At 61.2% G+C, this 54,865-nt stretch carries 52 protein-coding genes (1 of these 52 running past the window's edge); 14 read left to right on the plus strand and 38 right to left on the minus strand.

The genetic code is table 11. The features are described from left to right. Window positions 1–21, minus strand: the 5' portion of a protein-coding gene (locus tag EI969_RS04755) for a dihydrofolate reductase (RefSeq protein ID WP_085716344.1). Its footprint begins 492 nt before the window's first position; only the first 21 of its 513 coding nucleotides appear in the window; it begins with the start codon at window positions 19–21; its stop codon lies off the left edge, out of view. Between the two features lie 85 nt (window positions 22–106). Between EI969_RS04755 and EI969_RS04760 the strand changes: the two genes are divergently transcribed. After that, entirely contained in the window at window positions 107–1,477 is a 1,371-nt protein-coding gene (locus EI969_RS04760; RefSeq protein WP_160386152.1) for a DUF2868 domain-containing protein, read from the plus strand. Continuing rightward, window positions 1,470–2,846 carry a GTPase/DUF3482 domain-containing protein gene (locus tag EI969_RS04765; RefSeq protein WP_160386153.1) on the plus strand — a complete coding sequence of 459 codons (1,377 nt, stop codon included), beginning with the start codon at window positions 1,470–1,472 and terminating at the stop codon, window positions 2,844–2,846. The genes EI969_RS04760 and EI969_RS04765 overlap by 8 nt, the downstream gene beginning before the upstream one ends. A 127-nt stretch (window positions 2,847–2,973) precedes the next feature. On the opposite strand, the gene EI969_RS04770 is transcribed toward EI969_RS04765, so the two are convergent. The 7 genes from EI969_RS04770 to EI969_RS04800 form a co-directional block, all read right to left on the minus strand. After that, entirely contained in the window at window positions 2,974–3,531 is a 558-nt protein-coding gene (locus EI969_RS04770; protein WP_160386154.1) for a phosphonate degradation HD-domain oxygenase, read from the minus strand. After that, a complete protein-coding gene (locus tag EI969_RS04775; RefSeq protein ID WP_160386155.1) occupies window positions 3,531–4,664 on the minus strand; it encodes a TIGR03364 family FAD-dependent oxidoreductase in 1,134 nt (377 codons plus the stop codon). Before EI969_RS04775 ends, EI969_RS04770 begins: the two co-directional genes overlap by 1 nt. A 143-nt stretch (window positions 4,665–4,807) precedes the next feature. Next, window positions 4,808–5,833: a putative 2-aminoethylphosphonate ABC transporter substrate-binding protein gene (locus tag EI969_RS04780; protein ID WP_160386156.1), complete on the minus strand. Its 1,026-nt coding sequence runs from the start codon at window positions 5,831–5,833 to the stop codon at window positions 4,808–4,810. 39 nt (window positions 5,834–5,872) lie between these two features. After that, the gene (locus EI969_RS04785; protein ID WP_160386157.1) at window positions 5,873–7,597 is read right to left on the minus strand and encodes a putative 2-aminoethylphosphonate ABC transporter permease subunit; all 1,725 of its coding nucleotides are present in this window, start codon (window positions 7,595–7,597) and stop codon (window positions 5,873–5,875) included. After that, complete coding sequence (locus tag EI969_RS04790) at window positions 7,597–8,673, minus strand: putative 2-aminoethylphosphonate ABC transporter ATP-binding protein (protein WP_160386158.1); 1,077 nt, start codon at window positions 8,671–8,673, stop codon at window positions 7,597–7,599. The genes EI969_RS04785 and EI969_RS04790 overlap by 1 nt, the downstream gene beginning before the upstream one ends. Window positions 8,674–8,800: 127 nt before the next feature. Beyond that, window positions 8,801–9,664 (minus strand): LysR family transcriptional regulator, encoded by an 864-nt coding sequence (locus tag EI969_RS04795; RefSeq protein ID WP_160386159.1) that lies wholly within the window; start codon window positions 9,662–9,664, stop codon window positions 8,801–8,803. Window positions 9,665–9,680: 16 nt separating this feature from the next. Further along, window positions 9,681–11,942 (minus strand): heavy metal translocating P-type ATPase, encoded by a 2,262-nt coding sequence (locus EI969_RS04800; RefSeq protein ID WP_160386160.1) that lies wholly within the window; start codon window positions 11,940–11,942, stop codon window positions 9,681–9,683. A gap of 93 nt (window positions 11,943–12,035) precedes the next feature. On the opposite strand from EI969_RS04800, the gene cadR reads away from it, so the two are divergent. Beyond that, window positions 12,036–12,485, plus strand: a complete 450-nt coding sequence (gene cadR / locus EI969_RS04805; RefSeq protein WP_160386161.1) for a Cd(II)/Pb(II)-responsive transcriptional regulator — start codon at window positions 12,036–12,038, stop codon at window positions 12,483–12,485. Window positions 12,486–12,607: 122 nt separating this feature from the next. On the opposite strand, the gene EI969_RS04810 is transcribed toward cadR, so the two are convergent. From EI969_RS04810 to EI969_RS04820, 3 genes are all read right to left on the minus strand, one after another. After that, entirely contained in the window at window positions 12,608–13,579 is a 972-nt protein-coding gene (locus tag EI969_RS04810) for a thymidylate synthase (RefSeq protein WP_160386162.1), read from the minus strand. A gap of 49 nt (window positions 13,580–13,628) precedes the next feature. Next, window positions 13,629–14,441, minus strand: a complete 813-nt coding sequence (gene lgt / locus EI969_RS04815; protein ID WP_160386163.1) for a prolipoprotein diacylglyceryl transferase — start codon at window positions 14,439–14,441, stop codon at window positions 13,629–13,631. A 97-nt stretch (window positions 14,442–14,538) separates the two neighbouring features. Beyond that, entirely contained in the window at window positions 14,539–15,321 is a 783-nt protein-coding gene (locus EI969_RS04820) for a sulfite exporter TauE/SafE family protein (RefSeq protein ID WP_160386164.1), read from the minus strand. 134 nt (window positions 15,322–15,455) lie between these two features. On the opposite strand from EI969_RS04820, the gene EI969_RS04825 reads away from it, so the two are divergent. Beyond that, window positions 15,456–16,202, plus strand: a complete 747-nt coding sequence (locus EI969_RS04825) for an NRDE family protein (protein WP_160386165.1) — start codon at window positions 15,456–15,458, stop codon at window positions 16,200–16,202. Window positions 16,203–16,328: 126 nt separating this feature from the next. Here EI969_RS04825 and ptsP read toward each other — a convergent pair whose 3' ends face one another. Together ptsP and EI969_RS04835 are read right to left on the minus strand one after the other, a co-directional pair. Further along, window positions 16,329–18,608, minus strand: coding sequence for a phosphoenolpyruvate--protein phosphotransferase (gene ptsP, locus EI969_RS04830; RefSeq protein WP_160386166.1), 2,280 nt, complete (start codon window positions 18,606–18,608; stop codon window positions 16,329–16,331). 22 nt (window positions 18,609–18,630) lie between these two features. Next, window positions 18,631–19,110 carry an RNA pyrophosphohydrolase gene (locus EI969_RS04835; protein ID WP_003229203.1) on the minus strand — a complete coding sequence of 160 codons (480 nt, stop codon included), beginning with the start codon at window positions 19,108–19,110 and terminating at the stop codon, window positions 18,631–18,633. A gap of 143 nt (window positions 19,111–19,253) precedes the next feature. Between EI969_RS04835 and EI969_RS04840 the strand changes: the two genes are divergently transcribed. After that, window positions 19,254–19,910, plus strand: a complete 657-nt coding sequence (locus EI969_RS04840) for an HAD family phosphatase (RefSeq protein ID WP_160386167.1) — start codon at window positions 19,254–19,256, stop codon at window positions 19,908–19,910. A gap of 120 nt (window positions 19,911–20,030) precedes the next feature. Here the strand turns inward: EI969_RS04840 and EI969_RS04845 are convergent, their stop codons facing one another. Continuing rightward, window positions 20,031–20,456 carry a DUF2269 domain-containing protein gene (locus tag EI969_RS04845; RefSeq protein WP_160386168.1) on the minus strand — a complete coding sequence of 142 codons (426 nt, stop codon included), beginning with the start codon at window positions 20,454–20,456 and terminating at the stop codon, window positions 20,031–20,033. Window positions 20,457–20,495: 39 nt separating this feature from the next. Next, window positions 20,496–22,010, minus strand: coding sequence for a threonine ammonia-lyase, biosynthetic (gene ilvA / locus EI969_RS04850; RefSeq protein ID WP_057712867.1), 1,515 nt, complete (start codon window positions 22,008–22,010; stop codon window positions 20,496–20,498). A gap of 145 nt (window positions 22,011–22,155) precedes the next feature. Here ilvA and rpiA point away from each other — a divergent pair, with 145 nt between their 5' ends. Then, on the plus strand, window positions 22,156–22,830 hold the full coding sequence (gene rpiA, locus EI969_RS04855; RefSeq protein ID WP_160386169.1) for a ribose-5-phosphate isomerase RpiA: 675 nt from the start codon (window positions 22,156–22,158) through the stop codon (window positions 22,828–22,830). A 173-nt stretch (window positions 22,831–23,003) separates the two neighbouring features. Here rpiA and EI969_RS04860 read toward each other — a convergent pair whose 3' ends face one another. From EI969_RS04860 to EI969_RS04875, 4 genes are all read right to left on the minus strand, one after another. Next, window positions 23,004–23,921 (minus strand): SdiA-regulated domain-containing protein, encoded by a 918-nt coding sequence (locus EI969_RS04860; protein ID WP_160386170.1) that lies wholly within the window; start codon window positions 23,919–23,921, stop codon window positions 23,004–23,006. A 118-nt stretch (window positions 23,922–24,039) separates the two neighbouring features. Beyond that, on the minus strand, window positions 24,040–24,966 hold the full coding sequence (locus EI969_RS04865; protein ID WP_160386171.1) for an SdiA-regulated domain-containing protein: 927 nt from the start codon (window positions 24,964–24,966) through the stop codon (window positions 24,040–24,042). Between the two features lie 269 nt (window positions 24,967–25,235). Next, the gene (locus EI969_RS04870; protein ID WP_160386172.1) at window positions 25,236–25,901 is read right to left on the minus strand and encodes a fumarylacetoacetate hydrolase family protein; all 666 of its coding nucleotides are present in this window, start codon (window positions 25,899–25,901) and stop codon (window positions 25,236–25,238) included. 37 nt (window positions 25,902–25,938) lie between these two features. Then, the gene (locus EI969_RS04875; RefSeq protein WP_160386173.1) at window positions 25,939–27,333 is read right to left on the minus strand and encodes an FAD-binding oxidoreductase; all 1,395 of its coding nucleotides are present in this window, start codon (window positions 27,331–27,333) and stop codon (window positions 25,939–25,941) included. Between the two features lie 204 nt (window positions 27,334–27,537). On the opposite strand from EI969_RS04875, the gene serA reads away from it, so the two are divergent. Continuing rightward, window positions 27,538–28,767 (plus strand): phosphoglycerate dehydrogenase, encoded by a 1,230-nt coding sequence (gene serA, locus EI969_RS04880; RefSeq protein WP_110659339.1) that lies wholly within the window; start codon window positions 27,538–27,540, stop codon window positions 28,765–28,767. Between the two features lie 62 nt (window positions 28,768–28,829). Here the strand turns inward: serA and EI969_RS04885 are convergent, their stop codons facing one another. Continuing rightward, entirely contained in the window at window positions 28,830–29,255 is a 426-nt protein-coding gene (locus tag EI969_RS04885; protein WP_160386174.1) for a DUF4399 domain-containing protein, read from the minus strand. 135 nt (window positions 29,256–29,390) lie between these two features. On the opposite strand from EI969_RS04885, the gene EI969_RS04890 reads away from it, so the two are divergent. Then, on the plus strand, window positions 29,391–29,981 hold the full coding sequence (locus tag EI969_RS04890) for a transporter substrate-binding domain-containing protein (protein WP_160386175.1): 591 nt from the start codon (window positions 29,391–29,393) through the stop codon (window positions 29,979–29,981). A 122-nt stretch (window positions 29,982–30,103) separates the two neighbouring features. Here EI969_RS04890 and EI969_RS04895 read toward each other — a convergent pair whose 3' ends face one another. Together EI969_RS04895 and EI969_RS04900 are read right to left on the minus strand one after the other, a co-directional pair. After that, window positions 30,104–30,589 carry a DUF523 domain-containing protein gene (locus EI969_RS04895; protein ID WP_160386176.1) on the minus strand — a complete coding sequence of 162 codons (486 nt, stop codon included), beginning with the start codon at window positions 30,587–30,589 and terminating at the stop codon, window positions 30,104–30,106. Window positions 30,590–30,591: 2 nt separating this feature from the next. Then, complete coding sequence (locus tag EI969_RS04900) at window positions 30,592–31,224, minus strand: 2OG-Fe(II) oxygenase (RefSeq protein WP_150719382.1); 633 nt, start codon at window positions 31,222–31,224, stop codon at window positions 30,592–30,594. 108 nt (window positions 31,225–31,332) lie between these two features. Here EI969_RS04900 and EI969_RS04905 point away from each other — a divergent pair, with 108 nt between their 5' ends. Continuing rightward, window positions 31,333–32,085, plus strand: a complete 753-nt coding sequence (locus EI969_RS04905; RefSeq protein WP_160386177.1) for a DUF2059 domain-containing protein — start codon at window positions 31,333–31,335, stop codon at window positions 32,083–32,085. A 99-nt stretch (window positions 32,086–32,184) separates the two neighbouring features. On the opposite strand, the gene EI969_RS04910 is transcribed toward EI969_RS04905, so the two are convergent. Continuing rightward, the gene (locus tag EI969_RS04910; protein WP_160386178.1) at window positions 32,185–33,132 is read right to left on the minus strand and encodes an alpha/beta hydrolase; all 948 of its coding nucleotides are present in this window, start codon (window positions 33,130–33,132) and stop codon (window positions 32,185–32,187) included. Between the two features lie 96 nt (window positions 33,133–33,228). On the opposite strand from EI969_RS04910, the gene EI969_RS04915 reads away from it, so the two are divergent. Further along, on the plus strand, window positions 33,229–33,810 hold the full coding sequence (locus tag EI969_RS04915) for a DUF6436 domain-containing protein (RefSeq protein ID WP_160386179.1): 582 nt from the start codon (window positions 33,229–33,231) through the stop codon (window positions 33,808–33,810). A gap of 100 nt (window positions 33,811–33,910) precedes the next feature. Further along, a complete protein-coding gene (locus tag EI969_RS04920) occupies window positions 33,911–36,310 on the plus strand; it encodes a penicillin acylase family protein (protein ID WP_160386180.1) in 2,400 nt (799 codons plus the stop codon). A gap of 141 nt (window positions 36,311–36,451) precedes the next feature. Here EI969_RS04920 and EI969_RS04925 read toward each other — a convergent pair whose 3' ends face one another. Further along, a complete protein-coding gene (locus EI969_RS04925; RefSeq protein WP_160386181.1) occupies window positions 36,452–37,417 on the minus strand; it encodes a GlxA family transcriptional regulator in 966 nt (321 codons plus the stop codon). Between the two features lie 306 nt (window positions 37,418–37,723). On the opposite strand from EI969_RS04925, the gene EI969_RS04930 reads away from it, so the two are divergent. Then, window positions 37,724–38,365 carry an HD domain-containing protein gene (locus EI969_RS04930; RefSeq protein ID WP_160386182.1) on the plus strand — a complete coding sequence of 214 codons (642 nt, stop codon included), beginning with the start codon at window positions 37,724–37,726 and terminating at the stop codon, window positions 38,363–38,365. Window positions 38,366–38,441: 76 nt separating this feature from the next. Here EI969_RS04930 and EI969_RS04935 read toward each other — a convergent pair whose 3' ends face one another. From EI969_RS04935 to EI969_RS04965, 7 genes are all read right to left on the minus strand, one after another. Next, the gene (locus EI969_RS04935) at window positions 38,442–39,332 is read right to left on the minus strand and encodes an ABC transporter permease subunit (RefSeq protein WP_015097268.1); all 891 of its coding nucleotides are present in this window, start codon (window positions 39,330–39,332) and stop codon (window positions 38,442–38,444) included. Continuing rightward, entirely contained in the window at window positions 39,329–40,210 is an 882-nt protein-coding gene (locus EI969_RS04940; RefSeq protein WP_371925859.1) for an ABC transporter permease subunit, read from the minus strand. Before EI969_RS04940 ends, EI969_RS04935 begins: the two co-directional genes overlap by 4 nt. A gap of 35 nt (window positions 40,211–40,245) precedes the next feature. Beyond that, window positions 40,246–41,388, minus strand: coding sequence for an ABC transporter ATP-binding protein (locus tag EI969_RS04945; protein WP_160386184.1), 1,143 nt, complete (start codon window positions 41,386–41,388; stop codon window positions 40,246–40,248). Window positions 41,389–41,460: 72 nt separating this feature from the next. After that, window positions 41,461–42,558 carry a polyamine ABC transporter substrate-binding protein gene (locus EI969_RS04950; RefSeq protein ID WP_160386185.1) on the minus strand — a complete coding sequence of 366 codons (1,098 nt, stop codon included), beginning with the start codon at window positions 42,556–42,558 and terminating at the stop codon, window positions 41,461–41,463. A gap of 188 nt (window positions 42,559–42,746) precedes the next feature. Beyond that, entirely contained in the window at window positions 42,747–43,859 is a 1,113-nt protein-coding gene (locus EI969_RS04955) for a polyamine ABC transporter substrate-binding protein (protein WP_103395837.1), read from the minus strand. Between the two features lie 187 nt (window positions 43,860–44,046). Further along, window positions 44,047–45,411 (minus strand): aspartate aminotransferase family protein, encoded by a 1,365-nt coding sequence (locus tag EI969_RS04960; RefSeq protein ID WP_160386186.1) that lies wholly within the window; start codon window positions 45,409–45,411, stop codon window positions 44,047–44,049. Window positions 45,412–45,470: 59 nt separating this feature from the next. Beyond that, complete coding sequence (locus EI969_RS04965) at window positions 45,471–46,829, minus strand: glutamine synthetase family protein (RefSeq protein WP_160386187.1); 1,359 nt, start codon at window positions 46,827–46,829, stop codon at window positions 45,471–45,473. Between the two features lie 655 nt (window positions 46,830–47,484). Between EI969_RS04965 and EI969_RS04970 the strand changes: the two genes are divergently transcribed. Both EI969_RS04970 and EI969_RS04975 read left to right on the plus strand, forming a co-directional pair. After that, entirely contained in the window at window positions 47,485–48,861 is a 1,377-nt protein-coding gene (locus EI969_RS04970; RefSeq protein ID WP_160386188.1) for a glutamine synthetase family protein, read from the plus strand. Between the two features lie 243 nt (window positions 48,862–49,104). Beyond that, the gene (locus EI969_RS04975) at window positions 49,105–49,737 is read left to right on the plus strand and encodes a TetR/AcrR family transcriptional regulator (protein WP_160386189.1); all 633 of its coding nucleotides are present in this window, start codon (window positions 49,105–49,107) and stop codon (window positions 49,735–49,737) included. Window positions 49,738–49,929: 192 nt separating this feature from the next. Here the strand turns inward: EI969_RS04975 and EI969_RS04980 are convergent, their stop codons facing one another. The 7 genes from EI969_RS04980 to EI969_RS30345 all read right to left on the minus strand — a co-directional run. Next, window positions 49,930–50,145: a molybdopterin-binding protein gene (locus EI969_RS04980; protein WP_007967989.1), complete on the minus strand. Its 216-nt coding sequence runs from the start codon at window positions 50,143–50,145 to the stop codon at window positions 49,930–49,932. Between the two features lie 33 nt (window positions 50,146–50,178). Next, on the minus strand, window positions 50,179–50,985 hold the full coding sequence (ssuB, locus tag EI969_RS04985) for an aliphatic sulfonates ABC transporter ATP-binding protein (protein WP_160386190.1): 807 nt from the start codon (window positions 50,983–50,985) through the stop codon (window positions 50,179–50,181). Then, the gene (ssuC, locus tag EI969_RS04990; protein WP_160386191.1) at window positions 50,982–51,764 is read right to left on the minus strand and encodes an aliphatic sulfonate ABC transporter permease SsuC; all 783 of its coding nucleotides are present in this window, start codon (window positions 51,762–51,764) and stop codon (window positions 50,982–50,984) included. The genes ssuB and ssuC overlap by 4 nt, the downstream gene beginning before the upstream one ends. Before the next feature lie 9 nt (window positions 51,765–51,773). After that, complete coding sequence (gene ssuD / locus EI969_RS04995; RefSeq protein ID WP_160386192.1) at window positions 51,774–52,922, minus strand: FMNH2-dependent alkanesulfonate monooxygenase; 1,149 nt, start codon at window positions 52,920–52,922, stop codon at window positions 51,774–51,776. Window positions 52,923–52,947: 25 nt separating this feature from the next. Then, window positions 52,948–53,913 carry a sulfonate ABC transporter substrate-binding protein gene (locus EI969_RS05000; RefSeq protein WP_160386193.1) on the minus strand — a complete coding sequence of 322 codons (966 nt, stop codon included), beginning with the start codon at window positions 53,911–53,913 and terminating at the stop codon, window positions 52,948–52,950. Window positions 53,914–54,003: 90 nt separating this feature from the next. Further along, on the minus strand, window positions 54,004–54,597 hold the full coding sequence (ssuE, locus tag EI969_RS05005; RefSeq protein ID WP_160386194.1) for an NADPH-dependent FMN reductase: 594 nt from the start codon (window positions 54,595–54,597) through the stop codon (window positions 54,004–54,006). Further along, on the minus strand, window positions 54,598–54,865 hold a 268-nt coding region (locus tag EI969_RS30345; RefSeq protein WP_218575172.1), incomplete at its 5' end, for a hypothetical protein.

Raw genomic sequence — 54,865 nt, forward strand, 5'->3', positions numbered from 1 at the left:
GAGGGGGAGTGATTTAGTCATGCCGGCGAGGATACCAGAGCCGTGCTTTCGCCGATAAGCGCCACAGCGGTTATGCTCACAGCTCAATTAAGCGACGGGATGCCGCGTGACTGAACTCAATACCCTCTGGCTGACAGAATCCATCCGCCTGCGCGAAGAGCACGCAGGCCCTTTGGAAGACCTTGAAGCCAACCGACTGGCCCGCAGCGCCGGCGGCGATTTGCCGTCGCGCATTCAACGCCGGGCCCTGTGGCTGGCTGAACGCGATGGCCTGGCTACGGCCCTCAAGCACTGGCTGCAAGGCGCACGACTGGCGCTGATCGTCATGGCGCTGCTGGCGGTGATCAGCGGCGCCGGCCTGGCCTTTGCGGCAATGGGTGACGGCCTGCACCCGGTGAATGTGTTCTGGGCTTTGGGCAGCCTGCTCGGGCTGAATCTGATCCTGCTGCTGAGCTGGGCCCTGGGGCTGGTGTTTGCCGGCGAACACGGCGCCAGTCTCGGGCGCCTGTGGCTGTGGCTCAGCGAAAAACTCGCCCGGGATGCCAAAGCCGCGCAGCTGGCCCCGGCTCTGCTGCTGTTGCTGCAACGCCATAAACTCAATCGCTGGGCCATCGGTGTGCTGGTCAACAGCCTGTGGTTGCTGGCGATGCTCAGCGCGCTGGTGATCCTGCTGACGTTGATGGCGACCCGTCGCTACGGCTTCGTCTGGGAAACCACGATCCTCAGTGCCGACACCTTTATCGCCGTCACTCAAGCGCTGGGTGCGCTCCCGGCCCTGCTCGGTTTCGGCGTGCCGACCGAGGAAATGATCCGTGCCAGTGGCGATGCCGCACTGAACATCGAAAGCGCGCGTCAGGCCTGGGCCGCATGGCTGGTGGGGGTGCTGCTGGTCTACGGCGTATTGCCGCGCCTGCTGCTCGCGCTGTTTTGCCTGTGGCGCTGGAAGACCGGGCAAACAGCGCTGCGTCTGGATTTGAACCTGCCCGGCTACGCGCAACTGCGCGAACGCTTGATGCCCACCAGCGAGCGACTCGGTGTCAGCGATGAGGCACCGGCGCAACTGCATCGCGTGGAAAGCGGCGTGACTGAACAGCAAAGCGACGGCGCGCTGTTGGTCGCCATCGAACTGGACGAGCAGCGCCCGTGGCCACCGCCATTGCCGAAAAACGTCAGCGACGCCGGCATCCTCGACAGCCGCGAGTCGCGGCACAAACTCCTCGAACAGCTGAGCCGTTTTCCTCCGGCGCGCCTGGCCATCGCCTGCGATCCACGACGCTCGCCGGATCGCGGCAGCCTGGCCTTGATTGCCGAACTGGCCCGCAGCGCCAGCGCCACCCGCGTGTGGTTGTTGCAGGCACCCCCCGGTGAAGCGCTGGACGCCGAACGCCTGGGCGACTGGCACGTGGCGTTGCAACAGCTTGAGTTGCCGTTTGCCGATTGCGCGCCGCTGAACTGGCTGGAGACGGGTCATGACTGATACCCACAAGCAGCCCCTGAAACTCGCCGTCGTCGGCCACACCAACGTCGGCAAGACCTCGTTGCTGCGCACCCTGACCCGCGATGTCGGCTTCGGTGAAGTGTCCCATCGCCCCAGCACCACGCGGCATGTCGAGGGCGCTCGGTTGTCGGTGGACGGCGAGCCGCTACTAGAACTCTACGACACACCCGGCCTGGAAGACGCCATCGCCCTGCTCGATTACCTCGAACGCCTGGAACGCCCGGGCGAGCGCCTCGACGGCCCGGCCCGCCTGGCGCGCTTCCTCGATGGCAGCGAAGCCCGGCAACGCTTCGAACAGGAAGCCAAGGTGCTGCGCCAGTTGCTGGCGTCGGACGCCGGGCTCTATGTGATCGACGCCCGGGAGCCGGTGCTGGCCAAGTATCGCGACGAGCTGGAAGTGCTGGCCAGTTGCGGCAAACCCTTGCTGCCGGTACTGAACTTCGTCAGCAGCGCCAACCACCGCGAGCCGGCCTGGCGGGAAGCGCTGGCGCGGCTAGGCTTGCATGCCCTGGTGCGCTTCGACAGCGTCGCGCCGCCGGAGGATGGCGAGCGTCGACTCTACGAAAGCCTCGCCCTGCTGCTGGAGTCTGCCCGGCCGCAACTGGAACGCCTGATCGCCGATCAGCAAGCCCAGCGCCTGGCTCGCCAGCAAAGCGCAGCGCGATTGATTGCCGAGTTGCTGATCGATTGTGCGGCTTGTCGGCGCAGCGTGGTCAGTGAGGCCGAACGGGAACAACAGGCGATCAGCGAACTGCGCAAAGCCGTACGTCAGCGTGAGCAGCGTTGCGTCGAGTCCCTGCTCAAGCTCTACGCCTTCCGCCCACAGGATGCCGCGGCCAGTGATTTGCCGCTGCTCGACGGTCGTTGGGGCGACGACTTGTTCAATCCGGAAACCCTGAAGCAACTGGGTGTGCGGGTCGGTGGCGGAATCGCTGCCGGCGCGGCCGCCGGGGCCGGGGTCGATTTGCTGGTGGGTGGCATCACCTTGGGCGCAGCGGCATTGGCCGGAGCGATTGCCGGAGGCGCCCTGCAAACCGCACGCAGCTATGGCGGTCGCTTGCTGGGCAAGATCAAGGGCCAGCGCGAACTGACGGTGGATGACAACGTGTTGCGCCTGTTGGCGCTGCGCCAGCGCCAATTGCTGCAAGCGCTCAATGCCCGTGGGCACGCGGCGATGGACAGCATTCAGGTGGCAGCGCCCCAGGACAAGAGCTGGCGCGAAGGCAAATTGCCCGAGGCGCTGAACAAGGCGCGGGCGCATCCGCAGTGGTCGTCGCTCAATCCGCATCCGAAGTTGAATCAGGCGGAGCGGCAGGATCAGGTTGAGGCACTGGCAAGAGATTTATAGGGGCTGAGCCGGCGCCATCGCGGGCAAGCCCGCTCCCACAGGTTTTCTGGTGTACACAAGATCTGTGTCACCACTGATCCTTGTGGGAGCGGGCTTGCCCGCGATGGCCGCGCCTCGATTCAAAGGTTCACGCCGCCAACAGGCGCGACGCCTTGTCCTTCAACACCGCCAGATCAATCACCGGCACATGCATCTCTTTCGCCAGTTCATCCCACTGACGCATGCGCAAGCTCACGGCACACAGCGGGTCCTGCTCGAACGCCTCGGCCTCTGCAGCCGTCATCACCCCGCCCTGATATTCCAGGGTCCGGCGACTGGCTTCGCTCAGGCGATCATAGTATCCCGCCTCCTTGAGCGTCAGATAACGCTTGGCCTGCACGTGGTATTCGACCAGCCGCGCCATGCGCTCGCTGAATCCGGCGCGGCGTAAATAGTCAGCGCCGAGCCGCTCATGGCTGACTACGCCGTAGCCGCCCATGTTCTCGGCACTCTCGGCGCAGATGTGCCCGATGTCGTGAAAGAACGCTGCCAGCACCACTTCATCGTCGAAGCCTTCGGCCATGGCCAATTGCGCAGCCTGGGACATGTGCTCAATCTGCGACACCGGCTCGCCGATGTAGTCGCTGTCACCAAAGCGCTCGTACAGAGCGAACACTTCGGCGATCACTTGCTCTTTACGCTCCATCAGATTTCTCCCAATACCGTGGCAACGTTGCGTTCGGCCATGGCCGGCCCGACGCTCATACCGACACCGGAGTGCATCAACGCCACGCCCAGGCCTTTTTCCGGGCGCAGGAACGAGAAGGGTCCCGGCCCCCGTGAACCATAGACGCCCTGCCAGCGTTCGACCACCTGCACCTTGCAGCCCAGCGTCTGCTCGGCCAGTTCGATCATCCAGTCATCGACCTGTTCGGCATTGAAGGGCGAGGGATCGCTGCCGTAATGGTGCGAATCGCCGATGATCAACTCGCCATGGGGCGTCGGACTGATCAGCAGGTGAATGCCGTTTTCGTGCAGATGCGGCGCGTATTGCAGAATTTCCGCCTGCACCGCCGCAGCCTCCGGCAAATCGGCGAAGGCGCCGTAGTGCACGCAACTCAACCCGGTGAGCAACGCGTGTTGCAAGTTGAGGTTGATCTGCGGTCGGGCGCGGAGCATTTGCAGGCGGCAGATTTGCGGGTCGAGCTCGGCGATTTGCGCGGCCAGCAAGGTCTGATAATCGTGGCCGGAGCAGACGATGATCTGCTCGGCACTGAAGCTGCCGGCCGTGCTGTACAAGCGGCCCGGCTCGATATCACGCACCAGGGTGGAGAAGTGAAACTCGACGCCCAGGTCGCGGCGCAGGAAGTCGATCAACGCCGGAATCGCTTCGCGTGAGTACAGTTGTTGGTCGTCCATGCCGTGCAACGCTGCGCGGTGATGGCGGAACTGGCCGCCGTACAAATCGCGCAAGGCGGCACCGCGCAACAGGTCGACACGGTAACCGTGCTCCACCGCGCGGCCGTCGCAGAAGGCTTCCAGCAATTGCTCTTCGGCCTCGGTGCGGGCGAACAGGTACGAGCCATTGCGCTTGAGTTGCAGGCCTGCGAGCTGTGCCCAATCGCCCCAGATTGCGCGGCTGGCGCGGGCCAGTTCGAGCATCGGTCCCGGTGGTTGGCCGGTGACCAGTGCCTGGCCGAAGTTACGCACCGAAGCGCCGACAGGCGTTTCGCTGCGCTCGAATACCCTGACCTTCAGACCGCGTTTGGCGGCGGCATAGGCGTGGGACAAGCCCAGGATGCCGGCGCCGACGATCAGCATGTCGTTGTGTTGTGTCATCTAGAGGTGCTCTGAATGAGAGACCGCTATCGCGGGCAAGCCCGCTCCCACAGGTTTCGAGGTGTTCACAAAATCTGCATTCACCATAGATCCCTGTGGGAGCTGGCTTGCCAGCGATGAGGCCCTGTCAGCCGATGAAAATCTTACTTGGCCGCCACTTTCTCGGACTTGCCGTCATAGCGTTTGCGCCATTCGGTCAGGATCTCGTCGCGGTTCTTCGAAGCCCAGGCGAAGTCGTTCTTGATCAGGCGCTGTTCGTAGTCGGCCGGCAGTTCGGTCTGCGGCTTGGCGATGCCAGGCTGGGCGAGTACGGCGAAGTTTTCCTTGTAGAGATCCATCGCCTCAGGGCTGGCAGAGAAGTCAGCCAGTTTCTTTGCCGCTTCCTCGTGGGCAGTGCCCTTGATCACGGCAGTCGCTTCGATTTCCCAGCCCAGGCCTTCCTTCGGCAGGATGATGTCCAGTGGTGCGCCCTGGCGTTTCAGTTGAACCGCCGGGTACTCGAAGGAAATACCGATCGGGAATTCGCCAGCGGCGGCCAGTTTGCAAGGCTTGGAGCCGGAGTGAACGTACTGGCCGATGTTCTGGTGCAGGCCGTCCATGTAGGCCCAGCCCTGCTTCTCGCCGAAGGTTTGCAACCAGGCGCTGACGTCGAGGAAACCGGTGCCGGACGAGGCCGGGTTGGGCATGACGATCTTGCCTTTGTACTCAGGCTTGGTCAGGTCTTGCCAGCTCACGGGCTTGGTCAGGCCCTGCTTCTCGGCTTCGACGGTGTTGAAGCAGATGGTCGCGGCCCAGACGTCCATGCCGACCCAGGCTGGCGGATTGGCGGCGTCGCGGTAGTTCGCACCGATCTTGCTAAGATCCTTCGGTGCGTAGCTTTGCAGCATGCCTTGCTGATCGAGGATCGCCAGGCTGGAAGCCGCCAGCCCCCACACGGCGTCAGCCTGCGGACGGGCTTTTTCGGCGAGCAACTTGGCGGTGATGATGCCGGTGGAATCGCGCACCCACTTGATTTCGACGTCCGGGTTGGCCTTCTCGAAGGCCTCTTTGTAGGTCTTCAGCTGTTCGGCTTCGAGGGCGGTGTACACCGTCAACTCGGTTTTCGCCGCGAAGGCGTTCAGGCTGAAAGCGGTGAGGACAGCAGCGGCCAGGGCCAGGGGCTTGAACATGATCTTTTCCTGTTTTTTGAGTTGAGGGGTTGTGCAGATTCAATGACCGGGCGCGGTCTGCCGCCAGGCCTGGGAGCGGCGCAGCAAGCCGCGCGATGCCCAGGCCAGCAGCAGGGACACGCCCGCCGAGGTAATCAGGATCAGGGTCGACATCGCCGCCGCGCCGCCGACGTTGCCGGCGTCGTCCATGTTCAGCACCGCCACCGCCGCGAGGATGGTGTCGGGGCTGTAGAGGAAGATCGCCGCCGAGACGGTGGTCATGGCCGAGACGAACAGGTAGCGCACGATGTCCAGCAACGCCGGCAGGCAGATCGGCACGGTAACGCGCAGGTAGTGGCGGTACAGCGGCGCCTTGAGCGACAGCGCAGCGGCTTCGAACTCGGCGTCGAGCTGGCGCAGCGCGGTGGTGGCGGTCATTTGCGCGGTGGTCAAATAGTGCGCAATGGTGCAGACGACCAGCAGGGTCATGGTCCCGTAGAGCACATGGAGCGGGTTGCCGGTGAGGTTGAAGAAGAATACGTAACCCAAACCCAGCACCAGGCCCGGCACCGCCATCGGCACGAAGCTGAGCATGCGCAAGGTCAGGTTCAAGCCGCGCTGCCCTTTGGTTTTTTCCATCAGGTAAGCGCCTGTGAAGATCAGCATGGAGCCGATCAACGCGGTGCCCAGGGCCATCTTCAGGCTGTTGCCATAGGCCAGCCAGCCACCGCCGGCGGTTTCGTTGAACTGATAGTGGTTGAGCGACAGCGACAGGTTGTACGGCCAGAACTTCACCAGGGACGAAAACACCGCCATGCCGAACACCAACAGCAACGCGGCGCAGATCAGCAACACGATGGCCATGTAGCAGCTGTCGCGCAGCTTCGACGGCGCGGGTTTGAACACTTGGGCGCGGCCGCTCATGGAATCGCCGTGACGACGACGCAACCAGGCATCGACGCCGAAGCTGAACAGCGCCGGCAGCAACAACACCATGCCGATCAAGGCACCGCGCCCGAACTGCTGTTGGCCGACCACGGCTTTGTAGGCTTCCAGCGCCAGTACCTGATAATCGCCACCGACCACTACAGGCACGCCGAAATCAGTGATGGTCAGGGTGAACACCAGGCAGAACGCAGCGAACACGGCCTGGCGGGTCGCCGGCCAGGTGATGCTGCGGAAGGCTTTCGCGGGGCTGGCGCCCATGCTCGAGGCCGCGTCGAACAGCCGTGCATCCGCCAGGGACAGGGCCGACAGCAGAATCATCAAGGCATGCGGGAAGGTGTAGATCACCTCACCCAGAACGATGCCCCAGAAGCCGTAGATGTTGTCCGAGAGCAGGCCACGCAACATGCCCTGGTTGCCGAACAGATACACCAGCGCAATACCGGGCAGCATCGACGGCGCCATCAATGGCAGCAACGAGATACCGCGCCAGATGCCTTTGGCCGGAATCAAGGTGCGTTGCAGGGCGTAGGCAAACAGGTAGGCCAGCGGTACGACAATGGCCGCGACGCTGAGGGAAACTTTCAGGCTGTTGCCGAGCAACCAGTGGAAATTCTCGCTGGTCACCAGCTCTTTCGCGGCGACCCAGCCACCGCCCTGCCCGGCCTCTGCGCTGAAACCGCGCCAGAAGATCGCCAGCAACGGCATCAACACGGCAACGCCCAACAACATCAGCATGAGGACCTTGCCACCAACCACGAACAACCGGTCACCGAACTCGACGCGGGTGGACTGCCGAACCTGCCTTTGTGGCAGCGGCAGCGCGATGTTCGCGCTCATCAGGCGAACACCTGCAGGCTGCGCGGCGGCAAGGCGACCATGATCTGCTGCGCGCCAAGGCGCGGCATGGCTTCCGGCGCCAGTTCCGCCAACAGTGCGTGGCCCGGCAATTGATCGAGTTCAAAACTCATACGGCAGCGGTTGCCGAGGAAGGTGATTTCACGAACCTTGGCCGGGAACAGGTTTTCCTCGTGCACCAGCGGATTGACGTTGATCGCTTCCGGGCGGCAGAACAAACGGCCGGAAGCGGTCTTGGCGCCGCCATCGGCCAGACGCACGTTCATCCCGCCGACCTGGGCGTGACTGTCGCTACTGCGCTGGAACGGTAGCCAGTTACCCTGGCCGACGAACTCAGCCACGAATGGCGTGGCCGGGCGGTTGTAGATTTCCTGCGGGGTGGCGTATTGCTCGACCTTGCCGTTGTTCATCACGGCGATGCGGTCGGCCATCAACATGGCTTCATCCTGATTGTGGGTGACCATCAGGGTGGTGATGCCGAGGTTGCGTTGCAGCTGGCGCAGTTCGGTACACAGATGCTCGCGGACTCGCGCATCGAGAGCCGACATCGGCTCGTCCAGCAGCAACAGCGAAGGCGCCGGAGCCAGGGCGCGAGCCAGTGCGACCCGCTGCTGCTGGCCACCGGACAACTGGCCGGGGTACTTTTTCTCGCTGCCGCTCAGGCCGACCAGCTCGAGCATCTGACCGACACGCTGGCGAGTCTGGTCGCGACCATTGCCGGCGAGGCCGTAGGCAATGTTCGCTTCGACCGTGAGATTGGGGAACAAGGCGTAGGACTGGAACAGAATGCCGTAGTCCCGCGCCTGGGGTGCCAGGTGGGAAACATCACGGTCGCCCAGGTACAACTCGCCGCTGTCCTGCTTCTCGAGGCCGGCGATGCAGCGCAGCAAAGTGGTCTTGCCACAGCCCGACGGGCCCAGCAGGCACACCAGCTCACCGGCGGCCACGTCGAGGGACACGTTATCCAGCGCCGTGAAAGCACCGAAGCGTTTCTGTACCCCGCGCACCTTCATTGGCGCGCCGGGGTTGGTCAGGGCAGTTGCGATCGAGTTGTTCATGGACGGGCCTCATCTGGCAGATGGGGCCATCCTAGAGTTGTAATGAGTCCGTCATGTGGCAGTAAGGCAAAAACTGCCGATAGTGGTATTCGAGGATTTTGGTTCAAGTCTTGTGGCAAAGAAGATCTCAGGCCGGCGCCATTTCCTGTGCCAACCCCAGAAACGCCGCCGGCAGCCGCGCGTTTTTGCGCTCCTTGAGGCAGTACAGGTACTCGGGAATCTGCGGCGCATTCTCAATGGTCAGCACCCGCAGTTGCGGATCGTGGGGCACTTCCTGACGGGCAATGATGCTGATGCCGATGTTGCGCAGCACCGCCTCGCGGATCGATTCGCGGCTGCCGATCTCCAGCAGCGGGCCGAAACTCACGCCGGCACTGGCCAACAACTCTTCGGTCAGGCGGCGGGTGGTCGAGCCCGGTTCGCGCATCAGCAGGGTATGCCCGGCCAACGCGCTGAGCGGCACATGATCGTGAACCGCCAGCGGATGATTACGATGCACCGCCAGCACCAGCGGATCGCTGCCCAGCACCCGGCGAATCAACCGCGCATCATCGAGCAATTGCGAGGACGCCGCGACATCGACCCGGTAATCCTCCAGCGCTTCGAGCACCTGCTGGGAATTGCCGATTTCCACCGACACTTCGACCTGCGGCAGTCGCTCGCGGAAAGTCTTCACCAGGTCGAGGATGTAATACGGCGCCGTGGCGGCAATGCGCAACGTGCCCTGGACCTGGCCGCAGTTACGCAGGAAAAACTCGATGTCGGCTTCCTGCTGCATCAGTGCCTTGACCATCGGCAGCAGGCGCGCGCCCTCCTCGCTGACACTGAGGCGCCGACCGCCACGGTAGAACAGCTCGACCGCATACTGACTTTCGAGGTTACGTATCTGCGTCGTCACCGTCGGCTGGCTCAGGCCAAGCTTTTTGGCCGCCTGGGTAATGCTGCCCAGGCGGGCCACCATGTAAAACGCCTTCAGCTCGGCACTCAGCACAACCGCCCCTCATCCTTTACTTGCGCAACAGGCGCAAACCGTTGAACACCACCAGCAAACTCACGCCCATGTCGGCGAACACTGCCATCCACATGGTAGCGACCCCGGCGAAGGTTACCCCAAGAAAGATCGCCTTGATGACCAGAGCCAGGGCGATGTTCTGCTTGAGAATGATCGAAGTCTGCCGCGACAGTTGAATGAATGCGGGAATCTTGCGCAGATCGTCGTCCATCAGGGCGACATCGGCCGTTTCGATCGCGGTATCGGTACCTGCGGCAGCCATGGCGAAACCGATCTCGGAACGCGCCAGTGCCGGGGCATCGTTGATGCCGTCACCGACCATGCCGACACGGTGCCCTTGGGCGTAAAGCGCCTCGATAGCCTGCAACTTGTCACCCGGCAACAAATCACCCTTGGCATCGTCGATACCGACTTGCGCGGCAATGGCTTGCGCGGTGTGGACGTTATCGCCGGTGAGCATCAGCGTCTTGATGCCCAGGTCATGCAACTGCCGGATAGCCTCGCGGCTCGATTCCTTCACCGTGTCCGCCACGGCGAACAGCGCCAATGGGCCGGACGAATCAAGCAGCAGCACCACCGACTTGCCCTGTTTTTCCAGGGCAAACAGCTTTTCTTCCAGTGCGGGCGAACACAGGCCCAGATCCTCTACCAAACGATGGTTGCCCAGATGGTAGAGCTGGCCGTTGATCTCGCCGCGCACACCGCGCCCGCCCAGCGCTTCGAAGTTATCCACAATCAGTGGCGGGGTTTGTTTATCCACAGCGGCCTTGGCGATGGCCAGCGATACCGGGTGATCCGAGCGCCCGGCCAGGGCGGCGGCAATGGCAGGCGCCGACTCATCGGCGGTCGGGTCCAGCGACAGGAAATCAGTCTGCACCGGCTTGCCATGGGTGATGGTGCCGGTCTTGTCCAGGGCCAGGTAGTCGAGCTTGTAACCGCCCTCCAGATAGACGCCGCCCTTGACCAGGATGCCTTTGCGCGCCGCCGCCGCGAGGCCGCTGACGATGGTCACCGGCGTGGAAATCACCAGCGCACACGGGCAGGCCACCACCAGCAGCACCAGCGCCCGATAGATCCAGTCGAACCACAACGCACCCATGAACATGGGCGGAATCACCGCCACGGCCAGGGCCAGGACGAACACCGCCGGGGTGTAGATTTTCGAGAAGCTGTCGACGAAGCGCTGGGTCGGCGCCCGTGCCCCCTGGGCCTGCTCGACGGCGTGGATGATGCGCGCCAGGGTCGAGTTATCCGCCGCAGCGGTTACTTCAAATTCCAGTGAGCCAGCCTGATTGATGGTGCCGGCGAACACTTTGTCGCCGACGGTTTTCTCCACCGGCAGGCTTTCACCGGTGATTGGCGCCTGATCGATGGTCGAGCGGCCGGACAGCACTTCGCCGTCCAGGCCGATGCGCTCACCGGGACGGATCCGTACCCGCGCGCCGAGCCCGATGGTTTTGACGTCCTGTTCAAGCCAGCTCCCGTCAGCCTGTAACACCGTTGCCGTGTCCGGGGTCATCTGCATCAGGCCGCTGATGGCATTGCGCGCACGGTCGAGGGACCGGGCCTCGATCAACTCGGCCACGGTGAACAGGAACATCACCATTGCCGCTTCCGGCCACTGGCCGATCAGCACCGCGCCGGTCACGGCTATGCTCATCAGCGCGTTGATGTTCAGGTTGCGGTTCTTGAGGGCGATCCAGCCTTTTTTGTAGGTACCGAGGCCACCGCTGAGGATCGATACCAGCGCGATGATCGCCACCACCCAGTTCGGTGCGGAAGCGGTGAAGTGGATGACCTCAGCCAGCAATGCACCAACACCGGACAACGCCAAAGGCCACCACGGCTTGTTCCGGGGCACCGGCGTCGGGGTTTCAGCCCCCTGATCCATAGGCTCGGCATGCATGCCAAGGGACTTGATGGCCTCGACGATCGGCTCGATACCAGGCAAATCGTGGGTTACGCCCAGCACACGATTAATCAGATTGAACTCGAGCTGCTGCACGCCGGTCATCTTGCTGAGCTTATTCTGGATCAGCGTCTGCTCGGTCGGGCAGTCCATCGCTTCAATGCGAAAGTTGCTCAGCCTGGCCCCGTTCGTCGGCGCTTCGCTCAGCTTTACGATCGCTGGCGCCGTCGCACTGGATGAACAGCAGGAGTCGCCGTGACCGCCGTGGCCGTGTTTTTGCACGGGTTTGAGCTTGTGGCTGTGCTCGTGTTCAGCCCCGGGTTTGTGGGAGTGCAGGGAATCGCTCATTGGTTGCGTCCATAAGAGTGCCTGTTGCCAAGTAAAGACCCTGTAGCCACTATAGGGTCAAGCACCCATTTTGGAGATTTGGAGATTGTCGTCATGAAGATTGGAGAATTGGCGAAGCTCACGGACTGTGCCGTGGAAACTATCCGCTACTACGAGCGCGAAAACCTTCTGCCGGAGCCGGCCCGCAGTGACGGCAATTATCGCGTCTACACCCAGGCACACGCCGAGCGCCTGACCTTCATCCGCAACTGTCGCACCCTGGACATGACGCTCGAGGAAATCCGCAGTCTGCTGGCGTTTCGCGACAGTCCGCAGGACCAGTGCGAAAGCGTCAACGCGCTGATCGACGAGCACATCCATCACGTCAAGGCGCGGATCGACGGCTTGCTGGCCTTGCAGACACAACTGCTCGACCTGCGCCAACGCTGTGGAGAAGGGCCGGATGTCGATCAATGCGGGATTTTGCAACGCCTGGAAGTGAGTGGCGGGGTTGTGGCGCCGGAGGTGGAGCATTCTCATGTTGGCCGTAGTCACGGCCACTGAAAACTACACAAAACCCTGTGGGAGCGAGCTTGCTCGCGATGGCGGCGGCACATTCAACATTGATGTGACTGACAAACCGCTATCGCGAGCAAGCTCGCTCCCACAGGGTCGGTGGTGGTTTTTTAGACCGCCATCGGCGCGGTCATCGGCGCGTGGTGCTCGTAGCCTTCCAGGGAGAAATCACCCGGCTCCACCAGCTCCAGCCACTCCGGCTGATACACGCCAGTCTTGGCAAACTCCGGCACGCGGTCGGAAATCACCAGTTTCGGCATCGGGAACGGCTCGCGCTTGAGCTGTTCGTTGAGCATGTCCAGGTGGTTTTCGTAGACGTGGGCGTCACCGATGAAATAGGTGAACCAGCGCGGCGTGTAGCCGGTCAGGCGACCGATCAGGCTCAGCAGCGCCGCCCCTTCGGTGAGGTTGAACGGCGTGCCCAGACCCAGGTCGTTGGAACGGATGTAGAGGGTCAAGGAGATCTCTTGGGTCTCGACATTCGGGTGGAACTGGTACAGCAGGTGGCACGGCGGCAGGGCCATTTCATCAAGCTGGGCGCAGTTCCAGCCGTGGAACAGGATGCGCCGGCTGCCCGGGTCCTTGATGATGGTGTCGACGCACTGGCGGACCTGGTCGATGGCCTTGTACAGCACCACGTAGGCCTGACCGTCTTCCTCGCCTTCGGCAATCTGCCGGTAGCCTTGCGCCAGGGTCTGCTCGATAGCGGCCGGATTGCTCAGCGGGATCTGCTTGTACGCTGGCCATTTGCGCCATTGCACGCCGTAGATCTCGCCGAGGTCGTCTTCGCCCTGACGGAACGGGTTGGCCAGCCACTGGGCGTTTTCGTTGGCGTTCTGGTCCCAGACCTTGCATCCAAGGGCGCGGAATTCGGCGGCGTTGTTCACGCCACGCAGGAATCCGCACATTTCGCCGATAGCCGATTTGAAGGCCATCTTGCGCGTGGTGATCGCCGGGAAACCTTCCTTCAGGTCGTAACGCAGCATCGCACCGGGAAAGCTGATGGTGTTCACGCCGGTACGGTTGGCCTGTTTGGTGCCGTTCTTGATGACGTGGGCGACCAGTTCGAGATATTGCTTCATGAATTACCTGTGTCCTTGAACCCGCAACCATCGCTGCGGGGTTCGAATTTTATACAGCTGCCGCTGGAGTCGCCGGGGCGCGGTGATACGCCAGCCAGATCAGGAACAGACCGCCGAGGATCATCGGCACGCACAGCACCTGGCCCATGGTCAGCCAGTTCCAGGCCAGATAGCCCAGCTGCGCGTCCGGTACACGGACGAATTCGACGATGAAACGGAAGATGCCGTAGAACAGCGCGAACATCCCAGAGACCGCCATGGTCGGCCGCGGCTTGCGCGAGAACAGCCAGAGGATCAGGAACAGCGCCACGCCTTCGAGGGCGAACTGGTACAGCTGCGACGGGTGACGCGCCAGTTGCGCCGGATCGCTGAACGGCGGGAAGACCATCGCCCACGGCACGTCGGTCGGCTTGCCCCACAGCTCGGCGTTGATGAAGTTGCCGATACGCCCGGCGCCCAGGCCAATCGGCACCATCGGCGCGACGAAATCCATCAGCTGGAAGAACGACTTGTTGTTCTTTTTACCGAACCACAACGCCGCCAGCATCACGCCGATGAAACCGCCGTGGAACGACATGCCGCCTTTCCACACTTCGAAAATCAGCGTCGGGTTGGCGAGGTAGGCATGCAGATCGTAGAACAACACATAACCCAGGCGCCCGCCGACGATCACCCCCATCGACATCCAGAACACCATGTCGGAGAGTTTCTCTTTGGTCCAGGTCGGGTCGAAGCGGTTCAAGCGGCGAGAGGCCAGCAGCCAGGCGCCGCCGATACCGATCAGGTACATCAGACCGTACCAGTGGATTTTCAGCGGACCGATGGCCAGGGCCACCGGGTCGATCTGCGGGTAAGGCAGCATTGCGACTCCTCGTTAGAGTTCAAATCTTAAAAATTCCCGGGCGACGCTGCCACCTCAGGATTAAGCCAGGATTGCGCTGTGCGTCAGAGCAGATGCTTCAGACTAGAAAGTTCAGGCCGACGCAGAACAGCAAAGCGGCAAACAGCCGTTTCAGCAACTTCGGCGACAAGCTGTGGGCCAATCGCGCACCCAAACGGGCGAACACCATGCTGGTCAGGGCAATGCCCAGCAACGCCGGCAAATAAATGAAGCCGAGACTATGGGCCGGGAGCAACGGATCGTGCCAGCCCAGAATCATGAAACTTAACGCACTGGCCAGGGCGATCGGCAGCCCGCAGGCCGATGAAGTGGCCACGGCTTGCTGCATCGGCACGCTGCGCCAGGTCAGGAACGGCACGGTCAACGAACCGCCGCCAATGCCGAAAATCGCCGAAGCCCAGCCAATCACGCTGCCGGCCACGGTCAGACCGAGTTTGCCCGGCACGGTTCGGCTGGCCTTGGGTTTGACCTCCAGCGCCAGCTGAGCGGCGATCACCAGGGCGAATACACCTATGAGTTTCTGCAGGTTGGGGCCGGAAATCGCTTCCGCCGTCAGCGCGCCGAACCCGGCACCGACCAGAATGCCGACGGTCATCCACATGAAGATTGGCCAACGCACGGCGCCACGGCGGTGATGTTCGCGTACCGCGTTGACCGAGGTAAAGATGATCGTCGCCAGGGACGTTCCCACTGCCAGGTGCGTGAGGATCGATGGATCGAACCCCTGGGCCTTGAAGCTGAACACCAGCACCGGGACGATGATGATCCCGCCGCCCACGCCAAACAGCCCGGCGAGTACACCCGCACAGGCGCCGAGCGCCAGATAGAGCAGAAATTCCATGGTCGTCTCGCCCGCATCCCCAAAACCGGAGCGGCATGGTAACGGATGCATGGCCTCAAGCTCCACTGTGCAAGGCGATGGATCGATGAGCGATGTCTGCGTAGAGTGGGCAAAAAACACACAAGGACAACCTTATGTGCCTGATTGTTTTTGCCTGGCGCCCGGGTCATGCCCAGCCGCTGGTCGTGGCGGCCAATCGCGATGAGTTCTACGCCCGCCCCAGCCTGCCCCTGGCGCCATGGCCTGAAGCGCCGCACGTGCATGCAGGGCGCGACCTCGAGGCCGGCGGCACCTGGCTCGGCGTCGGTGCCAACGGACGTTTTGCGGCGCTGACCAACATCCGCGATCCTCATCGACCGCCAGGGCGCAAGTCTCGTGGCGAGCTGGTTGCGCGGTTTCTCAGCGGAAAACTGCCGATTGATGACTATTTAGCCGAGGTTATCGACGGTTCGCTGGAATATGGCGGCTTCAACCTGCTGGTCGGCAATGCCAACGAACTCTGGCATTTCAATCAACGGGAATCGGAGGCGGTGATGTTGGCCCCGGGGGTCTACGGCTTATCCAATGCCGGGCTGGATACGCCGTGGCCGAAACTGCTCAAAGCCAAGGCAGCGTTGAGCGAGGTGCTGGATGATCCGCAGCCTCAGGCGCTGCTGGCGTTATTGAGCGATGCGCAGACCGCACCGCTTGCCGAGTTGCCGGATACCGGAGTGGGGCTGGCCACCGAGACGCTGCTGTCGAGCGTGTTCATTGCCAGCCAGAGTTACGGAACCCGGGCGAGCACGGCGTTGATTGTGCAGCCGGATGGTTCACGGCATTTGGTCGAAAGGAGTTTCGGGCCGTTTGGTGGGCATCTGGGAGAGGTAGATATTTTGGTTTAGGCGGCGACCGGGCTGACGCCATCGCGGGCAAGCCCGCTCCCACAGTGATCGTTGGTGAATACAAATTTTGTGAACACCAGAGAAACCTGTGGGAGCGGGCTTGCCCGCGATTGGGGCGCCGCAATACTAGAGGGCCTTGACCGCAGCCGGATTGATCATCCGCGCCAATCCAAGGTTCTTCAGCGCCAGTTGCAACGAGCTGTGGATAACCTGCGGGTTGTCGATGGTCATCAGTTCGGCCAGCAGCTCCTTGGCCTTGCTCAGGTTGATCTGGCGCAGCATCCACTTCACCTTCGGCAAGTTGGTGGCGTTCATCGACAGGCTGTCGAAACCCATCGCCATCAACAGCACGGCGGCTGCCGGGTCACCGGCCATTTCACCGCAGATGCTCACCGGCTTGCCTTCGGCATGGGCATCGCGCACTACGGCCTGCAAGGCTTGCAGCACCGCCGGGTGCAGGTAGTCGTAAAGGTCGGCCACCCTCGGGTTGTTGCGATCAACGGCCAGCAAGTACTGGGTCAGGTCGTTGGAACCGACCGAAAGGAAGTCCACTTGCCGCGCCAGTTCCTTGGTCTGATACACCGCTGCCGGAATCTCGATCATCACGCCGATCGGCGGCATAGGCACGTCGCAGCCCTCGTCACGCACTTCGCCCCACGCACGGTGGATCAGGTGCAGGGCTTCTTCCAGTTCGTGAGTGCCGGAGATCATCGGCAGCAGAATCCGCAGGTTGTTCAAGCCTTCGCTGGCCTTGAGCATGGCCCGGGTCTGCACCAGGAAGATTTCCGGGTGGTCGAGGGTGACACGAATACCGCGCCAGCCGAGGAACGGGTTGTCTTCCTTGATCGGGAAGTACGACAGCGATTTGTCGCCGCCGATGTCCAGGCTACGCATGGTCACCGGTTGCGGGTGGAATGCGGCGAGTTGCTCGCGGTAGATCGCCAGTTGTTCCTTTTCGCTCGGGAACCGCTGGTTGATCATGAACGGTACTTCGGTGCGGTACAGACCGACGCCTTCGGCGCCGCGTTTCTGTGCTCGCGCCACATCCGCCAACAGGCCGGTGTTGACCCACAGCGGCATGCGGTGGCCATCGACCGTGACACACGGCAGATCGCGTAGCGCATCGAGCCCCAGGGCCAGTTGTTTCTCTTCCTCGACCACCTCGGCGAACTGCTTGCGCAGCACCTCGCTGGGGTTGGTGTAGACCTCGCCGCGATGACCGTCGACGATCATGCCGATGCCATCGACCTTGGAATACGGCAGGTCGACCAGGCCCATCACGGTCGGGATGCCCATGGCCCGGGCAAGGATCGCGACGTGGGAGTTGCCCGAGCCGAGTACCGAGACCAGGCCCACCAGCTTGCTTTCAGGCACCTCGCCGAGCATCGCCGGCGTCAGTTCCTCGCTGACCAGGATGGTGTTGTCCGGGTAGACCAGCGTTTGCTGGCGCTCTTCCTGCAAGTAGGCGAGCAGGCGGCGACCGAGGTCCTTGACGTCGGATGCACGCTCGCGCAGGTAAGCGTCGTCCATCAATTCGAAACGGTTGACGTGATCGGTGACCACCTGACGCAAAGCGCCCTGTGCCCACTGGCCGGTCTTGATCACGGTGGTCACTTCGCTGCCCAGCGCCGCGTCGTCGAGCATCATCAGATAGACGTCGAACAACGCCCGTTCTTCCGGGCGCAACTGAGTGGCGAGCTTGGCGGACAACGCGCGCATGTCCGCGCGCACACCTTCGATGGCGGTCTTGAACAGACCCAGTTCGGCCTCGATGTCGGTGATGGTCTTGTCGGGCACCACGTCCAGATCGGCCGGGGGCAGCATGACCACCGCCGTACCGACTGCCGCACCCGGCGAGCCCGGAACGCCGATGAACTTGGCTTCCTGGATGCCTTTGCCCTGACGACCGAGGCCACGGATCGAACCGGTGGCTTCGGCGTGGGCGATAACGCCGGCGAGCTGCGCACTCATGGTCACGAGGAAGGCTTCTTCACCTTCATCGAACTGGCGACGTTCCTTTTGCTGGATGACCAACACGCCGACGACCCGGCGGTGGTGAATGATCGGCGCCCCGAGGAATGAAGCGAAGCGCTCTTCACCGGTCTCGGCGAAGTAGCGGTAGCGCGGGTGGTCCGCAGCGTTTTCGAGGTTCAGGGGTTCTTCGCGCGTACCGACCAGGCCAACCAGACCTTCGTTGGGTGCCATGCTGACCTTGCCGATCGAGCGCTTGTTCAAGCCCTCGGTGGCCATCAGCACGAAACGGTTGGACTCGGGGTCAAGCAGGTAGACCGAGCAAACCTGGCTGCCCATGGCCTCTTTGACGCGCAACACAATAATCCCCAACGCCGCCTTGAGATCCTTGGCGGAGTTAACTTCCTGGACGATCTTGCGCAGCGTATTGAGCATGGCTCGGGGTCGAACTCCGTCGTCAGTCGCGCGCTAAAAGGCGCGGGGCAAGCTCTTTGAGAGCGCGTCGATACACCTCGCGCTTGAATGTCACCACCTGGCCCAACGGATACCAATAACTGACCCAGCGCCAGCCATCGAATTCCGGTTTACCGGTCAAATCCATCCGCACCCGCTGCTCGTTGGAGATCAGGCGCAGGAGAAACCATTTCTGTTTCTGGCCGATGCACAGCGGTTGGCTGTGGGTACGTACCAGACGTTGCGGCAAACGATAGCGCAACCAGCCCCGGGTGCAGGCGAGAATTTCAACATCTTCGCGCTCAAGGCCCACTTCTTCGTTCAGCTCGCGGTACAAGGCGTCTTCCGGCGTCTCTTCGGGGTTGATTCCCCCCTGCGGAAACTGCCAGGCATCTTGATTGATTCGGCGAGCCCATAGCACCTGGCCGGCGTCATTCGTCAGAATGATCCCGACATTGGGGCGAAAACCATCGGGGTCGATCACGGCTACAACCTCGCAAACGCATGTCGTCGCATTGTTCCACAAAGGTTGTGAAGGCGGCAACGAAGGTTCCTACCTTATGTGCACTCTTGTGAAAAGACCGTATTCTTGTCGCCTTTTTACTGACTTTTCAGCGGGTAACTGCAATGCGCCTGGCTTTATTCGATTTGGACAACACCCTTCTGGGCGGTGACAGCGATCACGCCTGGGGCGATTACCTGTGCGAGCGCGGCTTTCTCGACGCCGTCGCCTACAAGACTCGCAACGATGAGTTCTACCAGGATTACCTGGCCGGCAAACTGGATAACGCCGCTTACCTGAACTTCTGCCTGGAAGTGCTCGGCCGCACCGAAATGGCCACGCTGGATCAGTGGCACAGCGATTACATGCGCGACTGCATCGAGCCGATCATGCTGCCCAAGGCGATCGAACTGCTGGCCAAACACCGTGCCGCCGGCGACAAACTGGTGATCATCACTGCGACCAACCGCTTCGTCACCGCGCCGATCGCCGTGCGCCTTGGCGTCGAAACCCTGATCGCCACCGAGTGCGAAATGGTCGACGGCCGCTATACCGGGCGCAGCACCGATGTGCCGTGCTTCCGTGAAGGCAAGGTGACGCGCCTGAATCGCTGGCTGGAGGAAACCGGGTATTCGCTGGACGACAGCTACTTTTATAGCGACTCGATGAATGATCTGCCGTTGCTGGAGCAGGTGACCCATGCGGTGGCGGTCGATCCTGATCCGAATCTGCGGGCCGAGGCCGAGAAGCGGGGTTGGCCGGTGATCAGCCTGCGCGGCTAATATCGCCATCGCAGGCAAGCCAGCTCCCACAGGTTTCTCGGGTGCTCACAAAATCTGTGTTCACTAAATATCCCTGTGGGAGCTGGCTTGCCTGCGATTGGGTCGACTCGGTTTCATGGGTTAAACCGGCTTGGCGCCCATCAATCCGGCAATGGCGATAAAACAGACAAAACTGAACAACGCCAGGGCAAAGGTGAACTTCCCCACGCCACCCGGCGTCTTGCGCAGTTTATTGAGGCGCACCAGCAGCCAGAACCACGCCAGCGCCGCCACGGTGTACAGCACACTGGAGGCCAGCAACCAGGTCTGCCCCAGCGGCCAGCCCACCAGATGCACCATCCACCAGCCGGTGAACGGCATACTCAGGAGCGCCAGCCCCATCAACAGCCAGACAAATACACGCGGCCGTTGCAGGGTACGGCTTCCCGCCGTCGCGTCACCCTTGCGCCGCGCCAGCAAAACCCAGACGCCCAACCCCAGCGCACACGCCAGCAGTACAACAGTTGCCACCATGTGCGCCATTTTCAGGGCAGTTAACGTTTCCATTGTTCGATTTCCTTATTGCCTGCCCAACAGCGTAGCCCCTCAGCCAAGAAACAGCTGATAGGCCGGGTTGTCGCTTTCGTCCCAGTACGGGTAGCCGATTTCTTCCAGCGCCGCCGGCACCAGGTGGCGTTCGTCATGGGGCACTTGCAGGCCCGCGACGACACGGCCATCCGCCGCGCCATGGTTGCGGTAGTGGAACATCGAGATGTTCCAGCGCCCGCCAAGCTTGTTGAGGAAGTTGAAGAGTGCGCCCGGACGCTCCGGGAATTCGAAACGCAGGATCACTTCATCGACCACATGCGCCGCACGCCCGCCCACCATATGGCGGATGTGCAGCTTGGCCAGTTCGTTGTCGGTCAGGTCCAGCACCGGGAAACCCTGCTCGCTCAGGCTGGCGATCAATGCGCTGCGCGGGTCGTTTTCCGGGTGGGTCTGCACGCCGACAAAGATGTGCGCTTCGCTGCCGGTGTTGTAGCGGTAGTTGAACTCGGTGATCTGGCGCTTGCCGATGGCCTCGCAGAACGCCTTGAAGCTGCCTGGTTTCTCGGGAATGGTCACGGCGATGATCGCTTCGCGGCCCTCGCCCAGCTCCGCACGCTCGGCCACATGACGCAAGCGGTCGAAATTGACGTTGGCCCCGGAGTCGATGGCCACGAAGGTCTGGCCGCTGACGCCGCGCTGCTCGACATACTTCTTGATCCCGGCCACGCCCAAGGCGCCGGCAGGTTCGGTGATCGAGCGGGTATCGTCGTAGATATCCTTGATGGCGGCACAGATTTCGTCGGTGCTGACGGTAATCACCTCATCGACATGGTCTTTGCAGATATCGAAGGTGTGCTGACCGATCTGGGCCACCGCAACGCCGTCGGCGAAGAGGCCCACGGTCGGCAGCACCACACGCTCGCCCGCCGCCATGGCGGCTTGCAGGCAATTGGAATCATCCGGTTCGACGCCGATGATCTTGATGTCCGGGCGCAGGTACTTCACGTACGCCGCGATGCCGGCGATCAGGCCGCCGCCGCCCACCGGAACGAAAATCGCATCCAGCGGCTGCGGGTGCTGGCGCAAAATCTCCATGGCCACGGTGCCCTGCCCGGCAATGGTGTGAGGATCGTCATACGGGTGAATGTAGACGTAGCCTTTTTCGTCGACCAGTTTCAGCGAGTAGGCCAGAGCTTCCGGGAACGAGTCGCCGTGCAGCACCACTTTGCCGCCACGCGAGCGCACGCCTTCGACCTTGATCTCCGGGGTGGTCTTGGGCATGACGATGGTCGCTTTCACGCCCAACACCTTGGCCGCGAGCGCCAGGCCCTGGGCATGGTTGCCCGCCGAGGCGGTGACCACGCCACGGGCGCGTTCTTCGTCGCTCAACTGGGTCAACTTGTTGTAGGCGCCGCGAATCTTGAACGAGAACACCGGCTGCAAGTCTTCGCGCTTGAGCCAAATGCTGTTGCCCAGCCGCTCGGAGAGCTGGCGGGCAGACTGCAACGGGGTTTCTACGGCAACGTCATAAACGCGCGAGGTGAGGATCTTTTTGACGTACTGTTCAAGCATCGGAAAGCATCACTGAGCGGGTTGGGCAGGACCACGGAGTCTAACCCGGCTTTTGCCCGGACGACCACACGAATACAGAGGTTTTAGCCCGACATGGGGCTATAATGCCGGCCTTTCGTCCCCTCCTCGGCACCCCGGAGCCCGCATGAACCAGGATCAACTCAAACAGGCAGTGGCTCAGGCCGCCGTCGACTTCATCCTTCCGAAACTCGACGACAAGAGCATCGTCGGGGTCGGCACCGGCTCCACCGCCAACTGCTTCATCGACGCCCTGGCCAAACACAAGGGCGCATTCGACGGCGCCGTCGCCAGTTCCGAAGCCACCGCCGCGCGCCTCAAGGGCCACGGGATTCCGGTGTACGAACTGAACACCGTCAGCGACCTGGAGTTCTATGTCGACGGCGCCGATGAAAGCGACGAGCACCTGAACCTGATCAAGGGCGGCGGCGCGGCCCTGACCCGCGAGAAGATTGTCGCGGCCGTGGCCAAGACGTTCATCTGCATTGCCGACGCCAGCAAACTGGTGCCGGTGCTCGGTGCTTTCCCGCTGCCGGTGGAAGTGATCCCGATGGCCCGCAGCCACGTGGCCCGCGAGCTGGTGAAGCTCGGCGGCGACCCGGTTTACCGCGAAGGCGTGCTGACCGACAACGGCAACATCATCCTCGACGTGTTCAACATGCAGATCACCAACCCGGTGGAGCTGGAGACACAGATCAACGCGATCGTCGGCGTGGTCACCAATGGCTTGTTCGCGGCGCGTCCGGCGGACCTGTTGTTGCTGGGTACCAGCGAAGGCGTGAAGACACTGCGCGCCGAGTAAGCAAGACCGCCCACATTGTTGTGGGCAGATGAAAAACCTGTGGGAGCGAGCTTGGTCCGGGCGGCGATCCGACGATGAGGCCGTGTCAGTCGACTGAAATGTTGAATGACAGACCGCAATCGTCGGATCGCCGCCCGGACCAAGCTCGCTCCCACAGTGTTTTGGGGTGCTGGTTAGGGTTGTGTGGGTTTCTTGAACACGTAGAACAGGTTCGGCTCACTGACCAGGTACAGCGTACCGTCATCATCCACCGCGATTCCCTCCGCCTGCGGCACGGTTTTTTGCAAACCCTGGCGCCCCTTGTGCAATGACATTGTGCTCAACGGCCGCCCGTCCACATCGAGCTCCAGAATCAACCGCGACTCATCCGACAGCGCCAGCAAATGCCCGCTGCGTTCGTCGTATTGCAGGCTCGACAGGTCCCGCACGAACATCCCGGCATCACGCTTGGGGTCGTTGATCACGTGCACCGAGTAGGACTCTTCGGGATTGAAGCGCGGAAAACCGTGCACTTCGTAGATCAACATCGGATTGCGCTCCTTGGCCACGAACAGGCGCTTGCCCACCGAGTCGTAAGCCAGCCCTTCGAAACCCGAGTTGCCACCCATGTGTACGCCGAGGGTCATCTGCTCGGCGTCCGCCGCATCGATGAAGGTGGTGTCCGGTTCCAGACGGATCTTGATCAGCCGCTGCTGGCTTTCGTCAGTGACCACGTAAATGTCTTCGCTGATGAACTCCACCGCCTCCGGATCACCGAAACCGACCAACGCCACACGGCGCAAGATCCTGCCGTCGAGGGACAGCTCGATCAGCTCGCTTTGTTTGTTGGTGACGGTGAACAGGCTTTTGCGCACCGGGTCGTAGGTCAACGCTGAAACGTTGTCGGCCAGGCCATCGATCACCTGCGCTTCGGTGACGACCTTGTACTGATCCAGGCTCATGGAGCGGGAACTCACCGGCTGCCACAGCGCATGCAGATTGAACCAGCCTCGCTCGAACAGGCGCAGGTACTGGGCGATCGCTATCAACGCGATCAGCAAGACCACCGACAGGATCAGAATCAGGGATTTGGGGCGGGCAAATCGACGCATTCGGGTGGGCTCAGGGTAGAAACAGGCGGATGAAATATCACGCCTGTCTGAACTGAAGCTTAATGGCCACTGGCCTGAACCTACAACCGAACGCGAACAATCCTACAAATCGTCAACGTCAGCGCTGTTTTTCGAAGCGATAAAACAGGTTCGGCTCACTCACCATGTACAGCGTGCCCGCCTCATCCATGGTCACGCCTTCGGCACGTGGAATGGTGCCTTTCAGGCCGTTGAAGCCTCGCAGCAGAGTAATGAAGCTGACCTGCTCGCCGTTCTTGTCCAGTTCCAGCAACAGGTGCGAGTCGGCGGACAGCGCCAGCATGTGGCCAGTCCGCGGGTCGATCGCCAGCGCCGACAGGTTGCGCATGTCCAGTGCGTGACTGGCCATCTTCAACTTGTCGCCGGCAAGGACCTTGCCATCGCCTTTCCAGGTAAACAATGCCGGCGGGCGCTCTTCGCCCAGCACCAGCTGCTGATTGCTCGAATCCCAGGTAACAGCCTCAAAGGCTTTGTTCTGGTCTTTGGAAGGGCCGAGGTCATATTTCGGGAAATCGGCGATGTTCAGCTCGCGGGTGTCGGCATCGACCTTGACGATAACGATCAGATGCTCGCGCTCATCGACAATGGCCAGTCGGCCGTCGCCCAGCACGGTGACACCCTCGGGATTGCTCCAGCCGACCAATGGCATCTTGCGCAGCACATCACCCTGCAAGCTCAATTCGGCCAGGAACGGGTTCTTGCCCATGACCGAAAACAGGGTTTTGGTCTGAGGGTCATAGGCCACGTCCGATGCTTCGTCCTTCTCCATGCCCGGCAACGGCTTGGCATCGATCACCGCCCGATAGTCCGGCAGCCAGACACTGGCCTGACGCTCGGCCGGGCTCTTGAATTGCTCTTTCACCCAGAGCACGCCCCGCGCATCCCAATGCATGGCAAATGCAACGCCGTAGGCGACAACGGCTACCAGCAGTAGCCAGGTGTGCCAACGCAGGGCGAAGCGTGAGCGGCGGACAGGTTCAAGCGAGGAAAGCGGAGCAGTGGCCATTGGGAAATGCGTTCCAGAAATTCAGGCTAGGGGTAATAGCACAATTTGGGGCCGGCTCAGAGGCCGAAAGCACTGAAATTATCCAGACCGGATGTGAAAAAAACGGGAAATGACAGGATGAAGCTGTGTGGAGTCCCAACTTCAGACCACCACACACTACTGTGGGAGCGAGCTTGCTCGCGATGAGGTCGTGTCAGCCAACAGAGATGTTGAATGACACACCGCAATCGCGAGCAAGCTCGCTCCCACAGGGTACAGCGGCGTTACAACTAACGGACGCTGCTGGTGAAACTGCTGGCGCCCGGCAGTTCCAGGACGATCTCGTCACCGACATTCAGCGGACCAACGCCCACTGGCGTGCCAGTGAGGATCACATCACCGGCCTGCAGCGAAAAGCAGCCGGCCATGTGCTGGATCATCGGCACGATCGGGTTGAGCATGGCGCTGCTGTTGCCGTCCTGGCGCACTTCGCCATTGATGGTCAGGCGGATGCCGATGTCGGTCAGGTCGGCAAACGTGCCGCCGGACACGAACGGAGCAATCACTGCCGCACCATCGAAGGACTTGGCGATTTCCCAGGGCAGGCCCTTGGATTTCAGCTCGGCCTGCTTGTCGCGCAGGGTCAGGTCCAGCGCCGGGGCGAAACCGGAGATGGCGTCGAGCACTTCTTCAACGCTCGGCTTGGTCGACAACGGCTTGCCGATCAACACCGCGATTTCCGCCTCGTAATGCACCGAGCCACGTTCGGTCGGAATGCTGAAACCGCCTTCCAGCGGCACTACGCAACTGCCCGGCTTGATGAACAGCAGCGGCTCGGTCGGTACCGGGTTGTCCAGTTCCTTGGCGTGTTCGGCGTAGTTACGGCCGATGCACACCACTTTCCCCAGCGGGAAATGAATGCGCGTACCGTCGACATACTGGTGCTGATAGCTCATTACCGACTCCTGCTTCGTTGGCTCTTTAAGTTCGAAATCAAACAGCGAAAATCTTGCCCGGGTTCATGATGCCGTTCGGGTCGAATACCGCCTTGACCGCTTTCATGTACTCGATCTCAACCGGCGAGCGGCTGTAGGTCAGGTAGTCGCGCTTGGTCATGCCCACGCCGTGCTCGGCGGAAATCGAGCCGTTGTACTTCTCGACGGTTTCGAACACCCACTTGTTGACGGTGGCGCACTTGGCGAAAAACTCGTCCTTGCTCAGGTTATCCGGCTTGAGGATATTCAAGTGCAGGTTGCCGTCGCCGATGTGGCCGAACCAGACGATTTCGAAGTCCGGGTAGTGTTCGCCGACGATCGCGTCAATTTCCTTCAGGAACGCCGGCACTTTCGACACGGTGACCGAAATGTCGTTCTTGTACGGCGTCCAGTGGGAAATGGTTTCGGAGATGTATTCGCGCAGCTTCCACAGATTGTGCAGCTGGGTTTCGCTCTGGCTCATCACGCCGTCCAGCACCCAGCCCTGCTCGACGCAATGCTCGAAGGTTTCGAGGGCGTGGTTGGCCACTTCTTCGGTGGTCGCTTCGAATTCCAGCAATGCGTAGAACGGGCAATCGGTTTCGAATGGCGCCGGGACGTCACCGCGACCCATGACTTTGGCCAGGGCTTTGTCGGAGAAGAATTCGAAGGCGGTCAGGTCAAGCTTGCTCTGGAAGGCGTGCAGTACCGGCATGATCGAGTCGAAATCGGTGGTGCCCAGGACCATCGCGGTGAGGTTTTTCGGGGCACGGTCCAGGCGCATGGTCGCTTCGACCACGAAACCGAGGGTGCCTTCGGCGCCGATGAACAGCTGGCGCATGTCGTAGCCGGTGGCGTTCTTGATCAGGTCGCGGTTCAGTTCCAGCACGTCGCCCTTGCCGGTGACGACTTTCATGCCGGCAACCCAGTTACGGGTCATGCCGTAGCGAATCACCTTGATTCCGCCGGCATTGGTGCCGATATTGCCGCCAATCTGGCTCGAACCGGACGAGGCGAAGTCCACCGGGTAGTACAGGCCTTTTTCTTCAGCTACGTTCTGCAATTGCTTGGTGACCACGCCCGGCTGACAAACGGCAGTACGGTCGGTGAGGTTCACGTCGAGGATCTGGTTCATGTAGTCGAACGACACGACGACTTCGCCATTGGCTGCCACGGCCGCGGCAGACAAACCGGTACGGCCGCCGGACGGCACCAGCGCCACCTTGTGTTTGTTGGCCCACAGAACAATGGCCTGGACCTGCTCGGTGGTCTTCGGGAACACGATAGCGGTCGGGGCCGGGGCGAAATGCTTGGTCCAATCCTTACCGTAAGCATTCAGGGAGTCGGCATCGGTCAACACCTTGCCAGGCTCAACCAGGGTCTTCAGCTCTTCAATCAGGGCAGGATTGGTCATCGACAGAACTCTCGAACAATTCATGGTCATCCTGAGAACGCTTCACGTCGCAGGAATGAGTGTTTAGCGGGGCGCCTATGCTAGCATATCGACCCCGCAGGATAGTGCCCAAGGGCTGTTCTGCGGTGACGGCTTTCCTGCCGTCCGGGTCAGCATCTGTTGACCACCTCCTGCCATTTTTCTCCGGGATACAGGTTTACGCAGATGAGCAAGACTTCTCTCGATAAGAGCAAGATCAAGTTCCTTCTTCTCGAAGGCGTCCACCAATCGGCTGTCGACGTCCTCAAGGCGGCGGGCTACACCAGCATCGAGTACCTCACTGGTTCTCTGCCGGAAGCCCAGCTCAAGGAAAAGATCGCAGATGCTCACTTCATCGGCATTCGCTCGCGCACTCAACTGACCGAAGAGATCTTCGATCACGCGAAGAAGCTGGTCGCGGTCGGCTGTTTCTGCATCGGCACCAACCAGGTCGACCTGAGTGCTGCCCGCGAGCGCGGCATCGCCGTGTTCAATGCGCCGTACTCCAACACCCGTTCCGTAGCGGAGCTGGTGCTGGCCGAAGCGATCCTGCTGTTGCGCGGCATCCCTGAGAAGAACGCTTCCTGCCACCGTGGCGGCTGGATCAAGAGCGCGGCCAACTCCTTCGAGATCCGCGGCAAGAAGCTGGGTATCGTCGGCTACGGCTCGATCGGTACTCAACTGTCGGTCCTGGCGGAAGGCCTGGGCATGCAGGTGTACTTCTACGACACCATCACCAAGCTGCCATTGGGCAACGCCACCCAGGTAGGCAACCTGCACGAGCTGCTGGCGATGTCCGACATCGTTTCGCTGCACGTACCGGAAACCGCCGCTACCCAGTGGATGATGGGCGAGAAGGAAATCCGCGCCATCAAGAAAGGCGGCATCCTGATCAACGCCGCACGCGGCACCGTGGTCGAACTGGACCACCTGGCGGCCGCCATCAAGGACAAGCACCTGATCGGCGCGGCCATCGACGTCTTCCCGGTGGAGCCACGCTCCAACGACGAAGAGTTCGAAAGCCCGCTGCGTGGCCTGGACAACGTGATCCTGACCCCGCACATCGGTGGTTCCACCGCTGAAGCCCAGGCCAACATCGGTCTGGAAGTGGCTGAGAAGCTGGTCAAGTACAGCGACAACGGTACTTCGGTATCGTCCGTGAACTTCCCGGAAGTGGCCCTGCCGGCTCACCCTGGCAAGCACCGCTTGCTGCACATCCACGAAAACATTCCGGGCGTACTCAGCGAGATCAACAAGGTCTTCGCCGAAAACGGCATCAACATCTCCGGTCAGTTCCTGCAGACCAACGAGAAGGTCGGCTACGTGGTCATCGACGTCGACGCCGAGTACTCGGACCTGGCGCAAGAGAAGCTGCAACACGTCAACGGCACCATCCGTAGCCGCGTGTTGTTCTGATCACGGGTTGAGCGACAAAAAAAGGGAGCCTTCGGGCTCCCTTTTTCATTCACGCCACAACGTTACTTGACGTTGACGGTGATCTTCTCGGAAACGATCGGCGGATCGAACGGCATGTGGTTGCTATCGCCCAGTTCAAGCTGCAGGGTGTGTTTGCCTGGCGTGAGCGTCACTTCAGACTGGGTCTGCGCGTTGCCGAAATGCAGGTGGTTGGCATCTTTTGGGATCGGCACACCGGCGGCCGGCAGCTCGTCGACATCGATCAGCAAGTGGTGATGACCGGTGTTCTTGGTGGTATTACCCGCCGGCGCCAGGGCAATGTTCTCGACAGCGAACTTGACGACGACTGTCTGGGGAACCGTCGCGCCGTCCTTGGGAGACACGATGGACACTTCGGCACCTTTCGGAGCCGGCGTTGCAGCGCTGGCCAGCACCGAAACACCCATCAACAGGCCAGCCAAAGCAGCACGTGACATAAAGGTTTTCATTCTCTTCTCCAGTTTTTCCGTAAAATCCGCGTGGCCATGACAACTTCATGGCCATTCGTTGTCGAAGGCACTCGACAACCATAGCAAAGCGAGCCTGAATCAGAGGGTCGCGATAATAAATTCAAAGGAGTGACCATGCGCTTTCTGCCTGGCCTGATCTGCCTGCTACCCCTTTTGAGCCCGCTGGCTCATGCCGAACTGATTGATGACATCAACGACCGGGGCGAATTGCGCATAGCCGTTGAAGCCAATACCCCACCCTTCAACTTCAAGGATGACGACAAGCTCACCGGCTTCGAAGTCGAACTGGGCCAACTGCTGGCAAGTGAACTCGATGTCCGGGCCGACTTTGTCGTCACCGACGGCAGCGACCTGCTGACCGGCGTCCAAAGCGGCAAATACGACATAGCCATCAACCACATTGCAGTGACCGCGGATCTCAGTGATCGTTTCGACTTCAGCGAACCTTACGTTCAAACCAGCACGCAAATGATCGCGCAGAAAGAAGAGCCACGCTCCATTCTGCTGGTGCAGTCGTTGACAGAAGAAAAGCCAAAATCCAACCCGGCCGTGAGCCTGGTGATTCCGTTTCAGAAGGGTAATCCGGCGTTCCATGCCAGCCTGGAAAACGCCTTGCAGCGAATCAAGGATGACGGGCGCCTGCATGCGCTGGAGCAGAAGTGGTTGAGGGCGGATGCGGGTGTGGCACCCAAGCTGCAAAACTGAACCAAGTGCAGAACCTGTGGGAGCGAGCTTGCTCGCGATGAGGCCAGACCAGTCAACATTGATGTTGAATGTCAGGCCGCCATCGCGAGCAAGCTCGCTCCCACAGGGTTTTGTGTCTGTTGTCAGTTCAGCGTTGCCAACGCCTTTGCCGCTTGCGGCAACTCCAGCTCGCTGAACACCTGCACCCCATGGCGCTTGAGTAGCGCCGCCGTCACGCCCTCGCCACTGACCTTCACGCCGCTGAAGGTCCCGTCATAGGTCAACAGGTTGCCGCAAGACGGACTGTTGGCCTTGAGGACGGCGATGCGGATGCCGTGTTTTTGCACCAACTCCAGCGCCTGATACGCCCCCGACAAAAACTGCGCACTGACGTCCTCGCCCTCGGTGGTGATCACCGACGCCTGGCCATCGAGAACTTGCCGGCCCTGCCCGCCTGGAATTTCCGCTGCCGCCCGAGGCGTTGGCAAGCCGCCGGCCACTTCCGGGCACAACGGCACGACCCGTCCTTCGTCGAGCCACGCCTGAAGCTGATCGAACGGCCCGCTGGCCCCGCCGTCGTAACGAACCCGGTGGCCCAACAGGCAGCGACTGACCAGAATCATCTGCATGATCAGAACGGCTCGTTGCCGCGCCGCCGGAACCAGCCGGTCAACGACAGGCGATCGCGGGTTGCGGGCAGGACTTCGTGGGGGACCTCGCCGGAGAGAAACACCACCAGGCAGCCGCCAGTAGGCTGCACGTCGTAGACGCGGTCATTGTCGAGGTACATGCGCAACTGGCCGCCGTGTTCGGGAAGCCAGGCGTCATTGAGGTAAACCACCGCGGAGACCATGCGCCGGTCGTCATCGCGAAAGCGATCGACATGCTTGAGGTAGAACGCCCCCGGCGGGTACATCGCAAAATGGCTTTCGAAATCCTCCAGGCCGAGAAACAGACCGCGATTGATCGCCTCGCGCAGGCTGTCCATCAGACTCAGATAGCTGTCGCAGGCCTCGGCCTGGCCGGGGTCGATCCACTGGATATGATCGCCGCGAATTCCTTCGCGGATCTCCGACGACGGCCCACGGCCCACGGCTGCAGGAGCCAGTTCACCCTCGGCAGCACGTTTGCGACACTCGGCCGCCAGCGCTCGGGTCAGGTCCTGAGGCAGGAAAATGTTCTGCTGCGACCAGCCGTGTTCAGCCAGGTCGTCGACGATTCGTAACAGCAGCGGGTGATCAGAGGATATTTGCATGGCGCGCATAGTATTCCTGCGCCCGAAAATCCGACAGAGCCGCGCAGCGGGTTGATACGAATTCTCGACAAGTACGGATGCCACACGGAGAATAGTCGCCTGCCGACAGGAGTCCCTATGCGCCGTTTGCTTTTATCACTGTTGATGTTCTGCGTTTTGCCCGCCTGGGCAGACGGCCACGACCAGCTGTACAAGGTCGCCGGCTGGCCGGAACAACGCGCGCATTTCAACGACGCCCTCTCCGCCGCACAACAACGCTACCAGGGCAGCCTGCCTCCGGCGGTGTTTCAGGCACTGGTCAATAACAGCAATCAACGTTTTTCCGCCCAGGCCGTGGACCAGCGCGCCGAAGCGCAATTGCGCAAGAACCTCACCGATCCAAAACCTGCACTGACGTTTTTCCAGTCACCCCTGGGCAAGAAAGTCATCGCCGCCGAACTGCTGGCGACCCGCCGCGACCAACTGGCGAAAAACGCCAAGGGCCTGCCGAAGATGCAGGCCAGCGACAGCCGCCTGCTGATCATCGGTCATCTGGCACAAGCCCTGCCCGCACGCGAGGCCGGCGCGGAAGTCAGCCTGGCGATCGCCGGTGTTGCCGCCGACAGTTTGAGTTCGATGATCCCGGGGTTGCTCGGTGCCGGTCAGGCCCAGGGCATGCTCAACGGCCAGCGTCAGCGCCTGATGGACCAGATCGGCAGCGACCTCAACAACACGCTGCTGTATGTCTATCGCGAGCTGTCGGACGACGAACTGGAAGAGTTCGCGACCTTTGCCGAATCGGCGGAAGGCCAGGCTTACTATCAGGCTGCGCTGGCGGCGATTCGGGCGGGGTTGGCGGTGGGGCAGAGCAATTCGAACCTGACCCAATAATCTTCGCTGGCAAGCCAGCTCCCACAGTGTTTTGTGGCGCTCATGCTCGACACAACCTTTGTGGGAGCTGGCTTGCCAGCGATGAGGCCAGCACAATCACTAGGGATTGCGCCCCTTGATCCGCTTGGTCAGAAACCCGAAATACTCCGTTCGCATCACCAACGTCTCATTCGCCAGATGATGCCGCGCCTCGGGCAGCATCAGCACCTGCGGCCGATCGAACTTGCCCCGCAACACCTCCAGGTTATGCTCCCAATCTACCGTCATGTCGGCCTGCCCCTGCACGATCAGCGGCCGGCGGCTGCTCATGGGCGCTGCCTCGATGCGTTTGATCCAGCGCGCCAATGCGCCCACCCAGGCGGTCGGCAGGCGCAGCGGCTGCAACGGATCGGCTTGCAGGAACGGCAGAAAGGCCGGGTCGTTGGAGTTCTCGCTGAAGCGCCGGGCGATGGCTTTGACGAAAGGCTTGAGCACGTAGTAACTCAACTGCGACCAACCCCACGCCCGTGGCCGCACCAGTGGCGACAGCAGGATCACCTGCCCCTGCGCCGGGCTGCTCGCCCCTGCATTCAACACATGATCGATCACGATCGCCCCACCGGTACTCTGCCCGCACAGGTGCCACGGTTGCGGCAAATCGAGGGAATGCGCCTCGCTGAACAAGCCTTGCAAGGTGTCCTGATACTCGGCGAAATCCTTGATACTCGCCCGCTCGCCGCTGGACAGGCCATGCCCCGGCAAGTCGCAGGCGATCACCGCAAAGCCCTGGTCCAGCGCCCACTCGATCACATGCCGGTAGAGCCCGGTGTGATCATAGAAACCGTGGATGACAAACAGCGTCGCCTTGGCCTGCTCGGGCCACCAGAACTGGCTGACCAGTTCATAACCATCGACCTCGAAACGCCCAAGGCCGCTACGCACCTGACGCTGCGCGAAATCCAGCCCGTAGAATCGCTGATAGGCCTGCGCCTGCGCCGACAACGGCTGCCCGGCCGCCAATGGCAGCAGACTTGCACGTAGAAGATCAGGGTCGAAAGTGGCCGGCATGGACGATTCCAGAGCGTGAAACGGACTTTATAGGCCTGCGATATTCATCTGTCGCGGCAAGCATGGCAAGCTAGCCGACCTTCGAGGATCGAACCGATGCGCCCGCCCCTTCGCGCCACCCTGTTTGCCAGCCTGCTCGCCGTGGTGTGTGCCGGCGTATTGTGGGCGGCCTACAACTGGTTCCAGGAGCGTTACCTGCGGGCGTTCAGCGAGCACACGGCGATGTTCTCCGGCGATCCACTGCGCCTTCCCGAGTCCCTCGCCGGCCCTGGCGCCATCCGCCTGGTGCATTTCTGGGACCCGGCCTGCCCGTGCAACGTCGGCAATCAACAACACCTGACCGAACTGGTCGAGCGCTACGTACCCCATGGCGTGGAATTCTATGCCGTGCAAAAACCCGGCAGCCACGGCCAGTTGCCGAGCACCCTGAGCAGCCTGAAAACCATCGACATCCTGCCCGGTTCCGAACAGATCCCCGCCAGCCCGGCCGTGGCAATCTGGGATCGCAGCGGCAAACTGGCGTACTTCGGCCCGTACAGCGAAGGCCTGACCTGCAACTCCAGTAACAGCTTCATCGAACCTATCCTGCAAGCGCTGGATGAGGGGCGTGCAGTGAGTGCCACGCACACACTGGCGGTGGGATGTTACTGCCCGTGGCCTGTCGATCCGGCGAAGTAGGCAAAGACGCGCCAATACGAATCCCTCCTATGGGCGATGCCCCAGGCCGGCGCGCCGTGTTACACAGTGGCACCTGGAATCACAATAACAAGGAGTTTCCATGAAACGCAGCTTGACCGCTCTCGCGCTGTTGATCGTCGTGCTGGCCGCCGGGGCTGGCTGGTATTTCTACAGCAAGCAGCCGTCACGCCAGGGCATGGTGGAACTGCAACACCTGCAAGGCTCGGTCAGCGTGCGCTACGACGAGCGCGGCGTTCCGCACATCCGCGCGGAAAACGAAACCGACCTGTACCGCGCCCTCGGCTACGTGCATGCCCAGGACCGCCTGTTCCAGATGGAAGTCCTGCGGCGCCTGGCCCGTGGCGAGCTGGCCGAAGTACTCGGGCCGAAACTGCTCGACACCGACAAACTGATGCGCAGCCTGCGCATTCGCGAACGCGCCGAAACCTACTTCGCGAACCTCGACAAACAGTCGCCCTCTTTCATCGCCATGCAGGCCTATCTGGACGGCATCAACCAGTATCAGGACAGCCACGCCAAACCCGTGGAGTTCGACGTGCTGGGCATTCCAAAGCGCCCGTTCACCGCTCAGGACACCATCAGCATCGCCGGCTACATGGCCTACAGTTTTGCCGCGGCCTTTCGTACCGAACCCTTGCTGACTTTCGTGCGCGATCAACTGGGTCCCCAATACCTCAGCGTTTTCGATCTCGACTGGCAACCCAAGGGCGTGCTCAACGCAACCGCACCGCCACTGGCCAGCGCTGACTGGAAAGACCTCAACGCGCTCGCCCGCCTGAGCGAACAGGCCTTGGCCGACAACGGCCTGCCACAGTTCGAGGGCAGCAACGCCTGGGTCGTCGCGGGCAGCCGGACGCAAAGCGGCAAGCCGTTGCTGGCGGGTGATCCGCATATCCGTTTTTCCGCGCCGTCGGTGTGGTACGAAGCGCACCTCTCGGCCCCGGGCTTCGAACTCTACGGCCACTATCAGGCCCTGATGCCGTTCGCGTCCCTGGGCATGAACCGCGACTTCGGCTGGAGCATCACCATGTTCCAGAACGACGACCTCGACCTGATCGCCGAGAAGGTCAACCCGGACAACCCCAATCAGGTCTGGTATCGCGGCAAGTGGGTAGACATGACGACCAGCGAGCAGCAGATCGCGGTCAAGGGCCAGGCTCCGGTGACGCTGGTGCTGCGCCAGTCGCCCCACGGTCCGATCGTCAACGATGCCTTGGGCAGCGGCGTCGGCAAAACGCCGATTGCCATGTGGTGGGCGTTTCTCGAAAGCCAGAATCCGATCCTGGAAGGTTTCTACCAGCTCAATCGCGCCGACACACTGGCCAAGGCCCGCGGCGCTGCGGCAAAGATCCAGGCGCCGGGCCTGAACGTTGTCTGGGCCAATGCCAAGGGTGACATCGGCTGGTGGGCGGCGGCACAACTGCCCAAGCGCCCGGCAGGAGCGCGCCCGTGGTTCATCCTCGATGGCAGCACCGCCGAGGCCGACAAGGACGGCTTCTACCCGTTCAGCGCCAACCCTCAGGAAGAAAACCCGGCGCGGGGCTACATCGTCTCGGCCAACTTCCAGCCGGTGTCGCCGACCGGCATGGAGATTCCCGGCTATTACAACCTCGCCGATCGCGGCCAGCAACTCAATCGCCAGCTCAGCGACAAAGCCGTCAAATGGGACCTGGAAAACAGTCAGAAACTGCAACTGGGCACCACCACAGCCTACGGTCCACGCTTGTTGGCCCCGCTGCTGCCAGTGTTGCGCGAAGTGGTGAGCGACCCCGCCGAACTCAAACTGGTGGAGCAACTGGCCCAGTGGCAAGGTGACTACCCGCTCGACTCGACCAGTGCCACGCTGTTCAACCAGTTGCTGTTCAACCTGGCTGACGCGGCGATGCGCGATGAGCTGGGCAACGACTTCTTCGAAACGCTGCTTTCGACCCGGGTGATCGACGCCGCGCTACCCCGCCTGGCCGCCAGCGCCGATTCAGCGTGGTGGGACAACCGCAACACCCTCGGCAAGGAAACCCGCGCCGACACGGTCAAGGCTGCATGGCAGGCCTCCATTGCCCACCTCAAGGCCACGCTCGGGGCAGACTTCACTCAATGGCAGTGGGGCAGCGCGCACACGTTGACCCATGGCCATCCGCTGGGGCAGCAAAAGCCGCTGGACCTGTTCTTCAATGTCGGCCCCTTCGCCGCACCCGGCACCCACGAAGTGCCGAACAACCTCTCGGCGAAGATCGGCCCGGCTCCGTGGCCTGTCACCTACGGCCCCTCGACCCGGCGCCTGATCGACTTCGCCGACCCGGCCCACAGCCTGACCGTCAACCCGGTCGGCCAGAGCGGCGTACTGTTCGACAGTCACTATGATGATCAGGCCGAGGCCTACGTCGAGGGGATGTACTTCCAGGCGCACCTGAATGACGAAGAGGTCACGGCCAATACGCGCAGTACCTTGAAGCTGTTGCCGGCGCGGGCTATTCCATAATTCTGTGTCAGCAGGACTGGCCTCATCGCGGGCAAGCCCGCTCCCACAGGGATCTTTGTTGAACACAAATTCTGTGAACACCAGAAAAACCTGTGGGAGCGGGCTTGCCCGCGATGAGGCCCTGAAGAACGACACAAGGCTTCAAACAATCGCCGCAAAATTCAGCCTGAACTGCTGCGGCGTCACCCCCAATCTGCGATTGAACACACTGCGCATGTGCTGGGCATCGCGGAAACCGCATTGATAGGCCACGGTCTTGAGCGGCGCACGGGTGCTTTCGAGCATCACCCGCGCCGCATCGACCCGCGCGCGCTCGACGAACTCGGCCGGGGTGATTTTCGCTTCCCTGGCAAATACCCGGGAAAAATTGCGCGCACTCATGTTGGCCGCGTTGGCCAGATCGGCAATGGTCAGGTCACCGGTCAGGTTGGCCAACACGTAATGCTGGACCATGGCCACCGCCGAGGTGGGTTCGGCGTGGGGCGTGAGGAACGGGCTGAACTGCGATTGCCCGCCCGAGCGCTGGGTGAACACCACCAGCCGCTTGGCGACGTTCAGCGCCACTTCCGGTCCCTGATCCCGGCCCAACAGGTACAGGGACAGATCGATGCCCGCGGTGACCCCGGCCGAGGTGAACAGGTCCCCGTCCTCTACGTAGAGACGATCCGCCTCCACCCGGGACGAGGGGCACAGCGCCGCCAGATCCGCTGCGTCCTGCCAATGCGTGGTGATCGTGCGCCCCTCCAGCAACCCGGCACGGGCGAGCATGAAGGCGCCGTTGCAGATCGAGCCAAACCGCTGTGCCCGTGCGCAGGCTTCGCGCAGCCAGGTGTCGAATGCCGCGCCGAAACTCATGAACGGCAACTGCGGCCCGCCGGCCACCAGCAGCAAGTCGTACGCTTGCAGCGCTTCGCTGAAATGCCGATGGGCGTTGAGTGAAAGGCCGTTGGAGCACGCCATCATCCCGCGCTCGACGCCAATCACCTCCAGCCGATAGTGATCCTGGGGGGCAAGAAAGCGATTGGCCTCGGCAAACACATCCATGGGGCCGGTGACGTCCAGCGACTGGACGCCGGCGAAGACCACGATGGCGATGGTTTTACTCATGGTTCGAAGAGCCTCTCATGGCACTGATTGCAACGCACACCTTGTAGGAGCGAGCCTGCTCACGATGGTCGTCAACGATAACGATGGGTGCCTGACACCCCGCGGCGCTCTCAGGTTCATCGCGAGCAGGCTCGCTCCTACAGGGTCTGCATGCACCCTAGCCAATCCACACCCAACAAGCGAGGTTGGCGCGATATGCATGCTCATTGGCCGGGATCGCAGCCATGGATCGATTGTCCGGTTTCGGGGGCCGGAACAGACTGGCCCCCTCAGCGCCATCATGGCGTTCACGACGAGGAACACTCCATGAGCACCACCATCGCCGGCATCAGGATCCCCGACAGCACCTTGGCGCGGGCCGCCACCGAATACATCCGTGACATCGAATCGGACCTGCTCTATCACCACTCGCGCCGGGTCTTCCTGTTCGGTGCATTGAGCGGCGAACGCAAGCAACTGGCCTACAACCCCGAGCTGCTGTACATCGGCGCGATGTTCCATGATGTCGGCCTGGTGCAAGGTCATCGCAGCGACAACGAGCGCTTCGAAGTCGACGGCGCCAATGCGGCGGCAGCGTTTCTCAAGCCTTACGGACTGAGCGACGACGATATCGAACAGGTCTGGTTATCGATTGCCCTGCACACCACGCCGGGCGTGCCCCGGCATTTGCGGCCCACCGTGGCGTTGGTCACGGCTGGCGTCGAGATGGACGTGCTGGGCATGGACTACGCGGCGTTTTCCACCGTGCAGCGCGAAGCGGTGGTGCACGCGCATCCACGGGGCGAGGGGTTCAAGGAGTGCATCATCTGTGCGTTTGCCGACGGCTTGCGTCATCGCCCGCAGACCACGTTCGGCAATGTGAAGACCGATGTGCTGGTGGATCAGGAGCCGGGGTTCAAGCCGATGAACTTTGTCGAGGTCATCCGCCAATCCCCTTGGGTCGCATAAGCCCCTTGTAGGAGCCGGCTTGCCGGCTCCTACAGGGGATTCGGGTTGATCACAAAGGTGTGATCAACCGTCAGGCTCAAGCCGCTTCCGGGGCCTGTGCGCGACGCACGTCCGGTTGCTTCCACGAATCGGCTGCCGCTTCTTCGATCGCTTGCTGGATTGCACGCTTGCGGCTTTCTTCGGCGCGACGGCTGAAGAACCACACCAGGAAGGTCACGATCGACACCGCCAACAGGATCAGGCTGGCCACGGCGTTGATCTCGGGTTTGACCCCCAGGCGCACCGCCGAGAACACTTCCATCGGCAGGGTCGTGGAACCCGGGCCGGACACGAAGCTCGCCAGCACCAGGTCATCCAGCGACAGGGCGAACGACATCATGCCGCCCGCTGCCAGCGACGGCGCGATCATCGGGATGGTGATCAGGAAGAACACCTTCCACGGTTTCGCACCGAGGTCCATGGCCGCTTCTTCGATGGACAGGTCCAGCTCGCGCAAGCGCGCCGACACCACCACCGCCACATAGGCCGCACAGAACGTGGTGTGGGCGATCCAGATGGTGACGATGCCGCGTTCCTGCGGCCAGCCGATCATCTGTGCCATGGCCACGAACAGCAGCAACAGCGACAGACCGGTGATCACCTCAGGCATCACCAGCGGTGCAGTGACCAGGCCACCGAACAGGGTGCGGCCCTTGAAGCGCGTAATACGTGTCAGCACGAACGCCGCCAATGTACCCAGCGCCACCGCTGCCACCGCCGTGTAGCAGGCGATTTCCAGCGAACGCACCACCGAACCCATCAGTTGGCTGTTGTCGAGCAGGCCGACATACCACTTGATCGACCAGCCGCCCCACACCGTTACCAGCTTGGAGGCGTTGAACGAGTAGATCACCAGGATCAGCATCGGCAGATAGATGAACAACAGACCCACGACCAGCATCAGGCTGGAGAAACGGAAGCGCTTCATTCTTTACCCTCCATTTCCTTGGCCTGACTGCGGTTGAACAGAATGATCGGCACAATCAGGATCGCCAGCATCACCACCGCCAGGGCAGACGCCACCGGCCAGTCACGGTTGTTGAAGAACTCTTGCCAGAGCACTTTACCGATCATCAGGGTTTCCGGACCGCCGAGCAGTTCCGGGATCACGAACTCGCCCACCACCGGGATGAACACCAGCATGCAGCCGGCGATGATGCCGTTCTTGGACAGCGGCACGGTGATTTTCCAGAAGCTGTTGAAGGTACTCGAACCCAGGTCGGATGCGGCTTCCAGCAGGCTCTGGTCGTGCTTCACCAGGTTGGCGTACAGCGGCAGGATCATGAACGGCAGGTAGGAGTAAACCACGCCGATGTAGACCGCCAGGTTGGTATTGAGGATCTGCAGCGGTTCGCTGATCCAGCCCATGCTCATCAGGAAACCGTTGAGCAGGCCGTTGTTGCTGAGGATGCCCATCCACGCATAAACGCGGATCAGGATCGCGGTCCACGTCGGCATCATGATCAGCAGCACCAGCACCGTTTGCATTTCCTTGCGTGCAACGGAGATGCCGTAGGCCATCGGGTAGCCGATCAACAGGCAGAGGATGGTGCTGAACAACGCCATCTTCAACGAGCCGAGGTAAGCGGCGATGTACAGCTCGTCACCGGCCAGCATCGAGTAGTTGCCCAGGTTAAGCAGCAACTGCAGCTTCTGCTCGGCGTAGCTGTAGATTTCGGTGTACGGCGGAATGGCCACGTCTGCTTCGGCGAAGCTGATCTTCAGGACGATGAAGAACGGCAGCATGAAGAACAGGAACAGCCAGATGAATGGGATGCCGATGACCACCTGACGGCCACCGGGAATTATTCGATTGAGACGGCGTTTGAATTTGCGCATGTTCATGAGCGAAGCACCACGCCGCTGTCGTCTTCCCAGTACACGTAGACCTGATCACCCCAGGTCGGACGCTGCCCGCGACGTTCGGCGTTGGCCACGAACGACTGCACCAGCTTGCCGCTTGGCAGTTCGACGTAGAACACCGAGTGGCCACCGAGGTAGGCGATGTCATGCACTTTGCCGCTCGACCAGTTGTACTCGCAGGTCGGCTTTTCGGCGGTGACCAGCAGTTTTTCCGGACGGATCGCGTAGGTGACCGACTTGTCCTGCACCGAGGTGCTGATGCCGTGGCCCACGTAGATCTGGTGGTCCATGTCCTTGCAGGTAATGATCGCGTGGCCTTCGGCGTCGTCGATCACCTCGCCTTCGAAGATGTTCACGTTACCGATGAATTCGCAGACCAGGCGGCTGGTCGGGGTTTCGTAGATGTCGATCGGGCTGCCGATCTGGGCGATCCAGCCCAGGTGCATGATCGCGATGCGCTCGGCCATGGTCATGGCTTCTTCCTGGTCGTGGGTCACCATGACGCAGGTTACGCCGACGCGTTCGATGATCTCGACCAGCTCCAGCTGCATTTGCGAGCGCAGCTTTTTATCCAGCGCACCCATCGGTTCGTCGAGCAGCAACAGCTTCGGGCGCTTGGCCAGGGAACGGGCCAGGGCCACACGCTGACGCTGACCGCCGGACAACTGGTGCGGCTTGCGCTTGGCGTACTGGCTCATCTGCACCAGCTTGAGCATTTCTGCCACACGGGCATCGACTTCTGCAGCCGGGATCTTGTCCTGCTTGAGGCCGAAGGCGATGTTCTGCGCCACGGTCATGTGCGGGAACAAGGCGTAGGACTGGAACATCATGTTGATCGGCCGCTCGTAGGGCGGCATGTCGGTGATGTCTACGCCATCAAGGAAAATGCGTCCCTCCGTGGGCCGTTCGAAACCTGCGAGCATGCGCAGCAAAGTGGACTTGCCCGATCCCGAGCCGCCGAGCAGGGCGAAAATTTCGCCTTTCTTGATTTCCAGGGACACATCGTCCACGGCAATCGTCTCGTCGAACTTCTTCGTGACCCGGTCGATTTTGACCAGCACCTGTTTAGGTGACTGGTCGCCCTCGAGGGCTTTCTTATAGGCGCCGGAGGCAACTGCCATTTACGAAACTCCCAGAAAAAAGAGTGCAGTTCGCTCAAGGTGAGCCAACTTTGGATAGTTTGAGCCTTGAAGCTATTTACCCGTCTTGACCGTGGTCCAGCTGCGGGTCATCACGCGTTGAATATTCGGCGGTAGCTCGATGGACACGTAGGTCTTGTCGAGCACCTCTTGCGGCGGATAAACCGCTTCGTCGGTGCGAATGGACTGTTCCATCAGTTTGTCCGACCCGGGGTTCGGGTTGGCGTAGCCGACGTAATCACTGACCTGGGCGATGACCTCAGGCTTCAGCAAATAGTTGATGAAGGCATGAGCCTCCTTGGAGTTGGCCGAGCCCTTCGGAATCGCCAGCATGTCGAACCAGAGCGCGCCGCCTTCCTTCGGAATGGCGTAGGCGATGTTGATGCCTTTCTTGGCTTCCGCGGCACGGTTGCGCGCCTGGAAGATGTCGCCGGAGAACCCTACCGCCACGCAGATATCGCCATTGGCGAGGTCGGTGATGTACTTGGACGAGCTGAAGTAGGTGACGTACGGCCGCACGGCCAGCAACTTGGCAGTCGCCTTCTTGTAGTCTTCGGGGTTGGTACTGTTGGCATCCAGGCCCATGTAGTTGAGGACCGTCGGCATCATTTCATCGGCAGAGTCGAGGAACGCCACGCCACACTTTTGCAGTTTCTTGATGTTCTCCGGCTCGAACAGCACGCCCCAGGAGTCGATCTTGTCGACGCCCAGCACCGCCTTGACCTTGTCGACGTTGTAGCCGATGCCATTGGTGCCCCACAGGTACGGCACGGCATACAGGTTGCCCGGATCGTTCTGCTCCAGACGCTTGAGCAACGCCGGGTCGAGGTTCGAGTAATTCGGCAACTGCGACTTGTCGAGCTTCTGGAAAGCACCCGCCTTGATCTGCTTGCCAAGGAAGTGGTTCGACGGCACGACCACGTCGTAGCCGGTACGCCCGGCCAGCAGCTTGCCTTCCAGGGTTTCGTTGGAGTCGAAGACGTCGTAGACCGGCTTGATTCCGGTCTCTTTCTGGAAGTCGGCCAGAGTGGTCTCGCCGATGTAGTCCGACCAGTTATAAATATGCACGGTACCGGCGGCCTGGACACTGACAGCAATCGTCAGCCCGGCGCCAACCAGCATGGCATTGCGCAACAAAGAAAAAATAGGCACGTGGAGGTCCTCTAAAATTAGTTGGGCCCAAGTTGACCCGCGTTACATGGCAACCGTGATTGCCCAGCAACTAAACCGGCGCGCAACTTACCCTCGAAAAACCGTTCCAGCAAAACTTTCTGTCATTTAATTACACCTGTTGTCGCCACCGCGCGGGTGACGACAACAGGTTGTTGCATCAAACCGGCTTATTTACCGGATTTGATCTTGGTCCAGCTGCGGGTCATGATCCGCTGGGTCGCGGCCGGCAGGTCGGCGATCGCGTACAGCTTGGCCAGTACGTCCGCTGGCGGGTAAACGCCCGGGTCGCTGGTGATGTCTTTGTCCACCAGTGGCGTGGCAGCCGCGTTACCGTTCGGGAAACGCACGGCGTTGGTGATTTCAGCCATGATTTCCGGCTTCTGCAGGAAGGTCATGAACTTGTAGGCGCCTTCGACGTTTTCGGCATCTTTAGGGATGGCGACCATGTCGTAGAAGCTGCCTGCACCTTCTTTCGGAATGTTGTAGCTGACTTTCACCTTGTCACCGGCTTCGGCAGCGCGGGACTTGGCCTGGTAGATGTCACCCGAGTAACCCACGGCCACGCAGATGTTGCCGTTGGCGAGGTCGGAGATGTACTTGGACGAGTGGAAGTAGGCGATCGAAGGACGGACCTTCATGATCAGCGCTTCAGCCTTGTCGATGTCTTCTTTCTTCTGGCTGTCGGTCGGCAGGCCCAGGTAATGCAGTGCTACCGGAATCATCTCGGTTGGCGAGTCCAGCAGGCTGATACCGCACGATTTCAGCTTGGCGGCGTTTTCAGGCTTGAAGATCAGGTCCCAGGAATCCACCGGTGCGTCGGCGCCCAGTGCGGCCTTGACCTTCTCGGCGTTGAAGCCGATACCGATCGAACCCCACATGTACGGGAAGGCGTGTTCGTTGCCCGGGTCGCTGACCGAAACGGCCTTGAGCAGGTCGGTGTTCAGGTTCTTCCAGTTAGGCAGCTTGGACTTGTCCAGCTTCTGGTAAACGCCGGCCTTGATCTGCTTGGCCAGGAAGTTGTTCGACGGTACGACGATGTCGTAACCGGACTTGCCTGCCAGCAACTTGGCTTCCAGGGTTTCGTTGCTGTCGAAGACATCATAGACAACCTTGATGCCCGACTCGTCTTCAAACTTCTTGATGGTGTCCGGTGCAATGTAGTCGGACCAGTTGTACACGTGCAGTACTTTGTCATCGGCCTGAACCGCGCCCGCCATCAACCCCATCAGCGACATGGCAAGGAGAGTCTTGCCAGCGAGCTTTTTACCTAGTGCCTTCATGCGTAATGCTCCAAATTTTTCTTTTTTGAACCACTTGTTCAGCGACCGAACCCGGGCAACTGGAACCGCGGCTAGTCTGGCAAGATCCGCATCGGTCTTTCAAGGAAAGGCCACGCTTTCTGACAGCTCCGAGCGAAAGTAGCTGTTTTGATACAAACCCCAGCAACTCCCGCTCTGAGCCTAGCACTTAGCCCTGCAACGCACTCAGGGTCAGGTCAAGACACTTGCGCGCCTTGGTTACCAGTTCATCGATTTCCGCCGGTGTGATCACCAGTGGCGGAGCGATGATCATGGTGTCGCCGACTGCGCGCATGATCAGGCCGTTGTCGAAGCAGAACTGACGGCAGATCATGCCGACGCCCTTGCCCTCGTAACGCTTGCGTGTGGCCTTGTCCTGGACCAGTTCGATGGCACCCAGCAGCCCGACCCCGCGAACTTCACCCACCAGCGGGTGATCGTTCAGTTCCCGCAGACGCTTTTGCAAATACGGTGCCGTTTCTGCATTGACGCGCTCGATAATTTTCTCGTCGCGCATGATGCGGATGTTTTCCAGTGCCACGGCAGCGGCTACCGGGTGACCGGAGTAGGTGAAGCCGTGGTTGAAGTCGCCGCCCTCATTGAGCACGTCCACCACTTCGTCACGCACGATCAGGCCACCCATCGGGATGTAGCCCGAGGTCAGGCCCTTGGCGATGGTCATCATGTCGGGCTTGAGGTCGTAGAAATCGGCACCGAACCACTCGCCGGTACGACCGAAACCGCAAATCACTTCGTCAGCCACGAACAGGATGTCGTACTTGGCGAGGATTTCCTTGATGCGCGGCCAGTAGGTCTCTGGCGGAATGATCACGCCGCCGGCGCCCTGGATCGGCTCGGCAATGAAGGCACCGACGTTGTCGACGCCGACTTCAAGAATCTTTTCTTCCAGCTGGTTGGCCGCCCAGATACCGAATTCTTCCGGGGTCATGTCGCCGCCTTCGGCGAACCAGTACGGCTGGGCAATGTGGACGATGCCCGGGATCGGCAAGTCGCCCTGCTCGTGCATGTAGGTCATGCCGCCCAGGCTCGCGCCGGCCACGGTGGAACCGTGATAGCCGTTCTTGCGGCTGATGATGACTTTCTTGTTCGGCTGGCCCTTGATCGCCCAGTAGTGACGGACCATGCGCAGCATGGTGTCGTTGCCTTCGGAGCCGGAACCGGTGAAGAACACGTGGTTCATGCCTTCTGGCGCGATGTCGGCGATGGCCTTGGCCAGCTCCAGTACCGGCGGGTGCGCGGTCTGGAAGAACAGGTTGTAGTAAGGCAGCTCGCGCATCTGTTTGCTGGCGGCATCGGCCAGTTCATCGCGACCATAACCAATCGCGACACACCACAGGCCGGCCATACCGTCGAGGATCTTGTTGCCTTCGCTGTCCCAGAGGTAAACGCCCTTGGCGCTGGTGATGATCCGCGGGCCTTTCTCTTTCAGCTGCTTGAAGTCGCTGAACGGAGCCAGGTGGTGATCATTGCTCAAGGTTTGCCATTCACGGGTTTGCGGATTGTTGCTGGTCATACGAATCTCCTAAAAAAATCAGGTGAAAGCACCGCCAAGCAGCGGCGATGCCCGGCGCATCAGACGGCAAAGAGCAGGAATTCCCTTTCCCACGAACTGATGACGCGCTTGAAGTTTTCATGCTCGGCCCGCTTGACCGCGACGTAGCCAGTGATGAAATTCTTGCCGAGGTAACGCTCGATGGTCGCGCTGTTTTCCATGCGCTCCAGCGCGTCCTCGATGGTCAGCGGCAGGCGCAGGTTGCGGCGTTCATAGCCACGCCCCACTACCGGCGCACTCGGGTTCAGGCCTTCGACCATGCCGATGTAACCGCAGAGCAGGCTCGCGGCAATCGCCAGGTACGGGTTGGCATCGGCGCCCGGCAGGCGGTTTTCCACCCGGCGGTTCTGCGGCCCGGCATCCGGCACCCGCAGGCCCACGGTGCGGTTCTCTTCGCCCCACTCCACGTTCACCGGCGCCGAAGTGTCCGGCAGGAAGCGGCGGAACGAGTTCACGTTCGGGGCGAACAGCGGCAACAGCTCGGGAATGAGTTTCTGCAAGCCACCGATGTGGTGCAGGAACAACTGGCTCATGGTCCCGTCGTCGTTGGAGAAGATGTTCTTGCCGGTCTCGATGTCGATGATGCTCTGGTGCAAGTGCATGGCACTGCCCGGCTCGCCGGTCATCGGCTTGGCCATGAAGGTCGCGGCCACGTCATGCTTGAGCGCGGCTTCGCGCATGGTGCGCTTGAACACCAGGATCTGGTCGGCCAGGGACAGGGCATCGCCGTGACGGAAGTTGATTTCCATCTGCGCCGTGCCGTCCTCGTGGATCAATGTGTCGAGGTCCAGGTCCTGCAGTTCGCACCAGTCGTAGACGTCTTCGAACAGCGGATCGAATTCGTTCGCCGCTTCGATGGAGAACGACTGGCGCCCGGTTTCCGGACGACCGGAGCGACCGATCGGCGGCTGCAACGGGTAATCCGGGTCGTCACTGCGCTTGGTCAGGTAAAACTCCATTTCCGGCGCCACGATCGGCTTCCAGCCCTTGTCGGTATAGAGTTTCAGGACTTTCTTGAGCACGTTGCGCGGCGACAGCTCGATCGGGTTGCCTTGCTTGTCGTAAGTGTCGTGGATGACGATCGCGGTCGGCTCGATGGCCCAGGGCACCAGATACACCGCGCTCTGGTCGGGGCGGCAGATCATGTCGATGTCGGCCGGGTCGAGCAGTTCGTAATAGATGTCGTCTTCGACGTAATCGCCGGTCACGGTCTGCAGCAGAACGCTTTCTGGCAGGCGCATGCCCTTTTCGGCGATGAATTTGTTGGTCGGCGAAATCTTGCCCCGGGTAATCCCGGTCAAGTCGGCGATCATGCATTCGACTTCTGTGATCTTGTGGTTTTTCAACCAATCGGTGAGCTGGTCGAGGTTGTTACTCATAAATGCCTCTAGGCTTGAGTTGTCTGACCCTTTTAAGGTCAGGCGTTGTTTGACGCATCGGCGTCGCGTTGTAGAGCGTTTGCGCGGCAGATTATCGCTGCTGCAAAGGCCGGGCGTGCAGAATCGCGAGCGGTGCCCTGAACGATGGTCAGGCCGCTATTGTGAATCGGTTCTATATTGAATGGAGTAACCGTAATGGGGGTGCCATCGCGACCGTCCAGAATAACGGACGGGGACGGTCGGACCGTCACGGATGAGAGGATCACCGCAGCCGCTGAAGCCATGGAACGGACCGACCTGTCATCACTGATGTGATGAACATGCCGACCGAGCTGTCTTGAGCAGTCGGTGATGCCGATTATCGGCAGGCGAGACATGAAGCACCCCGGTATTATTGCTGTTATGGGTTTGATTCGAGCTTAGCCTTGTTCATTTTTTTACACAACACCCCCGTAAAAAATACAACACGGCCCGCTCAAGCTCGCGGCCGTCGCAACGCCCAGCGGAGCAAAAGTGCCCCAAAGAGCCTCAAAAAAGCCCCACGAGCGCTTTTTTAGGGCAAAAAAGGCCTCGCTTGACTTCGGCATGCCGTTCGGGTTGACTGAAACCAGAAAAGATCAATGATTGATATTTTTAACAACAAAGGTGTTGCATCATGTCGGTACCCCCGCGTGCCGTTCAGCTTAACGAAGCGAACGCGTTCCTTAAGGAACATCCTGAGGTTCTGTACGTTGACCTTCTGATTGCGGATATGAATGGTGTGGTGCGCGGCAAGCGCATCGAACGCACCAGCCTCCACAAGGTTTACGAGAAAGGCATCAACCTGCCGGCCTCTCTATTTGCTCTGGATATCAATGGCTCCACGGTGGAAAGCACCGGCCTGGGCCTGGACATCGGTGATGCTGACCGAATCTGCTATCCAATTCCCGATACCCTGTGCAACGAGCCATGGCAGAAGCGCCCTACCGCGCAACTGTTGATGACCATGCACGAACTCGAAGGTGAACCCTTCTTCGCCGACCCGCGTGAAGTGCTGGCCAATGTCGTGCGCAAGTTCGACGAAATGGGCCTGACCATCTGCGCCGCGTTCGAACTGGAGTTCTACCTGATCGACCAGGAGAACGTGAACGGTCGTCCGCAACCACCTCGCTCGCCGGTTTCCGGCAAACGTCCGCACTCGACACAGGTCTACCTGATCGACGACCTCGACGAATACGTCGACTGCCTCCAGGACATCCTGGAAGGTGCGAAAGAGCAAGGCATCCCGGCCGACGCCATCGTCAAGGAAAGTGCCCCGGCGCAGTTCGAAGTGAACCTGCACCACGTGGCCGACCCGATCAAGGCCTGCGACTATGCGGTCCTGCTCAAGCGCCTGATCAAGAACATCGCCTACGACCATGAAATGGACACCACCTTCATGGCCAAGCCTTACCCGGGCCAGGCGGGCAATGGTCTGCATGTCCATATCTCGATTCTCGATAAAGATGGCAAAAACATTTTTGCCAGTGAGGATCCCGAGCAGAACGCCGCACTGCGTCACGCGATCGGCGGTGTGCTCGAGACCCTACCGGCGCAGATGGCTTTCCTCTGCCCGAACGTCAACTCCTACCGTCGTTTCGGTGCACAGTTCTACGTGCCGAACTCGCCGTGCTGGGGCCTGGACAACCGTACCGTAGCGATTCGCGTGCCGACCGGCTCTGCCGATGCCGTGCGCATCGAACACCGCGTGGCCGGCGCCGATGCCAACCCGTACCTGCTGATGGCTTCGGTCCTGGCGGGCGTGCACCACGGCCTGACCAACAAGGTCGAGCCTGGCGCTCCGGTGGAAGGCAACAGCTACGAGCAGAACGAGCAGAGCCTGCCGAACAACCTGCGCGATGCACTGCGCGAGCTGGACGACAGCGAAGTCATGGCCAAGTACATCGATCCGAAATACATCGATATCTTCGTGGCCTGTAAAGAGAGCGAGCTGGAGGAGTTCGAACACTCCATCTCCGACCTCGAGTACAACTGGTACCTGCATACCGTGTAAGCGGTTGCAGTAGTGAAGAAACGCCGCCGGCCTCACAGCCAGCGGCGTTTTTTTTATGGCCGCCTGCGGCGGATCGCTGCGATGCGGCGATCCGACAAGCCAGCTCCCACAAGAGTCTCCAGCGAAACATAAATTTTGTGTGCGCCAGGTAAACATGTGGGAGCTGGCTTGCCAGCGATGGCGTCCGGGCAGACAACACACAACCCGACTCGTACAATGCCCGCTGCCCCGCAGGAGACTTCAATGACACGCGTAGCCACTCCCCGCAAACCCCGCGCACGCAGCCAGGCCCGGATCGACTCGATACTCGATGCGGCCCGCACGCTGTTGGCCGCCGAGGGCGTGGCCAGCCTGTCGATCTACAGCGTCGCCGAGCGCGCGGAGATTCCGCCCTCCTCGGTCTACCATTTCTTCGCCAGCGTGCCGGCGTTGCTGGAAGCCTTGACCGCCGACATCCACGCCGCGTTCCGCGCCTGCCTGCAAGCGCCCATCGATCACCATGCCTTGAACGGCTGGCGGGATCTGTCGCGGCTGGTCGAGCAACGCATGCTGGACATCTACGCAGAGGACGCCGCTGCGCGCCAGCTCATCCTGGCCCAACACGGCCTGACCGAAGTCACCCAGGCCGACCGCCAGCACGACATCGAACTGGGCGACCTGATGCACAAGCTGTTCGACCATCATTTCGAGCTGCCGAAGCTGCCGGGTGATGTGGATGTGTTTGCCCTGGCGATGGAGTTGGGCGACCGGGTGTATGCGCGTTCGGTGCAACAGCACGGGCAGATTACGCCGCGCATGGCCGAGGAAGGGATGCGGGTGTTCGATGCTTATGTGGGGTTGTATTTGCCGCACTATCTGCCCAAGCGGAATCTGTAGCGCATTCTCGGGCCTCATCGCGGGCAAGCCCGCTCCCACAAGGGTCTTCTGTGAATTCAGATTCTGTGAACGACAGAAAATCCTGTGGGAGCGGGCTTGCCCGCGATGGCCGCACCGCTCAACTCAAGACACGCACGCACAAAAAACCCCGAAGGGCTCAAACCCTCCGGGGTTGTTGTTTGTGCGCACGGCTTACAACTTGGCGATCGACACCTCGGTGGATTTCACGAACGCGATCACTTCACTGCCGACCGCCAGCTCAAGTTCTTTCACAGAGCGGGTGGTGATCACCGAAGTGACGATGCCGGACGCGGTCTGCACGTCGATTTCCGACAGTACGTCGCCGAGCACGATTTCCTTGATGGAGCCTTTGAACTGGTTGCGAACGTTGATGGCCTTGATAGTCATGATGTTGATTCCTGTCGTGGGATAAGACTTGAGTTATTGAGCCCAGCGCAACTGCGTGGGCAAGGGTGAAACAGGTTCCGGTTCCGGCGGCTGGCCGGGCAGCGCCAGCACGCGATTGAGCACTTCGGTTTCCAGCGCCGCCAGCCGATGAGAGCCACGGACCCGAGGCCGCGGCAGTTCCACGTGCAGGTCGAGGCCGACTTCGCCGTCTTCGATCAGGATCACCCGATCGGCGATCGCCACCGCTTCACTGACGTCGTGGGTCACCAACAACACGGTAAAGCCGTGCTGCTGCCAGAGGCGCTCGATCAGTTGCTGCATTTCAATTCGGGTCAGGGCATCCAGCGCACCCAAGGGTTCGTCGAGCAACAGCAGGCGCGGTTGGTGAATCAACGCACGCGCCAAAGCCACGCGCTGCTTCTGTCCACCGGACAGCGCCGCTGGCCACTCGTTGGCACGATCCGCCAGACCCACCGCTTCCAGAGCTTCAAGTGCTTGCGGTCGCCAGTTGCCCTTGAGGCCCAGGCCGACGTTGTCGATGATCTTTTTCCACGGCAGCAGACGTGCTTCCTGGAACATCAGCCGGGTGTCTTCCCGCGCCTCACTCAGTGGTGCGGCGCCGGCGAGCAATTCACCGGCGGTGGGTTGATCAAGGCCGGCCAGCAAGCGCAACAAGGTGCTTTTGCCGCAACCACTGCGACCCACCACGGCGACAAACTGGCCGGCCGGAATGTGCAGGTCGATCTCGCGCAGCACCTGCCGCGAGCCGAAGGTTTTTTGCAGCTTGCGCACCGCCAGCGGAATCCCGCGCAGCAGGCGTGGAGGTTGCTCGGCGATCATGCTGCACCTCCCTTGGCCACCTGATACGCCGGGTGCCAGCGCAGCCACACCCGCTCAAGTCCACGGGCCGCGAGGTCGGCCAGCTTGCCGAGCACCGCGTACAACAGAATCGCCAACACCACCACGTCCGTCTGCAAGAACTCCCGGGCATTCATGGCCAGATAGCCGATGCCGGAACTCGCGGAGATGGTTTCCGCGACGATCAGCGTCAACCACATGAAGCCCAGGGCGAAACGCACGCCGACCAGAATCGAAGGCAGCGCCCCCGGCAGAATCACCTGCCAGAACAGGCTGAAACCCGTCAGGCCATAGCTGCGCGACATCTCCACCAGCGCCGGATCGACGTTGCGGATGCCGTGATAGGTGTTGAGGTAAATCGGGAACAATGTGCCCAGCGCCACCAGGAAAATCTTCGCCGACTCGTCAATGCCGAACCACAGGATCACCAGCGGGATCAGCGCCAGGTGCGGCACGTTGCGGATCATTTGCACCGAACTGTCGAGCAGGCGCTCGCCCCACTTCGACAGTCCGGTAATGAAGCCAAGCGTCAGGCCGATGCCGCCACCGATGGTGAAACCGAGCGCGGCACGCCAGCCGCTGATAGCCAGGTGTGTCCAGATTTCGCCGCTGCGCACCAGGCTCACGCCCGCTTCGATCACGGCGATCGGGGCCGGCAGGATCCGTGTCGACAACCAACCCGCCGACACACTCAACTGCCACACCGCCAGCAGCAACACCGGCAACGCCCAGGGCGCGAGGCTATGGATGATTTTCTTCATGACCGCGCCTCAGCTCTGGGACGCGGCTTTGGGCAGGATGTCGTTGGCGACCATCTCGCCGAACGGGCTGACGTAACCGGCACCTTTCGGTAGCTCGGGACGCTCGACATCGAGGTGCGGGAACAGCAACTCGGCCACCCGGTACGACTCTTCCAGATGTGGATAACCGGAGAAAATGAACGTGTCGATGCCCAGGTCCGCGTACTCCTTGACGCGAGCGGCCACCGTCGGACCATCGCCCACCAGCGCCGTACCGGCACCGCCGCGCACCAGGCCGACACCGGCCCACAGGTTAGGGCTGACTTCCAGATTGTCGCGGTTGCCGCCATGCAAGGCGGCCATGCGTTGCTGACCGACCGAATCGAAGCGTGCCAGCGAAGCCTGGGCGCGAGCGATGGTGTCGTTGTCCAGATGCGAGATCAGTCGGTCCGCAGCCTTCCAGGCCTCTTCGTTGGTTTCGCGCACGATGACATGCAGACGAATGCCGAAGCGCACGGTACGACCGAGCTTGGCGGCCTTGGCCCGGACCTGTTCGATTTTTTCCGCAACGGCTGCCGGTGGCTCGCCCCAGGTCAGGACCATTTCCACCTGTTCAGCGGCCAAGTCTTGCGCGGCTTCCGAAGAACCGCCGAAGTACAGTGGCGGACGCGGTTGCTGGACCGGCGGATAGAGCAATTTCGCACCCTTCACGCTGATGTGCTGACCGTCGTAATCGACGGTTTCACCTTCCAGCACGCGGCGCCAGATGCGGGTGAACTCCACCGAAGCCTGGTAGCGTTCTTCGTGGCTGAGGAACAGACCATCACCCGCCAATTCTTCCGGATCACCGCCCGTCACCAGGTTGAACAACGCACGCCCGCCGGACAGCCGATCCAGGGTCGCAGCCTGACGCGCCGCCACCGTCGGGGAAATGATCCCGGGGCGCAGAGCGACGAGGAACTTCAAACGCTGGGTCACAGGAATCAGCGATGCCGCCACCAGCCACGAGTCTTCGCAGGAACGGCCGGTAGGGATCAGTACCCCGCCGAACCCCAGGCGGTCAGCGGCCTGTGCGACTTGTTGCAGGTAACCGTGGTCAACGGCGCGTGCGCCTTCGGCGGTGCCAAGGTAATGGCCGTCGCCGTGGGTAGGCAGGAACCAGAAGATATTGAGGCTCATGGAGTGGTCTCCTTGGGGAATCGAATTATTGGGCTTTTGCAACAGCAGCCGGCGGCGTCCAGATCACGTCCTTGATGCTCAACGGCTTGGGAATCAGCTTGAGCTGGTAGAAGCTGTCGGCGATTTTCTGCTGCGCGGCGACCACTTCAGGGGTGAGGAACAGCGCGCCGTAACCCTGGCGTTTCACTGAGGTCAGGGTGATATCCGTCGGCAGGCCGAGCAGCGGCGAAACCTGTTGGGTCACCTCTTGCGGGTTGGCCTTGGACCATTCGCCGACCGCACGCACTTCTTCGACGAGGGTCTTGATCACCTCGGGATTTTTCTGCGCATAAGGCTTGGTCGCCAGATAGAACTGATGGTTGTCGACGATGCCTTGACCATCACGCAGGGTGCGCGCTTGCAACTGTTGTTCAGCGGCGGCCTGGTACGGGTCCCAGATGACCCAGGCGTCGACGCTGCCACGCTCGAACGCGGCGCGGGCATCGGCCGGCGGCAGGAACACGGTCTGGATATCGGTGTATTTGAGGCCGGCGTCTTCCAGTGCGCGCACCAGCAGGTAGTGCACGTTGGAGCCCTTGTTGAGCACGATTTTCTTGCCCTTGAGCTCGGCCACCGATTTGATCGCCGAGTCCTTCGGCACCAGGATCGCCTCACTGTGCGGCGCTGGCGGTTCGTAGGCGACGTAGAGCAGATCTGCGCCGGCCGCTTGAGCGAACACCGGCGGAGTCTCACCGGTGACGCCGAAGTCGATGGAGCCGACGTTCAAGCCTTCGAGCAGTTGCGGGCCACCGGGGAACTCAGTCCATTGCACGTCCACGCCTTGGGCGGCGAGGCGTTTTTCCAGGGTGCCTTTGGCTTTGAGCAGCACCAGGGTGCCGTACTTTTGATAGCCGATTCTTAACGTCTCGGCCTGAGCTTGAGTAATGGCGCCGAAGGTGACAGCCGCAACAAACAGAGCGACCAGACCACGACGCAAAATGACAGGGCGCATGGCGCTCTCCTTTTTGCAGTTGGGTTTTGGCTGCACCTGCTTGCCCGTTGGCGGGCGAGTAAGGCCAGTACTTCAATTTTTCGGTAAGGCTCAAATGCTCCAGCGAGCACTCAACAAACGTTCATTCAACAGGTTCGGATCGAGCGGCCTGGGCCGTCGCGCCATGGCACCGGTGAACTGCTCCAGCGCTTCATACAAACGTTGCTCCAGCTCCGGCGCCAATTGCGCCTGGGCGCTGCCTTCGCCGTAAGCGATCTGGCTGTCGACGGCGAAAATCCCTTGCAGCATTTCCTGGGCCTTCAATGCCGACAGCACCGGCTTGAGCGCGTAATCCACTACCAGCATGTGGGCGATGCTGCCGCCGGTGGCCATTGGCAAAACAACCTTGTGACTCAGGGCGCGTTCGGGCAGCAGGTCCAACAAGACTTTCAGGGCCCCGGAAAACGATGCCTTGTAAACCGGAGTGGCGATCAGCAGGCCATCGGCGTTTTCAATCTGTTGCAGCAGGTCGATAACCTTGGGGCTGTCGAAGCGTGCGTGCAGCAAGTCCTCGGCCGGGAAGTCCCGTACCTGGTAACTCACCACTTCCACGCCCTGCTCTTGCAACCATTGCCGGGAGCGATCCAGCAGCACCCCGGAACGAGAGCGCTGACTGGGACTGCCACCGAGTGAGACGACCAACATTCAGACGATTCCTTGCACGGTGTTGGCGATTCGCGGCTTGCGATCTCGCTTCGATGGAGTGACCTTAACAGCTGATTTATATATCCATAAATCATATTTATTCATTTGGTTATGCATTATGGAAATATACAAACCGATTTCTTCCAGGCAAAAAAACAGGCCGTCGAAACGGCCTGAAAATCCCCTGCTTTGTAGATGATGCGCTGCCCGATCTGGCGCCATCGCGAGCAAGCTCGCTCCCACAGTTGACCGTGTACCTCCTGTGGGA

Origin of the sequence: Pseudomonas sp. PB101, assembly GCF_009764265.1 — a bacterium.
GTDB lineage: Bacteria > Pseudomonadota > Gammaproteobacteria > Pseudomonadales > Pseudomonadaceae > Aquipseudomonas.

What these genes read in the sequence shown, in the direction of transcription:
- EI969_RS04915 (WP_160386179.1), top strand. Translation starts at nt 33,229, where the DNA reads ATGCGCCCGCCCCTTCGCGCCACCCTGTTTGCCAGCCTGCTCGCCGTG.
- EI969_RS04865 (WP_160386171.1), bottom strand. Translation starts at nt 24,966, where the DNA reads ATGGCCACTGCTCCGCTTTCCTCGCTTGAACCTGTCCGCCGCTCACGC.
- EI969_RS04935 (WP_015097268.1), bottom strand. Translation starts at nt 39,332, where the DNA reads ATGAAGCGCTTCCGTTTCTCCAGCCTGATGCTGGTCGTGGGTCTGTTG.
- EI969_RS04860 (WP_160386170.1), bottom strand. Translation starts at nt 23,921, where the DNA reads ATGCGTCGATTTGCCCGCCCCAAATCCCTGATTCTGATCCTGTCGGTG.
- EI969_RS04780 (WP_160386156.1), bottom strand. Translation starts at nt 5,833, where the DNA reads ATGTTCAAGCCCCTGGCCCTGGCCGCTGCTGTCCTCACCGCTTTCAGC.
- serA (WP_110659339.1), top strand. Translation starts at nt 27,538, where the DNA reads ATGAGCAAGACTTCTCTCGATAAGAGCAAGATCAAGTTCCTTCTTCTC.
- lgt (WP_160386163.1), bottom strand. Translation starts at nt 14,441, where the DNA reads ATGCTGCCTTACCCGCAGATCGACCCGGTGGCCCTGGCCATCGGTCCG.
- EI969_RS04775 (WP_160386155.1), bottom strand. Translation starts at nt 4,664, where the DNA reads ATGACACAACACAACGACATGCTGATCGTCGGCGCCGGCATCCTGGGC.
- EI969_RS04820 (WP_160386164.1), bottom strand. Translation starts at nt 15,321, where the DNA reads ATGGAATTTCTGCTCTATCTGGCGCTCGGCGCCTGTGCGGGTGTACTC.
- EI969_RS04975 (WP_160386189.1), top strand. Translation starts at nt 49,105, where the DNA reads ATGACACGCGTAGCCACTCCCCGCAAACCCCGCGCACGCAGCCAGGCC.
- ssuD (WP_160386192.1), bottom strand. Translation starts at nt 52,922, where the DNA reads ATGAGCCTCAATATCTTCTGGTTCCTGCCTACCCACGGCGACGGCCAT.
- EI969_RS04890 (WP_160386175.1), top strand. Translation starts at nt 29,391, where the DNA reads ATGCGCTTTCTGCCTGGCCTGATCTGCCTGCTACCCCTTTTGAGCCCG.
- EI969_RS04800 (WP_160386160.1), bottom strand. Translation starts at nt 11,942, where the DNA reads ATGAGCGATTCCCTGCACTCCCACAAACCCGGGGCTGAACACGAGCAC.
- EI969_RS04955 (WP_103395837.1), bottom strand. Translation starts at nt 43,859, where the DNA reads ATGAAGGCACTAGGTAAAAAGCTCGCTGGCAAGACTCTCCTTGCCATG.
- EI969_RS04930 (WP_160386182.1), top strand. Translation starts at nt 37,724, where the DNA reads ATGAGCACCACCATCGCCGGCATCAGGATCCCCGACAGCACCTTGGCG.
- EI969_RS04810 (WP_160386162.1), bottom strand. Translation starts at nt 13,579, where the DNA reads ATGAAGCAATATCTCGAACTGGTCGCCCACGTCATCAAGAACGGCACC.
- EI969_RS04925 (WP_160386181.1), bottom strand. Translation starts at nt 37,417, where the DNA reads ATGAGTAAAACCATCGCCATCGTGGTCTTCGCCGGCGTCCAGTCGCTG.
- EI969_RS04970 (WP_160386188.1), top strand. Translation starts at nt 47,485, where the DNA reads ATGTCGGTACCCCCGCGTGCCGTTCAGCTTAACGAAGCGAACGCGTTC.
- EI969_RS04905 (WP_160386177.1), top strand. Translation starts at nt 31,333, where the DNA reads ATGCGCCGTTTGCTTTTATCACTGTTGATGTTCTGCGTTTTGCCCGCC.
- EI969_RS04870 (WP_160386172.1), bottom strand. Translation starts at nt 25,901, where the DNA reads ATGAGCTATCAGCACCAGTATGTCGACGGTACGCGCATTCATTTCCCG.
- EI969_RS04910 (WP_160386178.1), bottom strand. Translation starts at nt 33,132, where the DNA reads ATGCCGGCCACTTTCGACCCTGATCTTCTACGTGCAAGTCTGCTGCCA.
- EI969_RS04965 (WP_160386187.1), bottom strand. Translation starts at nt 46,829, where the DNA reads ATGAGTAACAACCTCGACCAGCTCACCGATTGGTTGAAAAACCACAAG.
- EI969_RS04770 (WP_160386154.1), bottom strand. Translation starts at nt 3,531, where the DNA reads ATGGAGCGTAAAGAGCAAGTGATCGCCGAAGTGTTCGCTCTGTACGAG.
- cadR (WP_160386161.1), top strand. Translation starts at nt 12,036, where the DNA reads ATGAAGATTGGAGAATTGGCGAAGCTCACGGACTGTGCCGTGGAAACT.
- EI969_RS04845 (WP_160386168.1), bottom strand. Translation starts at nt 20,456, where the DNA reads ATGGAAACGTTAACTGCCCTGAAAATGGCGCACATGGTGGCAACTGTT.
- ptsP (WP_160386166.1), bottom strand. Translation starts at nt 18,608, where the DNA reads ATGCTCAATACGCTGCGCAAGATCGTCCAGGAAGTTAACTCCGCCAAG.
- EI969_RS04790 (WP_160386158.1), bottom strand. Translation starts at nt 8,673, where the DNA reads ATGAACAACTCGATCGCAACTGCCCTGACCAACCCCGGCGCGCCAATG.
- ssuE (WP_160386194.1), bottom strand. Translation starts at nt 54,597, where the DNA reads ATGTTGGTCGTCTCACTCGGTGGCAGTCCCAGTCAGCGCTCTCGTTCC.
- EI969_RS04945 (WP_160386184.1), bottom strand. Translation starts at nt 41,388, where the DNA reads ATGGCAGTTGCCTCCGGCGCCTATAAGAAAGCCCTCGAGGGCGACCAG.
- EI969_RS04960 (WP_160386186.1), bottom strand. Translation starts at nt 45,411, where the DNA reads ATGACCAGCAACAATCCGCAAACCCGTGAATGGCAAACCTTGAGCAAT.
- EI969_RS04900 (WP_150719382.1), bottom strand. Translation starts at nt 31,224, where the DNA reads ATGCGCGCCATGCAAATATCCTCTGATCACCCGCTGCTGTTACGAATC.
- EI969_RS04895 (WP_160386176.1), bottom strand. Translation starts at nt 30,589, where the DNA reads ATGCAGATGATTCTGGTCAGTCGCTGCCTGTTGGGCCACCGGGTTCGT.
- EI969_RS04875 (WP_160386173.1), bottom strand. Translation starts at nt 27,333, where the DNA reads ATGACCAATCCTGCCCTGATTGAAGAGCTGAAGACCCTGGTTGAGCCT.
- EI969_RS05000 (WP_160386193.1), bottom strand. Translation starts at nt 53,913, where the DNA reads ATGCGCCCTGTCATTTTGCGTCGTGGTCTGGTCGCTCTGTTTGTTGCG.
- EI969_RS04980 (WP_007967989.1), bottom strand. Translation starts at nt 50,145, where the DNA reads ATGACTATCAAGGCCATCAACGTTCGCAACCAGTTCAAAGGCTCCATC.
- rpiA (WP_160386169.1), top strand. Translation starts at nt 22,156, where the DNA reads ATGAACCAGGATCAACTCAAACAGGCAGTGGCTCAGGCCGCCGTCGAC.
- EI969_RS04885 (WP_160386174.1), bottom strand. Translation starts at nt 29,255, where the DNA reads ATGAAAACCTTTATGTCACGTGCTGCTTTGGCTGGCCTGTTGATGGGT.
- EI969_RS04765 (WP_160386153.1), top strand. Translation starts at nt 1,470, where the DNA reads ATGACTGATACCCACAAGCAGCCCCTGAAACTCGCCGTCGTCGGCCAC.
- ilvA (WP_057712867.1), bottom strand. Translation starts at nt 22,010, where the DNA reads ATGCTTGAACAGTACGTCAAAAAGATCCTCACCTCGCGCGTTTATGAC.
- EI969_RS04840 (WP_160386167.1), top strand. Translation starts at nt 19,254, where the DNA reads ATGCGCCTGGCTTTATTCGATTTGGACAACACCCTTCTGGGCGGTGAC.
- EI969_RS04825 (WP_160386165.1), top strand. Translation starts at nt 15,456, where the DNA reads ATGTGCCTGATTGTTTTTGCCTGGCGCCCGGGTCATGCCCAGCCGCTG.
- ssuB (WP_160386190.1), bottom strand. Translation starts at nt 50,985, where the DNA reads ATGATCGCCGAGCAACCTCCACGCCTGCTGCGCGGGATTCCGCTGGCG.
- EI969_RS04920 (WP_160386180.1), top strand. Translation starts at nt 33,911, where the DNA reads ATGAAACGCAGCTTGACCGCTCTCGCGCTGTTGATCGTCGTGCTGGCC.
- ssuC (WP_160386191.1), bottom strand. Translation starts at nt 51,764, where the DNA reads ATGAAGAAAATCATCCATAGCCTCGCGCCCTGGGCGTTGCCGGTGTTG.
- EI969_RS04785 (WP_160386157.1), bottom strand. Translation starts at nt 7,597, where the DNA reads ATGAGCGCGAACATCGCGCTGCCGCTGCCACAAAGGCAGGTTCGGCAG.